Raw genomic sequence first — 55,397 nt, 5'->3', positions numbered from 1 at the left:
GTGATCCTGGCAGGCGGAGGCGGCGTACCTGTCGTCGAAAGTCCGACCGGCCTCAAGGGCGTGGAGGCCGTCGTGGACAAGGACGCGACCGCTGCGCTGATCGCCATCGAGCTCCGCGCCGATGTCCTCGTCATGCTCACCGACGTACCGGCCGTCTACGTCGACTACGGCACCCCGGCCCAGCGCCCGCTCCACAAGGTGGACGCGGGAACACTCGCCGGGCTGACCTTCCCAGCCGGCTCGATGGGCCCGAAGGTCAGCGCCGCCCGGCACTTCGTGGAGATGACGCACGGCCGTGCCGCCATCGGTTCGCTCGACGACACGACCGCAGTCGTCACCGGCACCAGCGGCACCCAGATTTCAGGCGGCACGGCCGATCTTTAGGGCGGTGGCAGTGTCGACGACCCGGCGGGCCTGGAAGCGGGCGGCCTCCAGGGCGATGTCGCTGACTGGTCCGGTGGACGTGACGTGCGAGGCGCCGTACGGGTTGCCGGACTGGTACTGGACCGGGTCGGTGTAGCCGGGTGGCACGATGATGCCGCCCCAGTGGTAGAAGACGTTGCTCAGCGCAAGGATGGTCGACTCCTGGCCACCGTGCAGCGTGTTGCTGGCGGTCAGCGTCGAGTACACCTTCCCGGCCAGCTGTCCCTGCATCCACAGGGGGCCGGTCGCGTCGATGAACGCCTTGATCTGCGCGGACGGCGTGCCGAAGCGGGTGGGTGTGCCGAACAGCACCGCGTCGGCCCAGGCCAGGTCGTCATGACCGGCCTCGACGACGTCGGCGGTGTCCCGGAGGTGCTCGCCCCAGGCCGGGTTCGCCGCGATGGCGGTGTCCGGAGCGGTCTCGGCGACCTTCCGGAGCCGCACGTTGGCGCCGGCTTTCTCGGCGCCTTCGGCCGCGGCCTGGGCGAGGGCGTGCACGGTGCCGGTGGCGCTGTAGTAGATGACGGCGACGTTGACGGGTTCCACAGATACCTTCACTTTCAGGGTTCGAGGTCCAGGACCGACCGCCCGGTGGCGAAGTCGGTCGGGACGGAGATCTGGTCGTGCGTGATCAGCCAGGCGCCGTCGAGCTTGCGGAAGCACGCCGTCCACCTGACCCAGTAGCCGGTGCGGTCGCCGGTCTGCAGCGTGCCGCTCAGGCGGTTGACGGCGTACGCCACCGCGAGGTCGCCGTTCACCAGGACGGTCAGGTCGCGGACCTCGTAGTCGAGCTCGGCGTAGACCGTGAAGACCTTGGTCCAGTTCTGCAACTTCGCCCCCGCGCCCAGATGGCGCAGCGGCGGCTCGATGTCGAACGACACCAGGCTCGGCGCGAACATCGTGCTGACCGCGTCGAGGTCCTTCGCCCGCACAGCCTCGACCAGAGTGTCGATCCGCTCCCGGATGTCGACCTCGTCCACTGCTTGTTCGGTGCTCATGACCACTCCGACGAGACAGCCCCGGAAAGTGTGAGGACCTCACACTCGGGTACGGCGTTTCGTCGTAGGGGTGTACGGCGGATCCGAGGAAGGGAATCGTGGGCACCATGACTGGAGCAGGGCCCGGCGCGGAAGACCCCGGCCTGAGCGCGATCATGAGCGAGCGGCGCCAGCTGATCAACCTCGCCTACCGGCTGCTCGGGTCGCTGGCCGACGCGGAGGACGTGGTCCAGGAGACCTACACCCGCTGGTATGCGATGTCGGCCGAGGAGCAGGCGGCGATCGAGTCGCCCGGCGGCTGGCTCACCACGGTCGCCAGCCGGATCTGCCTGGACCTGCTCGGCTCAGCCCGGGCCCGCCGGGAGCGCTACGTCGGCGAGTGGATCCCGGAGCCGCTCCCGGACGGCTCCGAGTGGCGATCGGCCGGCGTCTCCGTCGACCCCGCCGACCGGGTCACCCTGGACGAGTCGGTGAACATGGCGTTCCTCGTCGTCCTGGAGTCGATGACACCGGCCGAGCGGGTCGCGTTCATCCTGCACGACGTGTTCCGGTACCCGTTCCCGGAGGTCGCCGAGATCGTCGGCCGCTCCCCCGCGGCCTGCCGCCAGCTCGCCACCTCGGCGCGGCGCCGGATCGCGACGGCCCAGACGCCGCCGACTCCCACCGCGCAGAGCGCCAGCGTGGTCCGCGACTTCAAGGAGGCGTGGCAGGCGCAGGACATCCAGGCCCTGATCGCCCTGCTGGACCCCGACGCGGTCGCGGTCGGCGACGGTGGCGGTCTGGTCAGCGCGGAGCTCCACCCGGTCGCCGGCGGCGAGCAGATCGCCCGCTACTTCGCCGACCTGGCCGGCCGCAGGCCCGGCATCACGCTGCTCGAGCGCACGGTCAACGGCCAGCCGGGCCTGGTCGCCCAGGAGGACGGCGTCACCGTCACAGTCATCGCCTTCGACATCGCCGACGACCAGATCAAGCACATCTGGGCCGTCCGCAACCCGGAGAAGCTGCGGCCCTGGACCCGCTAGTCCTGCGACCACGGTGTCAACCGAGTACCTCAGCCGGTCCGCGAACCCGGCGTCCAGCTCCACGGCGCGCCGGTACGCCGCCGCCCGGTTACTCGGCGTGTCCGGCCGACAGCTTGTAACGAAGGTCGGTCCTGGTCCGATGTGGTGGGTAGACATCGGTGTTCCGAGCAGCAGCGCCGAGACGGTCGCCCCTGCCGTGATCGTTCTACGACAGTGCTACGACTACCGCCTCGGAGGGCGCGATGACGTGCGAGACCACGCAGCGACTACTCGCGTTGCTCCGCATCCTGGAGCGCGGCCCGGCGCCGTTCGGTGCGCTCGAGGACGACGCCGTACTGGACGCCTGGTTCGGCGCCCGCTCACCCATGTGGTCGCAGAGCTCCCAGGAAGCGCCTCAGCCTCAGCAGGTGTGATCGCCGGCCGTCAGTCGTCGTCGGTGTGCCGGGTGGTGGGGTCGACGTCGGCCGCCAGGTCGAGGGCGATCAGGGCGCGGCGGAGGGTCTCCAGGCTCGGCTGCTTCCCCTCCGGCGGTCCGAACAGGCAGACCACAGTCCGGCCGTCACCGGTCAGGCCGGCTCGCTCCACCTTGCCCTCGTCGTCGTACAGAAGCTCCCAGCCCTCTTCCTCGAGATGGCTGAGCGCCCGTCGCCAGTCGGCCGTGTGCAGCGACAGACCGCCGACGAACGGTTCGTCCGGCGCCGGGATGTCCCGCTCGGGGTCGGGCGTGACCAGGTAGCCGGTCCCGGTGCGCGGGTCCAGGTACGCCGTGTGCGACGCGAACTCGACGACCGTCACGTCGACGTACGGCTCGCGATCCGCCTGGTTCACCGCCGCTCGCCCGTCATGCCGCCTCCACCTCGAAGACCCGGTCGAGGCCGGTCCGCCGCAGTACGTCGGTCAGCTGCCGGCTCGCGTGCCGGATCACCACACCACCCCCGCGGCGACGGCACATCCGGTGCGTGTCGAGCAACGCGGTCAGCAGCGTCGACGAGATCTGCCCGAGGTCGGACACGTCGACGACGACCAGGCAGGCGCCGTCCATGACCAGTCCGTGCAACCGCCAGCGCAGCGCGGACAGCTCGCCGTCGAGGTCGGAGTCGGACAGCGTCACGATCGCCTTCTGCGGAAGCGGCCTGTGGCCGGCGTCGCTCATGGCGGTCCCTCCCGAGGACGATGCGGGCATTGAGACCACTCTCCGGGCTGGACGTTGAGATTCGCCGTACCCCTTCTTGACGATCCGATGACGACCCGTCCGGGGCCGGTCCGGCGGACGAGCCGAACTTTACGATCGGATGACATGCCGCCCCAGGCCGTCACAACGCGCGGCCCGATTGCCAGGATGTGACGATGCCGATGCAGGTCTTGGTGGTGGAGGACGACGATCGAATCCGGGAGGTGCTGCGGCTCGCCCTGGAGGACGAGGGATACCGGGTCGCCGAGGCGGCCGACACCCCATCCGCCCTCGAGCAGGTCCGCACCGCGATGCCGGACCTGATGATGGTCGACCTGATGCTCGGCGAGATCGACGGCTACACCTGCATCCGCGAGGTACGGCGGCTCAGCGACATCCCGATCGTGGTCGTCAGCGCCCGCTCCGACACCCACGACATCGTCGCCGGCCTGGAAGCCGGGGCGGACGACTACGTCACCAAACCCTTTCAGATCAAGGAGATCACCGCCCGGCTGCGCGCCCTGCGCCGGCGGCTGCGGACCAGCGCGGAGGCCGCGGAGCCGGACATCGTGCTCGACTCCGACCCCAAGCGGAGCCTGGTGCTGTCCAGCTCGCGCGGCACGGTGATGCTGGACGGGCAGGACGTCAACCTCACTGTGACCGAGTACCGGCTGCTGGCCGAGCTCGCCAAGCCACCGGGGCGGGTGCTCAGCCGATCGGCCTTGCTCGCGTCGGTGTGGGAGCACGGGTACTACGGCGACGAGCGGATCGTCGACGTGCACATCCGGCGGCTGCGCACCAAGATCGAGCGGGACCCCGGCCGGCCGCAGCTCGTGATGACGGTGCGCGGGATGGGCTACCGGCTGGATCCGCGATGAAACTCGGTGGGCGATGAAGCTCGGTGGGCACACTCCCGGACTGCGGCACCGGCTGGTGCTCGCGTTCAGCCTGGTCGCCCTCCTGGTCTCGGCGGTGTTTGCCGTCAGCACCTATCTGCTCGCCCGCGGGTATCTGCTGGCCCAGCGTGAGCGCGTGGTCCAGCACCAGGCCTTCGAAGACGCCGCGTTCGTGCAGCGCCGGCTCCGCAACACCGACGCGGACGTCTCCGCCGTACTGACCGCCGCGGGCACGCCGGCCGGGAACACGATCATCTTGAAGTGGCGAGGGCAGTGGTACGCGTCCGCGCTCGACGAAGGCCGCGACGCCGTACCGGCGGGTGTCCGGGAACAGGTCGCGGACGGGCGGGCAACCGGTCAACGGTTCCGGTCCGCGGACGGGCCCGCGATGGTGGTCGGGGTGCCGGTGCCGGCGGTGCAGGCCGAGTTCTACGAGATCGCGCCGCTGACCGAGCTCGACGACAACCTCCGGTTGCTGAGCGGGATCCTCATCGGCGGCGCACTGCTTGCGACCGCGGCCGGAGCGGCTCTTGGCCTCTGGGCGAGCAGATCTGTCGTCACGCCGCTGAACCGGGTCGCCGTCGCGGCAGCGACCATCGCGGGTGGTGACCTCGACACCCGGCTGCCCGCGACGGAGGACCCAGAGCTCGCCACGATCGTCGGCTCCTTCAACAGCATGGTCGACACGCTGCAGCAGCGCATCAACCGCGATGCCCGATTGGCCGCGGACGTCAGCCATGAGCTTCGGTCGCCGTTGACGACGCTGGTCGGCAGCGTCGACCTGCTCAACGCGCGGCGCGGCGAGCTGCCCGAGCGTTCCCAGCGGGCGCTCGACCTCGTCACCGCCGACTTGCAGCGCTTCCGGCGGTTGCTCGACGACCTGCTCGAGCTGGCGCGGTCCGACGGCGGACTCGATCGCCGGCCGAGTGCGCGACTCGAGCTGACCTCGCTGCTTCGTCAGGTACTTGGCGAGGCCGGGCGGGATCCGTCGATCCTGACCGGCGCCGAGGATGTCGTCGTACTGGCCGACAAGCCGCGGCTCGGCCGGATGTTCCGCAACCTCTTCGAGAACGCCGAGACGCACGGCGACGGGCTCACCGCCGTCGAGGTCAGCCGGGTCGGTTCGGACGTGCTGGTGCTCGTGAACGACTCCGGGCCCGGCATTCCGCCGCTTGATCGGGAGCGAGTCTTCGAGCGGTTCGCCACCGGCGCGACCAAGCGCGGATCGTCGTTCGGGACAGGTCTCGGGCTTGCCTTGGCCGCGGAGACCGCGGCCGTCCACGGCGGGGCAGTTTGGTGTACGGCGTCGCCGACGGGTGGAGCGCAGTTCGTCGTACGGCTGCCGGAGGCAACAACGTGAGACGGCTCGCCGGGGTGGTCGCCGCGCTGCTGATGCTTGTCGGTTGCGGCGTACCACTGCAGGAGGAGCCGGCGCCGATCGAGCCTCAGGCGATCCCGTCGCGCTTGCAGACTCCCGCCGTACCGACGTCCCTCGCGACCGCCGCGCGGGCGGCGGTGCAGGTGATCTACGTTCGCAACGACCGGCTGATCAGCGTTGCCCGTGAGGTGTCCGGCGCCGGTCTCCTCGACGGGGTGATCCAGGAACTGACGAACGGCCCGACCGCGCCCGAACAGGCCGACGGCATCACCACAGCACTCCCGCCAGGGCTCTCGCTAGCGGTCGTGGCGGTGCAGGGCACCCGGGTCGTACTCGAACTCTCCGGCGAGACCGACGGCCGCTCCGCCACCGAGAACGTCCTGGCAGTCGGGCAGATCGTCCTGTCCGTCACCGCTCTGCAGTCGGTCGACGAGGTGACGTTCTCCCGGGCCGGTGAACCGGTCGAGGCGCTGCTCGCGGACGGCGCGCTCACCACGCAACCCCTGACCGCGGCCGACTACGAGGCGTTGCGGGTGCCGTGAGTTTGACGACGACGCTGAGGGATCTTTGAGATCGTGTGTCGTCGTCCGGGGCGCCGCGGGTACAGACCCATATGAACGTTACACAGGTCTGTACGTCACCTTTCGAAGGAGGATCGTGACCGAGCGGCCGCCCACGCACCAGACGACCCGGCAGACATGAAGCCCGTCGCCTGGGTCGTCCTGCTCCTCGTCGTCGCCGCGATCGCCCTGCCCTGGGTGCTCGCCCGGCGCCGCCGCGCGGCCACCCCCGCCACCACCGTCGCCCAGGTGATCGGCATCGAGCTCACCACCTGGAGCGACGCCCAGCTCCACGCCGTCTGGTGCGCCACCGCCGACGAGCTCCGCCGCGCCGCCCACTCCGACGACGCCGCGACCGCCGCCCGTGCCCGAGAACTCCTCCTCACGGAGATAGAGCGCCGCCACCCCCAACAGACCGCCACCTGGCTGGCCTCCCCCGAAGCCCTCACCGGCCAACCTCCCGACTTCCTCCTCAACTCTTAGAGAAGTACGGGGTTCAGCGTCGGCGGCTCCATGTCCGGGTCGAAGGGGTACATCGGGCGGTCGATGGCGTGGTGGCCCAAGGACAGGAGGTCCTGGTTCACGCCGCCGGGGGTCAGGGCCAGGAGCCAGTCAGCGGACATGGTGTAGAGCTCGGGTTCGAGGTAGCCGATCTTGACGATGACCAGGTCGGCCTCGCGCGGGGACAGGTTGAGGGCGGTGAAGTCGGATTCGAGGTGGTAGGGCTTGCGGCGGGCGGTCACGATGATGTGCAGGCCGCCGGTGGTGAGGGCCACGGCTGCGTTGATGGGGTCGAGGGCGCTGACCCGCGCGGTCAGCCGGACCGGGCCGCAGGGGCCGGAGTCGATCTTGCCGCCGAGGCGTACGTCGATCGTGGCGCCGACGCCGGCCTGGGTCGCGGCGGCGGTGACTTCGGGGTCGACGATCGCGGCGTAGATGGTGGTCAGGTCCGACGAGGTGATGGCGGGTGTGCGGAGCAGCGCATCGAGGGTCCACGACGTGTCACCGGCGCCGCCGGCCGTCGGGTTGTCGCCGGAGTCGCTGATGAAGAACGGCCGCGAGGTGCTCGCCACCGCGCGCTCGACACATTCCTCCAAGGTGCCGGTCGGCGCGACGAACTCGAACTCGTCGTGCGCATCCCAGTAGGCGTCGGCAAGCCGCTTCGCCTGCTGGGTGATGACTTCGGCGTCGTCGCCGGTCACCACGACCGCGGCCTGGCAGCGCGGCTCGTCCGCCCACGCGTACCCGACCCAGATCGCCGCATCCAGGACGCCGTCCATCGCCTCGACGTCGTCGACCATCGCGTAGATCCGCTTGGCCGGGTCGATCCGGGTGCTCGTCTTCTCTCCCGGCAGCAGCACCGGCACCTGCACCCACGCCTTCTGCGGACGTCCACCGGACCTTAGCCGGGTCACCAGATTGCGCGCCGCGCGCTCGCGGGTGTCCCACGCATCCGTGTGTGGCGCCTTGCGGTAGCAGGTGATCAGGTCCAGCGGCTCCGCCAGCGAACGCGACACGTTCCCGTGCAGATCCATCGACGCCGACAGCAACGTCGACGGCCCGACGAGCTCCCGGATCGCGGTGACGAACTCGGCCTCGATGTCGGTCCGGCCGAGCACGGTCATCGCGCCGTGGAAGTCGATGAACACTCCGTCCAACGGCCCCGCCGTACGCAGGCGCTCGAAGATCTCTCCCGCGAGTTCCTCGTACGTGTGCTCGGTGACCGGCCCGCCCGGCACCGCGACCGCGTGCAGCAGCGGCACCCACTCGACGCCCTCGGTCAGCTCCGACCCGGGCGCCAGAAACGCGTAGCGGGCCAGCAATTCGGCCCCGCGCGTCACCCGAAAGTCGTCCAGCGTGCTGCGATGTGGCGAGAACGTGCTCGACTCGATCGCGATCCCGGTAATTCCGATCCGCAAGGGTTTCACCCGTCAGACCCTATCGGGGCCGAACCGCCCGAACGTAGGCCAGCACCGGCCGCCGGTGCCCCGTCTCGACGATCTCGAAGCCCGCGGCGAGTGCGAGGTCGAGCAGCGGCACGTGCTCCGCCGCATGACCGGTGAGCGCACCGATCGCCAGCCGGGACAGCCTGCCCGTCGGCGGCCGGAAGTCCGCGATCACCAACCGGCCACCCGGCCGAAGCACCCGGTACATCTCGGCGAACGCCTGACCGCGATCGGTTGCCCCGATGTGGTGCACGGCCAGGCACGACACGACGGCATCGAACGACGCGTCGTCGTACGGGAGTTGCTCCGCCCCCGCCACCCGGAACGTCGCGTTCGGCGCCGCACGCTCGGTGGCGTAGGCAACAACCGACCCCGACGGATCGATCCCCTCGACCCGGCCATCCGGTCCGATCGCCCGCGCGACTCGGCCGCTCAGGTACCCGGTGCCGCATCCGACGTCGAGCACCCGGTCCCCCGGACGTACGTCGCTCAGCCGAACCAGACCGTCGTACACCCGCCGGCGCTGACCGGCGAACCCGATCGCCGCGGAGATCTCGTAGAGCCGCGCGTTCTCGACATGCATGTGCTGGTTCATGTCCCGACTGCCTCTCCGGACTTGTCCCAGTTGGAGCGCAGCCGGTCGAGGTAGGACTGCGCCTGCGGGCCGGGCTGCACACCCCGAGCGAACTTCCGCATGTTGCCGCCGCCGGCGTTGTAGCCCAAGGCAAGCAACTCGTCCTTGGTCAACTGACCGGTCAGCTTCGACGGCAGGCGCTTGGCCAGGTCGTGCAGGTGCCAGGCCGCGGCCTGGATGGCGAGCGCCGGGTCGTCGGGCAACTCCTCCCACTTCCGCTGGGCGAACGCACGGCCGCGCTTGGTGTCGTCGAACGCCGGCCGATGCATGTTCGCGATGCCGAAGGCCGGGTCGGAGTCGATCTGCGCCCACGACCGTTCCAGCTCCGGATCGTGCGGCTTGTACGACTCGTTGTACAAGATTGCCATCAGCAACTGCGGCCGGATCCCCGCCTGCGTGGCGTACTTCCGGACCTGTACGGCGAACTGCGCCGGATCGTAGTCCACGTACCACGGCTTGGGAGTCGAACTCTTGGCCGGAGCCGGAGCCGGAGCCGACGGTGCCGGACTACTGGCCGAAGGCTGAGGAGCCTGCGTGGCCTCCGGGGTGTCGCTGCACTGGGCAGCTACCGCTCCCACGGCGACGGCACCGACCGCGATCCAGACCCACTGCTTCGCCACGAACCCAACCTAGAGCATCAGCGGTAAGCCCGAGCCTGCAACTCGAAGAGCTCCGCATAACGGCCGCCCGCCGCGAGCAGCGCCTCGTGGCTGCCCACCTCTTCGACCCGCCCGTCGTGCATCACCACGATCAGGTCGGCCATCCGCACGGTCGAGAACCGGTGCGACACCAGGACCGTGACCCCACCGGTCTCGGCCGCGGCAACCTTGGCGGCTGCGGCGTACTGCTCGTACAACCGGTGCTCGGCCTCCGGATCCAGCGCCGCCGTCGGCTCGTCGAGGAGCAGCAGCAACGGCCGTTCCCGCATGAACGCCCGCGCCAGCGCGAGCCGCTGCCACTGGCCACCGGACAGCTCGACGCCGTCGGTGAACTTCTTGCCCAGCTGCGTGTCCAGCCCGCGCGGCAGCCCGGCGACCACGCTCTGCGCGTCACCCCGCGCGATCGCCGCGAGCACGGCCTCCTCGTCGGCCTCCCGCCGTACGTCGCCGACCGCCACGACCTCGCGTGCGGTCCACTCGAACTTCACGAAGTCCTGGAAACCGGCCGACAGCTGGGACCGCCAGGAGTCCGGTTCGATGTCCGCCAAGTCCACGCCGTCGACCAAAATCCGCCCGCTCGTCGGGTCGTACATCCGCGCGAGCAGCTTCACCAGAGTGGTCTTGCCGGCGCCGTTCTCCCCCACCAGCGCGACCGCCGAGCCCGCCGGCAGCACCAGGTCCACCTCGCTGAGTACGGCGGAATCCGTGCCCGGGTAGGCGAATCCGACGTTCCGCAGCTCGATTCCGGAACTGAGCCGGGCCGGTGCTGGAGTGGTGCTCGCCCGCCACGAGTTGTCCTTCGCGTACCCACGCAACCAGTCGTACCGGCTGAAGCTCCGCACGACCTCGCCGACCCAGTAGACGTTCCGCGCGATACCACCGGTCATCTGATCCACCTGTGGCGCCAGCAGCAGCACGAGCACCACGTCACCGGCCGTCTGCTGCCCGTTGCGCGCCCGCGCGACCACCCAGACCACGGCCACGGCGTACGCGAGGCCGAACACGAGCCGCACCGACCCGTCGACCTTGCCGCCCCAGCGCGCCGCCGCGACCCGGCGCCGGAACCGCTCGGTCTGCAACGCGTAGATCCTGTCCAGCAGCACCCGCCCGAGCCCGAAGACCCGCACCTCGAGCCCACTGCGTGGATCCTTCGCCACCTCGATCAGCCGGTCGACCAGCCGCTCCTGCGGCAGTGAGTCCTCATAGGCCTTGTGCCACCGCGTGCTGCTCACGTACGCCGACCAGATCCGAGCCGCACCCAGCAACGGCAGCAACAACAGCAGCGGATGCACCGACCCGAGCAACCCGAGCACGGTCACCGTGTTCGCCACGGTCGCGAACGCCCACAGCAAGACCTCGGCCCCGACGCCCATTCGCCAAGCGCGTTCGCGCACCAGCTCCAGCCGGTCCGCGATGTCAGGCCGCTCGTGATGGGTCAGCCCCGGGATCCCGGTCGTCACGTCCAGCAGGTCGCGGTGCACGCGGCCGGCCATCCGTTCCTGCGCGGTGTCCTGCAGCGGCCAGCCGATCACGTCGGCGACGAACGAGATCGCCAGGCCGCCGACGATGATGCCGACGCCCAGCGCGATCGTGTCCGAGTCGTCCGCTGCGATCCCCTCGACCAGGCGGCTGACGCCGTACGTCTGGGTCGGTGCGGCGATCGCCCGCGCGGCGACGAGCACGGTCGAGATCGCCATCAGCCACGGCGCGGCCTTGAACGACGTCGAGAACCACAGCCAGGCGATCCGCAGGCTACGCATCCAGGGCCTCCGGAGCGTCCGGCAACGTCACGTACCGCTCGGCTTGCAGCCGGAACATCCCGGCGTACATCCCGTCCTGCACCAGGAGCTCGTCATGCGTGCCGTCCTCCACGATCTGCCCGTCGGCGAGCACACAGATCCGGTCGGCGTTGCGGACCACCGAGAACCGGTGCGAGATGATCAGCGACGCCACACCCGAGGTCAGCTCGAGGTAGCGCTCCACCAACTCGGCCTCGGCCCGCACGTCCAGCGCGGCCGCCGGCTCGTCGAGCACCAGCACGCCGGCCCCGGCGTGTACGGCGAACAGCGCCCGGGCCAGCGCGATGCGTTGCCACTCGCCGCCGGACAGGTCGACTCCACCGTCGAAAGACTTGTCGAGCACGGTGTCCCAGCCGTCGGACAGGCCGCGGATCACCTCGTCGATCCCGGCTTCCCGCGCGACCTTGGCCAGCGTGACCTCGTCGTCGGCGCGCTCGACCGCGCCGAACACGACGTTGTCGGTCACCGACAGCGGGAAGCGCAGGAAGTCCTGAACGATCGCGGCGATCCGCCGCTGCCAGGCGGCCAGGTCGAGCTCGGCGAGATCCACCCCGTCGACGGTGATCCGGCCCTCGGTCGGCTGGTAGACCCCACCGAGCAGCTTCACCAGCGTGGACTTGCCGGCCCCGTTGACACCGACCAGCGCGAGCGCCTCGTGCGCGCGGATGGTCAGGTCGAGGCCGCGGAGCACGTCGATGTCGGAGCCGGGATACCGGAAGCTCACGTTCTCGAACCGCACCTCGCGGGCCGGCATCGTCTCGACCCGGTGCCGGGTGGCCGCGGCCGGCTCGGGGTGCCGCTCGGCGATCGTCTCGGGCAGCTTCGCCATCGCCCGGTACGCCGACAACCCCCGCTTCACCTGGACGACGCCGTACCCGTTCGCCGCCACGCTGATCGACAGGACGGCCGGGATCGTCGTCGCGACCTCGGTCAGCGGCAGGTCGCCGGCCTGGGCGGCGCGGCCGACCAGGATGATCGCGGCCCCGGTCACGACCAGGTTCACCGCGCCGGCCAGGATCGACCACCGCACGTTTCGCCCGCGCCGCGCCCACACCGCCTGGAAGCCCAGCGTCCACTCCCGCACGTACCGGTCGACGAGCCAGCCGTGCAGCCCGAACACGCGCAGCTCCTTCGGCGCGTCGCGCATGCCCAGGTTGAACAGGTACTCGGCGCGCCGCTGTTCTTCGGTGTTGCCCCACCACGTGTCGATCTCGCCCGCGATCAGGCGGCCGAAGTGCCACTCCAGCAGCAACGCCACCACGACCAGCATCGCGGCGACGAGCCAGGAGAACATCACTCCGACGATGACGCCCGAACCGATCAACGTGACCCGGCTGGCGAGCAGCCAGGGCAGGTTCCCCAGACCCTGGGCGAGGTGGAAGCCGCCCTTGCCCTTCGCGCGCTCCTGCAGGTCGAGCACCTCGGTGTCCTCGAGATGCGTGACCTTGCCCGGGCGCAGCAACGGCTCGGTGATGCCGGTGCCGATCGCGCGCACCAGCGCCGCGTCCATGGTCTGCGACGCCACCTGGTGGATCGACGGCGTCAGGCTGTCCACGACGAACACAGCCAGCAGCGCCGCGAGCAGCCAGCCGAACCCGCCGAGCGGCCGCTGCTCCGGGGCACCGTCGATCACACCCGGCACCGCCCCGACGACCTGACCGGTCAGCAGCGTGACCGCCATCCCCAGCACCGAACCCAGCACGGCAAGGCCCATCGTCAACGCGGTACTTCCAGGTGCAACCCGCAGCGCGTACCGAAGCAGAGTCACCATTCAACCGACCGTATAGACCCCCACCGACAAAAGCATTCGAGTTTCCACCGGCCGCCCGTCACAGAATCCGGGGCTGGCCGGTCCTCCTTGTGAGGGCACAGCTGAGAGGTGGTCAAGTGAGCACAATCGCGTTCCTCAACATCGCCATGCACGGGCGGGTCAACCCGACGCTGCCGATCGTCGCCGAGCTCGTCCGGCGCGGCCACTCGGTCAGCTACCACACCTCACCCGCGTTCGCCGCGGAGATCGAGGCCGCCGGCGCGAAGGTGTGCCTCTACCCCGGCGGCGACCAGCCACTTCCCGACCCGCCCACGCCGATCGCGCTGCTGGAGGGCCTCGCGCACACCGCCGTACACGTGCTGCCGACCGTCCTGACCGACCTCCGTGGCATCCAGCCCGACCTGATCGTCCACGACTCGGCCTGTCCGTGGGGCGCGATCGCGGCTCGCGAGCTCGGCGTACCGGCGGCATCGTCGTTCACCACCTTCGCCTTCAACCGGCAGGTGCCCAGTCCCACCCGCGCGTCGTGGGAGTTGTTGTCCGAGGCTCGGCTCAGCAACCTGACCGGCTACGTGCGGGCGCGCTGGAGGCTACGCCGCAAGTACGACCTGCACGGGGTGCCGTTGCTCGACCTGGGCAACATCCAGCAGCCGCTCGACCTGGTCTACACCTCGCAGGCGTTTCAGCCCGGGTTCGAGGAGTTCGACCACACCTTCCGGTTCGTCGGCCCGAGTATCGGCGCTCGTCCGACCGATCCGTCCTTCCCCACTCACGAGCTGCGGGACCCAGTGCTCTACGCCTCGCTGGGGACCGTTTTCAAGGCCAACCCACAGCTGCTGCGGTCCTTCGCCATCGCACTGGCCCCGCTGGGCGGCACCGTGGTCGTCGCGACCGGTCAGACCGATCCGGCCGCGCTGGAGCCGTTGCCGTCCAACGTGCTCGTACGGCGATCGGTGCCGCAACCAGACGTACTGGCCCGAGCAGCGCTCTTCGTCACGCACGGCGGTATGAACAGCGTCAACGAGGCGATGTACGCCGGTGTCCCCATGCTGGTCGTCCCACAGGGCGCAGACCAGCCGTTGGTCGCCGCCCGCGTCGAACAGCTCGGAGCCGGTCTGTCCCTCCGCAGCCAGGACGTCGCCGAAGGCACAGTGCGGGACCTCGCCCGGCACCTGCTCGACGACTCCAGCTTCACCACGGCTGCAGGCGTCCTGCAGAACGCACAACGCGAGGCCGGTGGCTACCAGCGGGCCGCGGACGAGTTGGAGCACTACCTGCAGGCCGCCGAGCCGGCCACGTCGCGGCGAGGCTGACGATGTCGGCTGTCGTCGTACTGATCCTGGTGGCCGGGCTGTCTGAGGCCGCAGGCCGCGTGCTGCCGCTGGTAGCTCGCCGTCCTTCCATGTCGCATCCACATGTCATCGGGTTGCTGCTCACCGGTGCTCTCGTCGAAGCCACGGTGATCGCGCTCTGGCCAGTGACCGCCGCGGCTCTCGCAGAGCTGGCGACCGAAGGTGCTGTCGAGTTGGCGTGGACCGCCGGCCTGGTCGCTCCGCTGGTCCTCGCCGCCATCCTCGCCTTCCCCATGCTCGGGCCGGCGCTCCACCTCCTGCTCCTGATCGGAGTCGGCACCGGCCTGACCGGCCACCTCGCAGACGCCTCCGGACTCAGCTGGGGAACCAGCGCCCTGTGCGTCGCGGCCGCAGGCTTCGGGCTCGCGCTCGCTGTGGACCTCGTACGGCGTCTGGTCGCGGCACTGATCGCGATCCGCATCCCGGAGCCGGTCGCATGAACAGCTTCCTGCTCTGGGGCGGCCTGCTCGGCCTGACCCTCATCGTCGAAGGGCTGCTGGCACGCTACGAGGTGCTGGCGTACAGCGTCGGCTGGCGCGGTCTGATCACCGAGCTCCCGGACGACCTCCCGTATGCCCGGGGTGCGGCCGCTGATCGCCCGCCGGACGCCTACCTGGTCTACCTCGACGGGATCGGGAAGCGGCAGTTCCGCGACACACGTGACGGCGGCAAGCTGGTCCAGGCGCTGATCGCGGGCGCACCCGAGCTGCGGGTGTTGGGACAGGTGCAGCCGTACTCGCCTCTGGCGGCCCCACTTGCTCAACGGCCTGTGTGGGCCTGGCTGAGGCGGCGCGCCGGGCTGCTGCTGTTCCTGCACAACGTCATGCAGACCTTCGTCGCCGCCGACCACAGGTATCGGCCGATCTACAACCGAGCCGTTGGCAACCAGATCGTCACCCAGCTCCAGCTGGCGGGCTATCAGCCGGACAGCGGCATTCCGGTGGTGCTGCTCAGCTACAGCGGCGGCGCACAGGTCGCCACCGGCGCGGTGCAAGAGCTGCACTCCCAGCTACGCGCCCCACTGCTACTCATCATGCTGGGTGGCTTCCACAGCGGTGCCAACGACCTCACGCATGCCGAGCACCTGCATCAGCTCACCAGTGCGAGCGACCGCATCGAGCGGGTCGGCACGTGGATCTTCCCGCAGCGCTGGCGGGTGTACCGCCGTAGCGCATGGAGCCGGGCGATCCGGGACGGGAAGGTCACCGTGCATCGGCTCGACCCGGCGACGCATGTCGGGCCGCGCAGCTACATCAGTCCGACAGCACTGCTGCCCGATGGCCGCACTCACCTCGAGCGCACGGCCGACACAGCGATCGAGCTCATCCGCGACTACTGCGCAAACAGAGCCAAGGCACCAGGCTGACGTCGTAGTCGGTGTCCGTGGACAGCAGCCCGGTCACTCATTGGTGGCCTCGGTGCCAGCTCCGCAGCTTGTCCGGGTTCAGCACGACCCACACCGCGGTCGCCTCGGACCCGGCGACGCTCAGACTGATCACAGCCACGGCTTGCCCGTCGCTCCGCAGTACGACGCCCGCACGGCCGTTGACCGGCTCGACGGCCAGGTCCGCGGCGCGCAGACCGCTCAGGAGCGCCGCGACGAACCGAGCGGCTGCGCGTGCACCATGGACTGGCCGGATCGTGGCCCGTACCTTGCCGCCGCCGTCGCTCACGACCACGGCGTCAGTGGCAAGGACAGCCTCCAGAGCGGCCGAGTCACCTGACTCGCAGCCCGCCGCGAACCGCCGTACGACGGCCGTGTGCCGGTCGAGCATCCATTGCCCGTCCCGCTGCTGCACCATCGGCATCGGGCTGGGCGGCGGCAGGCCCGGAACCGCGAGCCGCAGAGGTGCCGTGGTCGCCGGGACCGTGGCCGCCGCCGCCAGCAGCTCGAGCGAGATCCCGCCGGCCACTCTGGTCAGCCAGGCCCGCGGCACGGCGATCGCGACCCGCTGCTCGTCGTCGAGGTCGTACCAGCGCCGGTAGGTCTCCTGCACGATCCAGTCTGCCGTCGCGGCCGAGCCGAAGATCCACAACGCGATCTCGAGCAGGTGCCGGCGTTCGTCCAGCATCTCCGCCAGCGACGCGGCAGCTTCCCCGCCGTACCCAGGGTCGACCACCTGCGGTCTCCGTTCTCTCGGTGCCTGCAGCTATGACAGGTACGACCCCACGGTTGTGACTCAGGTCGCTACGACGGCCGTGGAGCGCGGCGGTCCTGGCGGGCGCCCAGCTCGTCCTCGTCCACCAGCACCAGCATCGGCTGGTTCGGGTCGCACAGCATGGTCACCAGGAAGCGGACGGGTACGTCGTCGCGCGCATTGCCGTCCTGGTAGTGGATGACGTCACCGCCGGGCTCCCAGAACGTCTCCCCGGCGCGCACGATCCGCTCCGGTTCACCCTCCAGCTCGAACCGCATCTCGCCCTCGAGGACGTACCCGAACGCCGGTCCGCCGGGGTGCCGGTGCGGCGGCGCACCCGGGTCACCCGGCGGGTACTCGACGACCACGGTCATCGCGTGCGCTCCGGCCGGGATGAACGGCGGTTCGGCCTCCTGCAGCACGGTCAGCGCCGTCTGCCAGGCGTTCGATCGGGGTGTCTGCTCAGCGGTCACCGCTACCTCCAGGACGATCGGGTATCCGTACCCCAGCTATGACCACCCACCTGCGCCCGCTGTGACATGACCCCTTGAGACTGATAGGGAGTGGACGGTCGACAAGGGAGGGGATTCTGTGTCCGAGGAAGCGACTGCGCCGCAGACCGGCTACGCGCCCGTCAACGGGTTGCAGATGTACTACGAGATCCACGGATCGGGTGGGACGCCGTTGCTCTTGCTGCACGGCGGGCTGTTCGACATCGACCAGCAGTTCGGGGAGCTGCTGCCGAGCCTGGCCAAGGACCGGCAGGTCATCGCCGCCGACTTCCAGGGGCACGGCCGGACCAACGACATCGACCGCCCGCTCGGCACCGTCGACCTGGCCTCGGACGTGGTGGGCCTGCTGCAGCACCTCGGCGTGTCCAAGGTCGACGTGTTCGGCTTCAGCGTCGGCGGCGCGGTGGCGCTCTACCTGACCATCAAGCACCCGGAGCTGATCCGCAAGGCGATCATCTCCTCGGTGTCGTTCCACCCCGACGGCGACCGGATCGAGAACACCGAGGCGATCGGCGAGATGAAGGTGGAGATGATCGCCGGCACGCCGATGGAGGCGGAGTACCTGCGCAAGTCGCCGCACCCGGACCTGGAGCACCTGCAGGCCCTGCTGACCAAGCTCGGCGGCTACGACAAGGGCGTGACCGGCTGGTCCGACGACGACATCCGCGGGATCGCCGCGCCGACCCTGATCACGGTGGGCGACTGCGACGCGGTGAAGCTGGAGCACGCCGTCCGGTTCCTGCAGCTGCGCGGTGGTGACGTCAACGGCGACTTCGTCGGTGTGCCGTCCTCGCAGCTGGCGGTGTTCCCCGGGACCACGCACTTCTTCGGCCTGGCCCGCACGGACCTGGCCCGCGACGTCGTCCTCACCTTCCTCGACGCCCCGATGCCGGAGGCCTGACCCGCGCGGGGGAAGCAGTTCCCTCGCGTGGGGGATCCCGGACGCCGGCGGCGGGAGCATGCTCCAGACATGCTGAAAGCCTGTCGCCGGTGGCCGGAGTGGATCGGACGCGCCGCGCAACTCTGGGCGGTCCTGTACGGCGCTCTGGCCGTCTACTGGACCGCTGGCGGCCGGACGGGTTTCCCGGTCGCGAACGTGCAAGGCGAGCCGCCCGGCGGAGCCACCGTCGGGACGGCGATCGCACTGCTGCTGGTGACCGGGTGTGTGGCCGCGGTGATGTCGGCCCGGTCGACGTCCCGGGTCGCCGTGCTCGGTTTGGCCTTCGCGACTGCCACAGCCGGGGTCGGCACGTTCGGACTGGCGCTGAGCGGCGTCGGCATGGTCGCGTCCGGCACCGTTGAGCGCCCGCTCGCGCTGGTGACCCAGCTGGCGGCCTTGGTCGGGGCAGTGCTGCTCTTCGCGACCGCACAGGCCCAGTCGCGCCGACGCCGGGACCGGTGCCCGCGCTGCGGAGGTCACCACCCGCTGCCTCTCCGGCCCGGTGCACCCCTGTCGCGGCCGCTCAGGCGGCGGTCGTCGACGCGCAGTCGCCGTACGTCGTACCTGCTGCTCCTCGGCCTCTTGCCGTGGGCAACCGTGAAGACGGTCTGGATCCTCGGCGGGTCCGCACTGGGCGTGACGAACAGCGAGTGGCGCTCCACGATGAGCGAGAGCGACCAATCGGCGCTGACCCGGCTCTTGGAGTCCGCCGGCATCGACATCACCGTCTTGGCCGCGCTCGCCGGCGCCGGCCTGGTCGTGGCACTCCTCCACACGTACCGGCTCCCCCGCTGGCTCCTGCTCCTGCCCGCCTTGACCGGGGCGGCCAGCCTCACGCTTTACGGCGTACCGCTCGTCATCTGGGGTTCGCTCACGCTGGCCGGGGTGGCAACGGCTGAGGGCGATCCGGGGCCGTTCACCGCGAGTGGGCTGGCCTGGATGGTGGTCTTCGGCGGGCTCGCGTTCGGCGGGCTCGGAGCCGCGCTGGCGGTCAGCGCCCGGTCCTACCTGCGCCGTACTCAGCCGATTTGCGCACCCACGGGCTGGCGCCACAGCGGGCTGGGGCTACGATTGAGGTAGCACCGAACGTCGGCAACCCTTCACGACGCCGATTGCCCCGCTAGGGTGCGCCAGCGACGCAGTTCACGACCGTCTGTCCAGCGGCCGCGGGCCCCGTCGGAAGCCAGCGTGTTGTAGCGCCGGCCTGAGCATCGAGTGCCGGTGAGCACCCCGGTCACTCGGCATCGCGTCGCGTGGTGTGCCGCCGTGCGGTGGTGTGTTCGGCCGCGGCACCGGTGCCGCGGCAGACCGAGGAGGATTCTTTGGCCCGACGAGGCCAGCGCCAGTCCGGCGCTACGCGTAGCGCCACCCCACGCCGGCGTCGTGTCCGCGACGCCGAGGGGATCATGCCCGTGCTCGCCCGCGCCGTGCGGGAGGTCGAGGGCGCCGTCCAGCGCGGTGCCGTCCAGGCGTCCGTGCGGACGAAGTTCCAGGTCATCGCGCTGCTCGTGCGCGAGGAGCGGGCCCGGGTGAACGCCGACCAGTCGGCCGCCGAGGCCGACCGCACCAAGCAGCTCCGGCGGCTCGACGGGATCGCGACGATCCTGGCCAAGACCGCCGCTCGCGACACCTCGCTGCTGGCGCTGCTCGCCGAGGACGCCACCGTCTCCCCCGCAGCCGCCGCGCTCAAGCGCGAGATGATGCTGGACGCCGGGCTGGAGGCACCCGCCGAGGAGCCGAAGCGTGCCGAGCCGGCGCCGGCCAACACGTCGACGGCGCGCCGCGTCGTACCGCAGTCGGTGGTCCAGCGGCAGCTCGCCAACCCGTTCCTCACTCCGGACTTCTCGTCGCCCGCGCCCAAGCAGGTCCGCCCGCAGCGGCTGGCCGGCTGGGAGCTGCTCGGCCCGCTGTTCAAGTCGTTCGAGTACGCCACCGCCTCGGCCAGCAAGACCCTGCCCGAGCCGACCTCCCTGCGGACGGCGAACGGCCAGGAGCTCATGCTGCACCAGGCCCGGCTGATCGCCGCGGTCGCGAACGGCCACCGGACCTTCCTGCTGGCAGACGAGCCGGGGCTCGGCAAGACCGCTCAGGCGCTGCTGGCCGCGCAGGCCGCGAACGCCTACCCGCTGCTCGTCGTCGTGCCGAACGTCGTGAAGACCAACTGGGCCCGCGAGGCCGGTCTCTGGACGCCGCGGCGCAAGCCGACCGTGATCCAGGGCGACGGGGACACCATCGACGGGTTCGCCGACATCGTCATCGTCAACTACGAGGTGCTCGACCGGCACGTCGGCTGGCTCGGCGACCTCGGCTTCCGCGGCATGGTCGTGGACGAGGCGCACTTCATCAAGAACAAGAAGTCGCAGCGCTCGCAGAACGTGCTGCACCTGTCCGACCGGATCCGGTCCTGGACCACCCGGCCGCTGCTGATGGCGCTCACCGGCACGCCGCTGATCAACGACATCGAGGACTTCGCGGCGATCTGGCAGTTCCTCGGCTGGATCGACGACAAGAGCCCGCGCGCCGAGCTGACCGAGAAGCTGGAACAGTCCGGCCTGACCCCGGCCGACCCCGGCTTCTACGCGGCCGCCCGGGCCAGCGTCATCGACCTGGGCATCGTTAGGCGCCGCAAGGTCGACGTGGCCGCCGACATCCCGGCCCGCCGGGTGGCCGACCTGCCCGTCGAGCTCGACGACGCCGCCGGCCGCTCGATCCGGGCCGCCGAGCGCGAGCTCGCCGACCGCCTGGTCGCTCGCTACCACGCCGTACTCGCGGCCCGCGACAGCGCCGACGAGGTCGACGGCATCGACCACGACCTGGTCCGCCGGGTCGCCGAGTGGGAGCGCGCCGAGTCGGCCAAGTCGAAGTCCGGCGACAACATCTTCAACCTGGTCCGCCGGATCGGCGCCGCGAAGGCCGGGATGGCCGCCGACTACGCGGCCCAGCTCGCGCACAACGTCGGCAAGGTGGTGTTCTTCGCCCGGCACATCGAGGTGCTGGACGCCGCGGAGAACCTGTTCACCGAGCGCGGTATCGAGTTCTCGTCGATCCGTGGCGACCAGTCCCGGACGACGCGGCAGAAGAACATCGACGCGTTCGTCAACGACCCCGAGGTCTCCATCGCCGTCTGCTCGCTGCTGACGGCCGGTGTCGGCCTCAACCTGCAGGTCGCGTCGAACGTCGTACTGGCCGAGCTGTCCTGGACGAACGCCGAACAGGAACAGGCCATCGACCGCGTGCACCGGATCGGTCAGTCCGACCCGGTCACCGCGTGGCGGATCATCGCCGCGCAGACGATCGACACCCGGATCGCGGACCTGATCGACAGCAAGGCCGGCCTGGCCGCCCGCGCACTCGACGGCTCCGACGAAGAGGTCTCCAACTCCGCCGACTTCCAGCTCGAGGCCCTCACCGCCCTCCTCACCAAGGCCCTCACCGACTGACCTGCACTCCCGGTGAGTCGAGCCGCGAGGCGAAGAGTTCAGCGAGGTGCATCGTGGGGACCTGGGCCAGGTCGTCGAGCTGGAAGCGGCAGGACATGCCGTCGGCGAGTACGACGGCATCCGGGTGGGACCGTACGGCGGGGAGCAGGTGTGTCTCGGCGATGGCCACCGAGATTTCGTAGTGTCCTGCCTCGACGCCGAAGTTGCCGGCCAGGCCGCAGCAGCCGGGGACTCTGGTAACGCTCGCGCCGGCGCGTTGCAGGAGATGGTGATCTGCCGACCAGCCGAGGACCGAACTCTGATGACAGTGCGGCTGCGCGACGACCTCGACGCCGGTGAGGTCCGGTAGGTCGAGGCCCAGGTTTGTCACCAGCTCGGCGAAGGTGAGCACGCCTTCCGCAACCAGCTTCGCCTCGGGCGCGTCGGTGAGCTCGATTGCGTCACTCCGCAGGGTCGCGAGACAGGACGGCTCCAGCCCGATCACCGGCACACCCGAAGCCACATAGGGCGCCAGCGTCCCAACGGTCCGCTCGACTATCCGCCGGGCCCGCCCAAGCTGCCCGGTCGTGATCCAGGTCAACCCACAGCAAGCGTTGTCCCCGATCACCCGCACCGTCAGCCCGCTGGCCTCGAGAAACCGAATCGCCGCCAACCCAGACTGCGGAAAGAAGTAATCAGTAAAGGAATCCGCCCAAACCCAAACATCAGGCACGTCATCCACCCGACCGGCACGCCGATTTGTGCGGCGGGCTGAGCGTCTGAGTGTCTTCTTTGCGAAGGGTGGGATTGTGCGGCGGGGGTCTATTCCAGCTGTGAGTTTGGCTAGTTTTGCGGTTGGGGTCAGGCGCATCGAGAGGTTCGCCAGGGTGGCGATGGGGGCTGCTAGGCGCGCCCAGTGTGGGAGTCGCCCTAAGGTGTAGTGGGAGCGGGGCCGGCGTTTGGCTTTGTACTTCTGGAAGAGGGCTTCGGACTTGTAGGTGGCCATGTCCACGCCGGCGGGGCAATCTGACGAACAGCCTTTGCAGGACAGGCAGAGGTCGAGGGCCTCGTCGACGGCCGCGTGGTCGAGGCCGTTGATGAGGGATCCGTCGAGCGCTTCCTGGAGGACGCGGGCGCGGCCGCGGGTGGAGTCCTTCTCGTCGCGGGTCGCTAGGTACGACGGGCACATGACGCCGGTGGTCTTCGGGGCGACGCAGCGGCCGACGCCCGTGCAGCGGTGGACGGCTGCACCGAGGTCGCCGCCGTCGTGGATCAAACGCAGTCCCGGACGCTCCAGCGTGGTGCGCGGGCGGATCGGTCGGAGGTCGTCGGTGATGGATGCCGGTTCGACGATGATGCCGGGGTTGAGCAGGTTGTCCGGGTCGCAGATCTGCTTTGCCTGCGCGAACAGGCTGATCGAGGTCTCGTCGTACATCATCGGCAGTAGCTCCGACCGGACCCGTCCGTCTCCGTGCTCACCGGACAGCGAGCCGCCGTACTTCTTCAGCGTCGCCGCGCACTCGAGCATGAACTCCCGGAAGCCGGCGGCACTCCCCGGGCGACCGGCCTCGAACGGGAAGTCGATGCGGCAGTGGACGCAGCCGTCGCCGAAGTGACCGTACGGGTACCCGCGCAGGCCGTGCGCGGCCAGAAGCTCCTCGAAGTCGCGCAACCAGGCGCCGAGGTACTCGGGCGGGACCGCGGCATCCTCCCAACCGGAGTGGGCCGGCGTCGGCAGACTCACTCCCGCAAGCCCGGCGCCGTCCTCACGGATCCGCCACAATGCGGCCGCCTCGGCCGCATTCGTGACCAGCTTCGTCTCGAGCGCCCCGGACGCGGCCGCGAGCCGGCTGATCAGCTCGGGCCCGTCCTCGCCGGCGACCTCCGCGAACAGCCAGCCCGCGCCCTTCGGCAACTCCGGCACCGGCTTTCCCTTGCTGCGCACGAGATCCACGATCCGCGCGTCCATGCCTTCGCAAGCGATCAGGCGACCGGGCACAGCTGCCAGCAGCGCCGGTACGGCGTCTGCCGCGTCGGCCATCGTCGGATACCCGAGCACGAGGAGCCGCCGCCCCGGCTCGTCCGGCACCAGCCGAACGGTTGCCTCAAGCACCGTTCCGAGCGTGCCCTCACTGCCCACCAGGAAGCGATCCACTCGCCCACCGTTCTCCGGCAGCAGATGCTCCAGGCTGTAGCCACTCACCTGCCGCCCAAACCGCCCGAACGACGTCCGCACATGCGCCAGGTTGTCTCCCACCAACCCCACCAAGCGTTCCGCCGTAGCCCCACCCCCGCGGACGTCCCCACCCGCTCCACGCCCGACGTCCCCACCCACCCCACGCCCGACGTCGCCGCCGGCGTCGTGGTGGGGGTGGCTGGTGGCGGTGAGGGAGGTGGTTTCTCCGTTGCCGAACAGGACTTGTAAGGCTTCGACGTTGTCGGCTGTTCGGCCGTAGCCGAGGGCTCTTGAGCCGCAGGCGTTGTTGCCGATCATGCCGCCGATCGTGCAGCGGGTGTGGGTGGACGGGTCCGGTCCGAAGCGCTGGCCGTACGGCGCTGCGGCACGCTGAAGGTCGGCGTGGACGACGCCGGGCTCGACGGTCGCCGTACGTGCTTCGGGGTCGATGGCGACGATCCGCTGGAGACGGCGGGTGTCGACGACGATCCCGGGGCCGACCGCGTTGCCGGCGATCGACGTGCCGGCGCCCCGCATGGTGACCGGGACGCGCAGCTCCCGCGCGGCCGCATGGACGGCGAGGAGCTCATCCGTCCGGCGCGGCCGCACCACGACCAACGGGACAACGCGGTAGAGGCTCGCGTCACCGGCATACATGGCGCGGGCCAGCGCCGAATCATCGGCCTCACTGATGCCCCGTAACCTCAGCTCGGCGGCGAGCTCCGTCGCGTCGTGGCTGTTCCGCATCACACCGAGAAGTCCACCCCCTGCGCCAGCGGAAGCTCACCGGAGTAGTTGATCGTGTTGGTCGCACGGCGCATGTACCCGCGCCAGGCGTCCGAGCCGGACTCGCGGCCGCCGCCGGTCTCCTTCTCACCGCCGAAGGCGCCGCCGATCTCGGCCCCGGAGGTGCCGATGTTCACGTTGACGATGCCGCAGTCCGAGCCCTCCGCGGAGACGAAGAGCTCGGCCTCGGCCTGGTCGCGGGTGAAGATCGACGAGGACAGCCCCTGCGGAACATCGTTGTTCAGGGCAATGGCCTCGGCGAGGTCGTCGTACGTCAGCACGTAGAGCAAGGGCGCGAACGTCTCGGTCCGCACGATGTCGCTCTGGCTCGGCATCGTGACGATCGCCGGCTCGACGTAGAACGCATCCGGCGCCGCGTCGGCGAGCACCCGGCCGCCGCCGGCCACTGTCTTGCCGCCTTCGGCTCCGGCCTGGGCGATCGCCGCGGTCATCACGTCGTACGCCTTGCCGTGGATCAGCGGGCCGACCAAGGTGCCCGCGGCCATCGGGTTGCCGATCGGGAGCCGGGCGTACGCCTCGACGAGGCGATCGGTGAGTTGCTCGGCCACCGAGGAGTGGGCGATGACGCGGCGCATCGTCGTACAGCGTTGTCCTGCCGTCCCGGCGGCGGAGAAGACGATCCCGCGCAGGGCGAGATCCAGATCGGCCGATGGCGCGACGATGGCTGCGTTGTTGCCGCCGAGCTCGAGCAGCGACCGGCCGAACCGGTTGGCGACCCGAGGTCCGACGGCCTTTCCCATCCGGCTGGACCCGGTGGCGCTGACGAGTGCGACACCGGGGTGGTCCACCAGGGCTTCACCGACCTCCGGGCCGCCGACGACGACCTGGGACACATCCGCCGGCGCGCCGGACTCCGCCAAGGCACGGTCGAGCAGCGCCGCGGAGGCCCAGGCGCACAGCGGCGCTTGCTCCGACGGCTTCCAGATCACGGTGTCGCCGCACACCAGGGCAATCGCGGTGTTCCACGACCAGACCGCGACCGGGAAGTTGAACGCGCTGATCACACCGACCACGCCGAGCGGGTGCCAGGTCTCCATCAGCCGGTGGCCAGGGCGCTCGGAGACCGCCGTACGCCCGTAGAGCTGACGCGACAGGCCGACCGCGAAGTCGCAGATGTCGATCATCTCCTGCACCTCGCCGAGGGCCTCGGAGGTGATCTTGCCGACCTCGGCGCTGACCAGCGTTGCCAGGTCCGTCTTGTGCTCGGTCAGCAGCTCGCCGAAGCGCTTGATGACCGCGCCGCGCGCCGGCGCCGGGACCTTTCGCCACTCCCGGAACGCGGCGTTGGCGCGAGCGACCACGTCGTCGACGGAGCCCGCCTCGTCCCAGCGCACACCACCGAGGTCTCCCCCGTTGATCGGCGACCGGTGACTCCGCTCACCGGCGATGGTGGCGGCGTCGACGCCACACGCCCGCGCAGCGGCCAGCGCCTGGGCGCCGAGGATCTCGGAACCGGGAATCTCGGTACGGGACATGGTCGCTCCTTGTGCGATCGGATGGTCAGACAACGTTCAGCTCCGGGCGTGCGCCGGCCGCACTGAACCGCTCGGCGTCGAGCGAGGTGACATCGACGACCGGCTCGCGATCCAGGCAGAGATCGCGGAGCACCTCCCCGATCGCCGGCCCCATCAGGAAGCCGTGGCCGGAGAAGCCGCAGGCGTACACGAACCCCGGCACAGTTCGCGAGCGGCCGATGACCGCGTTGTGGTCGGGGGTCATCTCGTAGAGCCCGGCCCAGCCGCGGCCGATGCCCACCTCCCCCAGCGCGGGGACGCGGCGCTCGATGGCCTCGGCCAGCGTGGTCAGCCAGGCCGGGTCCCGGGACGTGTCGAAACTCCACGAGTCGACCGCTTCGGGGCAGCCGACCAGGAGTCCCTCGCCTTCGCGGTGGAAGTACAGCGAGGTGGTGAAGTCGATCGTGAACGGCGTCTCCGGGTCGAGACCGGGGATCGGTTCGGTGATCGCGATCTGGCGGCGGAGCGGGACCACCGGCAGGTCCACGCCGACCCAGCCGCCGACCTGCGCCGACCAGGCGCCGGCCGCGCAGACCACCTGGTCCGTGCGGAGCTCTCCGGCAGCGGTGACGACCTTCACGATCCGGTTGCCGTCGGTCTCGATCCCGGTGGCCGGGCAGTTGGTGAGGATCGTCGCCCCGGCTGCGCGGGCCGCCTTTGCATAGCCCTGGACGACCGATTCCGGCGTACAGTGCCCGTCCCGCGGCGACCAGGCCGCGCCGACGATGCCGGTGCTGTCGATCAGCGGTGAGAGCCGTTTCGCCTCGGCCGCGGAGATCATCCGGCTGTCACCTCCGGCGGCGTTGTGCAGCGCGACGTTACGCTCGAACACGGCCAGGTCGTCGGCGTTGTCGACGAGGAACAGGTAGCCGGTCTGGTGCAGGTCGATCTCGGTGCCGAACAGGTCGCCGAAGCGCTCGAAGACGTCGAGGCTGCGCAGGCCGATCCGGATGTTGACCTCGTCGGAGAAGAACCCGCGCACACCACCTGCCGCGTGACAGGTCGATCCTTGGCCGAGCGCGCCCTTCTCGAGCAGGACGACCCGCTTCCCGGCCGCCGCGAGGTGGTACGCCGCGCTGACACCCATGATCCCGCCGCCGATGACGACCACATCGGCGGCCGCGGGGAGGGTGCGAGCGCGACTCATGGGGACCACTCTTCCGTGGGACGGCGGCTGGGCGAAAGTCCCGGCGGGCAACTATCCGTGACGGGAGGGTAAGAACGCGTTCCGGCCGAGGTGTCCATCTCAGCGCACGAGACCGGCGCCCTGCCACCAGGACAGGGCGCCGGTCTCGCGGGTGAGGGCAAGCAGTTCTTTCGCTATCGGGACAGCGGAGCTCCGCAGGTGTTGCAGAAGCGGGCTCCTGGCGGGTTGTTGCGGTGATCGCAGCCGGGTGGATTGGCCGGCGGTTGCGGTCCGTACTGCGGCATCGCTGTACCGACGAAGGCCGGTCGTTCTACTGGCACCGGCCTTGTGCGGTTGCGCTGGTACCAGACGAGGACGCCACCCGCCAGGACGAGCAGGAGCGCGACCCCGCCGGGCAACCACCACGGGAAGCTGCCGCCGGAGTCGGCCACCGGGACCGCCAGAGGACCGTTGCCAGCGGATGCATCGTCCCCGGTGGCAGCCCGGGGCGCGACCGGGTTCACGCCGTGCTGGCGCAGGAACGCCCCGAGGTCGGTGGTGTCGGTGATGAAGTTGAAGTTCTGCTGGTTGCGCAGCAGGAAGCTGTTCACGCCGAGCACGTTGCCGCCCTCGTCCACGGTCGGGCCGCCGGACATGCCGCCGCTCAGGTCGGCGTTGACCTCGGTCTGCGGCACGCCCTTCGGCGAGGTCTGCTGCGAGCTCGCCGTACCGGTCTTGAAACTGGCTCGCTGGTTCTCGTCGATCACCTTCCCGACCGCGGCCGGGAACCCGATCGAGATCAGCTTCGTGCCGACGGCCGGGTCCTGCGTTGCGATCGGCAACGGAAGCGCGCCCGAGATGCCGGACACCCGCAGCAGCGCGACGTCGCCGTCGTTGAAGGACTTGTAGTCGATGATCTGGGCGTTGTGGTCGAACTTCACCGGCCCGCCGACCGACTCGGGCTGGGTGATGCGGACGCGCGTCTCCGGCTTGCTGCCCTTGCTGCCGCCCTCGACGTCCCAGTTCTTCACGGCGTACTCGAGCCAGTCCTTCGCCTTGGAGATCTGCTTGGCCTTCTCCATGAAGAGCAGCGCTTCGATGATCAGATCACGCCGGATCTCCTGCGGGTCGACGCAATGGCCCGCGGTGACGAGGTCGCCGGTGGCGCTGACGAGGAAGCCCGAGCACGTCCCTTCGACGACCATCGGCTCCCGGACGACGTCCTCGCCGCCGCCCTCGGTCGGATAGCGCACGTTCGCGACCGTCCTGATGTGCAGCGCGACGACGCTCTTCTCCAGCTCGGCGCTCTGTACCGGCTCGGCCGCCGACGCCGTGACCGGCGCCATCACCCCCAGCGGCACCAGCAGAGCCGCAACCTGCACCCGTCCAGAGCCGCAGCCCGTCATCACCCGCCGGTAGGCGACTAGTTGCTCAGGGCAATCCGGCGCCAGGTGTCCCCTTTTGCCCAGCGCTGCATTCCGGAATGCACGGTCCGCGACACAAAGGCACCAGCAGGTGTGTGTGACCAGCACATGGCGCTCGGCGGCGGCAGCCAGAAGCATCGGCGGGAAGAGTTCGCCCCCAACTCGATGCGAGGTGCCTCATGAGTCTTGACGTCGTACGGCGGTTGGCAGTGGTACTCGCGGTCGTCGCCGGCTTCATCGCCGTACCAGCGCCCGTTGCGCAGGCCGCCGCCCTCCAGGAAGTGACCGGATTCGGCACGAATCCGGGCAACCTCAGGATGTTCCGCTATGTTCCTGACGGTCTCGAACCGCGACGGCCGCTGGTGGTTGCGTTGCACGGGTGCACGCAGTCGGCGGCAGCGTACGACGTCGAGCCCGGCTGGGTCGAGGTCGCCGAGCGGATGCGGTTTGCGCTGCTTCTGCCTCAGCAGCAAAGCTCGAACAACCTGAACTCCTGCTTCAACTGGTTCGAGACGGGCGACACGACGCGGGGTTCCGGCGAGGCGCTGTCGATCAAGCAGATGGTGGACCGGATGCGGTCGGACTTCGGGTCTGCGAGAAGCTACGTCACCGGGTTGTCCGCGGGCGGTGCGATGACTTCGGTGATGCTGGCGACGTACCCGGAAGTGTTCGCGGCCGGCGCGGTCGTCGCGGGCCTGCCCTACCGTTGCGCCACGACCGTTGCGCAGGCCTTCTCCTGCATGTCGCCTGGCACGAACCTGACGCCACAACAGTGGGGCGACAAGGTCCGGGCCGCTTCGACCGGACCATGGCCGACGATCTCCGTCTGGCACGGCACCGCCGACTCGACAGTTGCCTACAGCAACCTCAACGAACTCGTCGAGCAGTGGACCAACGTTCACGGCACGGACCAGACGGCCGACGTGTCGGATACCATCAGCGGCTATCCCCACAAGATGTATCGCAACAGCGCCGGACAGTCCGTGGTGGAGACGTACTCGATCACCGGGATGAATCACGGGCAGCCGATCGACCCCGGTACGTGTGGCACGACTGCGCCGTACATCCTGGACGTCAACGTCTGTGCGGCCGAACACATTGCCCGCTTCTGGGGTCTCGACGATGCCCCGACGTCGCCCGGCACCCAGGCGTTCCCGAGCATCGACAGTCACGACGGCTACGTCAAAGCCCAGTCCGACGGCTCCGCCCCCGTCGTCGGCACTCTGCCCAACCTTGCTGTCGGGCAAGGCACCGACGGCAAGCAGAACCGCGCCGTACTCTCCTTCGACACCTCGACCATCCCCGACGACGCCACCATTACGCGGGCCTGGCTGACCGTTACATCGGCCTCAGCTGTTGGCGACCCGTGGGCCGGCTCCAACCGGCTCCTGATCGACCTTCACACCGGCTGCCTCAACGCCTGCACGACTGAACCTGCCGACTGGACAAGCCCCCCAACCACCGCAGCCGTGGCCGCCCTCCCGCCCTTCACCACCGGTCCGGCCACCTCCACCGACTTCTCCCGCGCCACCATCAACCGCACCGGCCCCACCCAACTCAAACTCCGCTTCGCCCAGACCCCCACAACCACCGCCTACCGGTTCCTGTCGCCGGGAGCACAAGCCACCCTGCACGTCACGTACGGCGATTAGCGCGCCGTTCTGGCCGGGGCAAAAGAAGAGGCAAGGAGAACGGATCTCCCTGCCACTATCAACCTATAGCGCACTGGGGGACTTGCCGCAAGCCCATGTTGGTGCTGCAGAATCGCGGTCCTCAGCCAGAACAATCTCGATCAGGGGGCTTGATGATTGACGTGATCGTTGCCGGTGGCGGGCCGACCGGGATGATGCTGGCCAGTGAACTGCGGCTGCACGGCGTCCACGTGGTGGTGCTGGAGAAGGAGTCCGGGCCCACCAAGGTCGTCCGGGCGCTCGGGCTACATGCGCGCAGCATCGAGGTGCTGGACCAGCGTGGTCTGCTGGAGCGGTTCCAGGAGCACGGGAAGCAGTTCCCGGTCGGCGGCTTCTTCGCCGGGATCCTCAAGCCGAACCCGGTGCATCTGGACAGCTCCCACCCGTACGTCCTCGGCATCCCGCAGAACATCACCGACCGCCTGCTCGCCGAGCACGCCGCCGAGGTCGGCACCGAGATCCGGCGGAACACCGAACTGGTCGGCCTGAGTCAGGACTCCGACGGAGTCACGGTCGAACTGGCCGACGGCAGTCAGCTGCGCTCGCGGTATCTGGTTGGGTGCGACGGCGGCCGCAGTACCGTGCGACGTCTGCTCGGCGTCGGGTTCCCCGGCGAGACCAGCCAGGTCGAGACGCTGCTCGGTGAGATGGAGGTGACGGCGTCAACGGAGGCGCTGATGGCTGCCGTCATGGAGATCCGCAAGACCGAGCTGCGGTTCGGGGCCATGCCGCTGCATGACGGCACGTACCGCGTCGTCGTACCCGCTGATGGGTTGACCGGGGACCGCACCACCCCGCCTACCTTCGAGGAGTTCAAGGGGCAGTTGCAGAAGTACGCCGGGACGGACTTCGGGGTGCACTCACCTCGCTGGCTGTCCCGCTTCGGTGATGCGACCCGCCTGGCCGACCAGTACCGCACCGGGCGCGTCCTGCTCGCCGGCGACGCCGCCCATATCCATCCACCGGCGGGCGGCCAGGGCCTCAACCTCGGCATCCAGGACGCCGTCAACCTCGGCTGGAAGCTCGCGGCCGAGGTCAACGGCTGGGCGCCCGACGACCTTCTCGACACCTACCACTCCGAACGGCATCCGGTGGCTGCCGACGTTCTCGACAACACCCGTGCCCAGATGGAACTCATGTCCACCGAGCCTGGAGCTCAAGCGGTACGGCGTTTGGTGTCAGAGCTCATGGACTTCGAAGACGTCCACCGCCTCCTCATCGAGAAGATCACCGCAACCGCCATTCGCTACGACTTCGGCTCGGAGCACGACCTGATCGGCCGCCGCCTCCCGGACCTCCCGCTCAAACAAGGCCGCCTCTACGAGCACCTCCACACCGCCCGCGGCCTCCTCCTGGACCAGACCGGCACTCTCTCGATCACCGGCTGGGAAGACCGCGTCGACCACCTGACCGGTGATCTCCCCCACCCAGCCATCCTTGTGCGCCCCGACGGCCACATCGCCTGGATCGGCGAGACCCAACAAGACCTCAACACCCACCTCACCAAGTGGTTCGGCACCCCTAGCAGCTGACCAGTGGACGAGGCACGGCTCGACTGGAGAATCGAGGACTACGAGCGGTACGCCAACTAGCCCTCACCCGCGCGCGGCGCCATACGCGGGATGGGGGCGGGGTGGAGGATTGGGCGGGATAGATTGTGGGGGTGCGGGGACTGCGTGGGCGGGGGCGGGAAGTTGCTGTGTTGGAGGGGTTGGTTGGGGCTGCGCGGGTGGGGCGGAGTGAGGTGTTGGTGCTCCGGGGGGAGGCTGGGGTTGGGAAGTCGGCGTTGCTCGAGGAGTTGGTTGCGCGGAGTGAGGCTTGCCGAGTTGCGCGGGCCGTGGGGGTCGAGTCCGAGATGGAGCTCGCGTACTCCGGGCTTCATCAGTTGTGCCAGCCGTTCCTCAAGCTGGCCGAGCGTCTTCCGGGACCGCAGCATGATGCGCTGGGTACGGCGTTCGGCGAGCAGGACGGCCCGCCGCCGGACAAGTTTCTTGTCGGCCTCGCCGTACTGAATCTGCTGTCCGACGCGGCGACCCAGCAGCCGGTGCTGTGTGTGATCGACGATGCCCAGTGGATCGATCTGATGTCTGCTCGGATCCTCGCGTTCGTGGCTCGGCGACTGGCGGCTGAGTCGGTGGTGATGGTGTTCGCCGTTCGCGACGGCGCGGATCACGAGCTGACTGGGCTCGCCGAGCTTGAGGTTCGCGGGCTGGGTGACGCGGACGCGCGGGCCCTGCTCGACTCGGTCCTGCCCGGGCCGGTCGACCCGCGGGTGCGGGACCGGATCGTGGCGGAGACCCGCGGCAACCCGCTCGCCTTGCTGGAGCTGCCGCATGCGTGGAGCCTGACCGAGCTGGCGGACGGCGTCAGTCCGGGCTCCCTCGCCAGCCGGATCGAGGAGAGCTTCGTACGGCGGCTCGAGGTCCTCCCGGCAGACACCCGGCTGCTCCTGCTCACGGCCGCGGCGGAACCGCTTGGCGACCCGACTTTGCTCTGGCGGGCAGCGGAGAAGCTTGATCTCGGGGCGGATCCCGCGGCTGCGGCGATCGCCACCGGACTGATCACGTTCGGCCGGCATATTCAGTTCAAGCATCCGATGGTGCGGTCGGCGGCGTACCGGCTGGCGACGCCGCAGGAGCGGCAGGCGGTGCACCGGGCGTTGGCTGAGGTGACCGATCCCGACGTCGATCCGGACCGGCGCGCGTGGCATCGGGCGAACGCGACACCGCTTCCCGATGAGGAGGTTGCCGCTGAGCTTGAGCGGTCTGCCGACCGGGCGCGGGCGCGTGGCGGGTTCTTCGCAGCCGGAGCGTTCCTGGAGCGGTCGGCGGCGCTGACGCTCGACCCGGATCGGCGGTCGCAGCGGTTGCTGGCCGCGGCGTCGGCCAAGCGCCGTGCTGGGGCGCTCGAGGCGGCGCTCGAGCTGCTCGGTAGCGCGAGCGCCGGTCCGCCGAACGCGCTACTCGGGGCTGAAGCGGAGCGGCTGCGCGGACAGATCGCGTTCGACCAGGGCCGAGCCGCCGAGGCAGCCCGCACTCTGCTCGCCGCCGCCGAACAGCTCGAGCCGCTTGATGCCGACCGGGCGCGGACGGCCTACCTCGAGGCGACCTCGGCAGCCATCTGGGCGAGCGGCCCAGATACCCCAGCAATCCTCGCAACCGCAGCAGCCGCGGCTCCCCCATCGGCCGAGCCACATCCACCGGCCGAGTTGTTGCTGCGGGCGCTGGCGTTGCGGGTCACCCGCGGATACGCGGTTGCCGCGGGATCGCTGGTCGAGGCGGAGGGTCAAGCTCGGCGGGCGGGTGCGCGCGGGGTGGAGGTTGATGGGCGGGTTGGCGGCATGGTCGCGGTCGAGGTGTGGGACTTCGAGGCGGCGGTCGAGTTCGCGCTTCGGGAGGATCGGGTGGCTCGGGAGACCGGGGCGCTTGTGCGGCTTCAGTTCGCGCTCGGCTCGCGGGCCCAGCTGCTGTGTTTGAGCGGTGAGTTGAGCGCAGTGGCCGGGCTTGTCGACGAGGATCAGCAGATCGCGGCGTCGACCGGGAATCCGCCGGGAGTGTACGGCGCTCTGCTGCTTGAGGCGTTCCGTGGCAACGAGGGTGAGGCCCGGCGGCTGGTCGACGCGACCCTTCAGGAGGCGAACGAACACAGCCAGGGTCGGCTGGCGGCATTCGCGTCGTACGCGGACGCGGTCCTCAACAACGGCCTCGGCAGGTACGACGTTGCCCGCGACGCCGCGCTTCGGGTGTTCGAGCAGGATGTTGTCGGGTACGGCGTCCTGATTGTCGGAGAGCTGGCCGAGGCGGCGTCGAGGACTGGCGACACCAAGCTCGTCGAGTCCGCGCTTGCCTGGGTGAGCGAGCGCGCCACGATCACCCCGACGGACTGGGGACGCGGCATCGAAGCGCGCGTCCGGGCCCTGCTCAGCGGGGACGAAGACGCCTATCGCCGGTCGATCGAGCACCTTCAAAGCACTGGTCTCCGCGTCGAGGTGGCCCGGGCCCAGCTGTTGTACGGCGAGTGGCTGCGCCGCGAAGGCCGTCGTGCCGACGCTCGCGAACAACTGCGGACGGCTCACGAACAGCTCGTCGCCATGGGGCTCGAGGCGTTCGCCGAGCGTGCCCGGCACGAGCTGCTGGCCACCGGCGAGACGGTCCGTAAACGTACGCCGGACACGCTCAACGACCTCACCGCGCAAGAGGCGCAGATCGCCGGGCTGGCGCGGGACGGGCTGACCAACGTGGAGATCGGGGCGCAGCTGTACATCAGCCCCCGGACCGTGGAGTGGCACCTGCGCAACACGTTCTCCAAGCTCGGGATCACGTCCCGCCGCCAGCTCCGGAAGGCGCTCACCCCGTAGAACCAGGGATGACCACGGGGGCGACAGGCTCGACCCGTGTCGACGATGGGAGGACGATCGTCGAAGGAGTCATCCCGTGGACACCAAGCTCAAGGCCGTCGTCGTACCCGTGTCCGATGTCGACCGGACCCGGCACTTCTACCGTGCGCTCGGGTTTCACCTGGACTGCGACCAGCAGGACGGCGAGGTGCGGGTCGTCCAGCTGACCCCGCCGGGCTCGTTGTGCTCGATCATCATCGGCTCCGGCATCGACTCGGCCCAGCCGGGGTCGACGGTCGGTGTGCTGCGGGTGCACGACCTGCCGTCGGCCGTCGCCTACCTCCACCTGCGCGGCGCCGCTCCGAGCCCCATCACCCGAACCGCAACTGGAGCCGACCAGGCCTCCTTTCGCGACCCCGACGGCAACCGCTGGCTGCTGATCGGCGGCGCACCCACGGCCGGAGCGCTCCCTTGAGCCGGCGGAAGACCCCGGTGCCAGGGGCGATACCAGGGACCACCACTGGGGCGAGCACGCGTCCGGGGAGCGACAGTCAGTGGTGTCGGAACCACAACTACAGGAGGAAGCAGTGAGCACCGATCTCAAGTTCGAGGCCGTCGTCATCCCGGTCACCGATGTGGACAAGGCGAAGGCGTTCTACCAGCAGCTGGACTGGCGGCTGGACGCCGACTTCGCGTTCGACAACGGTTTCCGGGTCGTCCAGTTCACCCCGCCGGGTTCGCCGGCCTCGGTGCAGTTCGGGACGAACATCACCACCGCCGAGCCGGGCTCGGCCCAGGGTCTGTACCTGATCGTCTCCGACATCGAGGCCGCGCGCAGTGAGCTCGCGGCGCGCGGTGTCGACGTGAGTGAGGCGTTCCACCCCGCGACCCCGGGCGCGCAGTTCCAGGCGGACGACAGCGGCCGGGTCGCCGGGCCTGCCGACGAGCGCGCCAGCTACAGCTCGTTCGCCACGTTCACCGACCCCGACGGCAACCGCTGGCTGCTGCAGGAGGTCACCAAGCGGCTGCCCGGCCGGGTCGACCCCGCGGAAACGACGTACACCTCGGTGGACGACCTGCGGCAGGCGCTGCAGCGCGCAGCGACCGCCCACGGTGAGCACGAGAAGCGCAACGGCGGCGAGTACGACGAGGCCTGGCCCGAGTGGTACGCCACCTACATGGTCGCCGAGCGGACCGGCCAGGAGCTCCCGCAATGAGCGACTACGACGTCATCGTGATCGGCGGCGGCTCCCCCGGTGAGCACGCCGCCGGGGCCCTCGCCGAGGGCGGCCTGCGGGTCGCGGTCGTGGAGTCCGAGCTGGTCGGGGGCGAGTGCTCCTACTGGGCGTGCATCCCGTCGAAGACCCTGCTCCGCCCGGGCGAGGCCGCGCAGGCCGCGAACGAGGCCGCCGCTCCCGCGACCGTCGACGTCGAGGCGGCCCTCGCCTACCGCGACTTCATGGTCTCGGACCACTCCGACGCCGGCCAGGAGAAGTGGCTCGCCGACAACAACATCGACCTGATCCGCGGCCGTGGCCGGCTGGCCGGAACCGGGGTCGTCGAGGTCGACGGACGCCGCTACACCGCGGAGCACGTCGTACTCGCGAACGGCTCCGACGCCGTCGTGCCGCCCATCCCGGGCCTCAGTGACCTCGACGGCGTCTGGACGAGCCGTGAGGCGACGAGCATGAAGGCGGTCCCCCGCCGCCTGGTCGTGCTCGGCGGCGGACCGGTCGGCGTCGAGATGGCACAAGCGGTACGGCGCTTGGGCGGCGACGTCGTCCTGGTCGAGTCGGCCGACCACCTGTTGTCGCGCGAGGCCGCACCGCTCGGTGAGGCACTCGGCGAGGTGCTGCGGCGGGACGGGATCGAGCTGATCATCGGCGCACGGGCGACCGCCGCCCGCCGCGACGGTGACGACTACGTGCTCGTGCTCGACGACGGTCGCGAGGTTCGTGGCGACCGGCTGCTGGTCGCCACGGGTCGCCGGCCGCGGGTCGACGGCATCGGGCTGGAGACGATCGGTGTCACGGCCGACGCCGGCGGCGTGCCGGTCGACGCTCGCCTGCAGGTCGCGGAACGTGTCTGGGCCGTGGGCGACGTGACGGGCCTCTGGCTGTTCACCCACGTCGGCAAGTACCAGGCCCGCATCGTCGCCGCGAACATCCTCGGCGAACCGCGGGAGGCCAACTACGACGCCGTACCGCGGGTCGTCTTCACCGATCAGCAGGCCGCGGCGGTCGGTGCCACGGAAGCGCCGTACAGCGCAACCATCGCGCTGCGGGACGTGGCGAAGACGGCCACCTACACCCACGAGTACGCCGGCAGCCCCGGATTCCTGACGCTGCTCAGCGACGGCGAACGTCTCACCGGCGCCTACGCCCTCGGTCCCGAGGCCGGCGAGTGGCTGCAGCAGGCCACGCTCGCGATCCGCGCCCGCATCCCGCTCGCGGTCCTCCGCGACACCATCCAGCCCTTCCCGACCTTCTCCGAGATCTACGTCTCGGCCCTCAAAGCTCTAAGGACCTCGTGAACACCCTGCGCATCTTCCTCATCCGTGGCGTCATCGCCATCGCGTGGGCCGCCGTCTTCGCGACGCTGGCCAAGTCCCTGACCACCGAAGTACCGGTCGCCGTCGGCGTCCTGCTCGTCCTCTATCCGCTGATCGACGCGGTCGCAACGCTGATCGACGCCCGCAGCCAGTCCGGTCCGACCAGACAATGGCTGCTCGCCAACGCCGCCTCGAGCACCGTTGCGGCCGTGGCCCTTGGAGTGGCCGCGACCGCAAGCGTCACGGCCGTCGTCGCCACCTTCGGCGTCTGGGCCACCGTCAGCGGCGCGGCGCAACTCATCGTCGTACTGCGTCGCCGTGCCCAGCTCGGTAGTCAGTGGCCGCTGCTGCTGGCCAACGGGGTCTCGGTCCTCGGCGGTGTCGCCTACCTGCTGGCAGCGGCGGGCGGCGACCCGAAACCGAGCATGCTGGCCATCTACGCGGCCACCGGCGGAACGGAGTTCGTCCTCCAGGCCGGTCTGCTCGCCCGCCGCCGCCGCAAGCAACTTGCCCAGGGCAACCAACTTCAGGAGGCGAGCAGCTGAGCGGCTTCCGGCAGCCAGTCAGACCTTGTCGGGATGCGGCCGCTACCTTAGTATCTACGTATGCGCGTAGATACGCAGCCACGCAGGTCGATTCCCGGCGACGAGCAGGTCGAGCTGGCGATCCGGGTCTTCCAGATGCTGGCGGACGCGACCCGGGTGCGGCTGCTGTGGGCGCTGCTGGACGGCGAGATGCCGGTCAACGACCTGGCCGCGGCGGTCGGCAAGTCGCCGGCCGGGGTCTCCCAGCACCTGGCCAAGCTGCGGATGGCGCATCTTGTCCGAACGCGGCGGCAGGGCAACCGGATCTTCTACCGGATCGAGAACTCCCACGTCAGCCAGTTGGTCGAGGACGCGATCTACCACGCCGAGCACTCCAGCGGGGGCTTTCCCGAGCACCATCGGTCCGCTGACGCCGTACCGCACGACGACCCGGCCGGCGCCTGACGACGCAGAGACGAGAGCGCCGATGAGCACGACTGACCACGAGCACCACCATGAACACGCCCACGGTCACGGGCATGACCACCGGAGCGGGCTGCTGGGCAAGGTCAAGGAGATCCTCGTCCCGCACTCGCACGACAGCGCCGACAAGGTCGACTCCGCGCTGGAGGCGAGCAAGGAGGGCATGCGCTGCCTGAAGATCAGCTTCGTCGGCCTGATGGTCACCGCACTGATCCAGACCTTGATCGTCATCTACACGAACTCGGTCGCGCTGCTCGGCGACACCCTGCACAACTACGCCGACGCGCTCACCGCGATCCCGCTGGCGATCGCCTTCGTCGTCGGCCGCCGGCGCGCGACGCGCAGCTACACCTACGGGTACGGGCGGGCCGAGGACCTGGCCGGCATCGTCGTCGTGGTGCTGATCGCGGCATCCGCGGCGTACGCCGGCTACGAGGCGATCACGCGGTTCATCCATCCCGGTGATGTGCGCCATGCCGGCGTACTGGCACTCGCCGGCGTGATCGGCTTCCTCGGCAACGAGGTCGTCGCCCAGTACCGGATCCGGACCGGCCGCCGGATCGGCTCGGCCGCCCTGGTCGCCGACGGGCTGCACGCCCGCACCGACGGCTTCACCAGCCTCGCCGTCGTCCTCAGCGCCGCCGGCGCCTGGCTCGGCTTCCCGCTGGCCGACCCGATCATCGGCCTGCTGATCACGCTCGCCATCCTGTTCGTCCTCCGCGACGCCGCCCGCGAGGTCTACCGCCGGCTCATGGACGCGGTCGACCCGGCGCTGGTCGACCGGGCCGAGGAAGTCATCCGCTCCACCCCCGGCGTCGTCGACGTGACCGGCATCCAGCTCCGCTGGCTAGGCCACACCCTCCGCGCCGAGGCCCGCATCAGCGTCGACTCGAACACCTCTCTGGTCGACGCTCACCACCTCAGCCACCAGGTCGAGCACGAACTGGTTCATGGCGTACGCCGCCTGACCTCAGCCACCATTCACGCCGAGCCACTCCCCCACGACTCCACCGCAGCCCACGACCTGGTCAGCCACCACCGGTAGCCGGTGGGGGAAGGACTCGTCGAGCGGCTCGCACGAGCACGACCGGGGCGCCTGCCAGACGTCCCGGTCGCGCCGCGACGAGGCCGGACGCGGGAGGTTCCCGCTCAGGGCCACCGCCTCACATCGGTCCCGCAGGACACGCTCGTTGACCGCCCACCACCAACGACCCTGCTGCTCAGCCCTCACGCCACGATGATCGGGGACGGACGGACCGACAACACGTGACTTTCGGCCCTGCTCCGCGGGCGGACGCCCACGATCAACTGGAACCGGGCGGGGGAAGCCGGTCGAGGGTACAGAGAAGAGGACCCCAGCCCATTCGACGTACCCCTGGACCCGCTGTTGCAGCAGCCTGGCTTCCCTCGCCCACCGATCCCGGTGTGGTTTCCGGAACTGTGGATACCGGTCCGGCCGTGATCATCATCGAGCGCACGGTTGTCGTGGACACGCCGGTCGAGCGGGCCTACGAGTATCTGGCCGACTTCGAGACGACGGTCGAGTGGGATCCGGGCACGGTCTCGACGCGGCGGGTCGACGGGGACGGCGGGCCGGGTACGACGTACCTCAACGTCTCCGAGTTCGCCGGGCGGAAGACCGAGCTGACCTACGTCGTGCTGCGCCGCGACGAGGGCGTGCTGTTCCAGTTGCGTGGGGAGAACAAGACCGTCGTCGCCATCGACACGATGACGTTCTCAACACAGAACGAACGCACTTCGGTCGGCTATCGCGCCGAGTTCACCTTCAAGGGCGTCGCGCGGCTGGCCGAGCCGCTGTTCCGCGGCCGGTTCGCCAAACTCGGCGACGAAGCCGAGGCCGGCCTGCGGAACGCGCTGCAGAGGCTCTGACCATGCCTCAGCGGCTTGCGCTTGTTACCGGGGTGACCGGGTACATCGGTGGGCGGCTGGTGCCGGAGTTGCTCGAGCGCGGGTTTCGGGTTCGCGCGATGGCACGGAATCCGGCGCGGCTCCGGGATCGGGACTGGTACGGCGAGGTCGAGGTCGTCGAGGCGGATGCCGGTGATCCCGGGCAACTGCGGGCGGCCATGGAGGGTGTCGACGTCGCGTATTACCTGATCCACTCGCTCGGGACCGGGCGGCGGTTCGAGGCGCGTGATCGGCACAACGCGCTCACCTTCGGGACGGCCGCGCGGGAGGCCGGCGTACGGCGCATCGTCTACCTCGGCGGCCTGTATCCCGACGGCGAGGAGCTCTCGCCGCACCTGGACTCCCGCCGCGAGGTCGGCGAGATCCTGCTCGCCTCCGGTGTGCCGGTCGCCGTGCTGCGCGCGGCGGTGATCATCGGCTCCGGCTCGGCGTCGTTCGAGATGCTGCGGCACCTCACCGACCGCCTGCCGGTGATGGTCACCCCGCGCTGGCTGAGCACGAGGATCCAGCCGATCGCCGTCCGCGACGTGCTGCACTACCTGGTCGGCAGCGCGTCGATGCCGGACGACGTCAGCCGCGGCTTCGACATCGGCGGGCCCGACGTCCTCACCTATCGCGACATGATGCAGCGGTACGCGAAGGTTGCCCACCTCAACCAACGCCGGATCCTGCTGCTGCCGCTGCTCACTCCCTCGCTGTCCAGCCACTGGGTCGGCCTGGTCACCCCGGTGCCGAGCAGCATCGCCCGGCCGCTGGTCGACAGCCTGGTGCACGAGGTCGTCTGCAAGGAGCACGACATCGCGCAGCACATCCCCGATCCAGCGCCGGGCCTGATCGGCTTCGACCGGGCGGTCGAGCTCGCCCTCAAGCGGGTCCAGGACCTGGACGTCACCACCACCTGGGCGTCCGCGTCGACCCCCGGCGCGCCGAGCGATCCGCTGCCGAGTGACCCGGACTGGTCCGGTGGTTCCCTGTACGTCGACGAGCGCGAAAGCGCCGTACCCGCGAGCCCGGAGCGGCTGTGGACCGTCATCGAAGGCATCGGGGGCGACAACGGGTGGTACTCCTGGCGGCTGGGCTGGTGGGCACGCGGACTGCTGGACCGGCTCTTCGGTGGCCCGGGCCTGCGACGCGGACGACGCAACCCGCGCGACCTGTCGGTGGGCGATCCGCTCGACTGGTGGCGGGTCGAGGAGATCGACGGCCAGCGACTGCTCCGGCTGCGCGCCGAGATGCGGCTACCCGGGCTCGCCTGGCTCGAACTGGTCGTCGACACCGACGACGACGGCACCACGGTCTTCCGGCAGCGCGCGCTGTTCCATCCGCACGGTCTCCCGGGCCACCTCTACTGGTGGGCGATCAAGCCGTTCCACGGCATCGTCTTCGGCAGCATGCAGCGCAACATCGCCCACGCGGCAGCCGAACTCTGATCCTCAGCGGGCGTCGCGTTTGGCTTGGCGGCGGGCGCCGGCGGCGCGGCTGGAGGCGTCCTTCTTCAGCCCGCCGGTGGTCTTGGTGGCGCGCCGCTTGGCGGGAGCGGGAGGTGGCGGCACGTCCACGGCACGCATCACGGGAGCCTCGACGGTGGGCTTGACGGTCGCCTTGGCGGCGCGTGCCGCTTCGATGCGCTCGTTCCGCAGCCGCCTGGACGCACCACTCGCGGCCACCGCGACTTCGCGGCTGACTCTTGCCAGTGCGGACTCGAACAGCTCGGCCTTGTCGCGGTCCCGCTGGTTCCTGGCGTACGACATGCCTCGGCCGCCGGCCTCCGCCACGGCGGCACTCGCGCCGCGCCGGTAGTTCTTCACGTACTTCGTCCGAGCCCGGCGGATCCGCTGGTGCAGCTCCAGGAGCTCGTCCTCGTCCAGAGTTTTCAAGGCGTCCCGGTCCGTTTCGGCCACCAGCAGGCGCTCGGCATCCGTCAACGAGTTCAGCAAGCCTTGATTCATCGCAGTCTCCTCGGCCGACGTACTCGAGTGTTGCCTGCGGGCCGCCCGGGTTGCTCATCCGCTGTGGGTGAATCTTCGCGGCGGACCCGGCCCGCGGCCGCGACAGCTGTGGACAGGGGCGCCGATCGGCGTGCGAGGATGCGGTCATGGCCAACTCGGACGTTGCCGAACATCTCGAGAAAGTGCGCTCCGCGAAGCGCCGCCGGGATGCCGAGACGATGCTCGGGCTGATGCGCCGCGTCACCGGCGAGGAGCCCCGGATGTGGGCGACCATCATCGGATACGGGCAGTACCACTACCGCTACGCCAGCGGCCGCGAGGGCGACGCCCCGGCCGCCGGCTTCGCACCCCGCGCAGCCGCCACCACGATCTACCTGAACGACGGGGTAGGAGCCCACACCGAGCTGCTCGACAAGCTCGGCCCGCACACCACCGGCGTCGGCTGCCTCTACATCAAAGACCTCACCGACATCGACCTCGACGTCCTCGAAAGCATCGTCCGGCAGTCCTACGAGTCCCTGACCTCCGGCACCTACACCCAGCGCGCCAAAGAGTCCGGCGACGCCTGAACGCCTCCGGAATGTGCCGAAGGGCCCGGTGATCCGGGACTGATGGCGCTGCCGCGCGGGGACTGCGCGCGCCAGGGTGGGAGGGCGGCCAGAGCGACGGCCGCCCGAGTCGAGGTGGGGCCAGATGACGACGACCAGTACGCCGACGCGGGACGAGGTCGGCATCCTGCTGACCGCGGCGACCCGGGCGCCGTCGATCGACGACGCCCAGTCCTGGCGGCTCGAGATCGACGGGCCGGTGATCGACATCCTGCTCGACTCGCCGCCGCCGGAGTCCGACCCGGCGGGCCGGCTGGCCAGGGTCGCGTTGGGGGCCGCGGCCTTCAACGTCCGGGTGGCCGCCGCCATGCTGGGCCATGAGACGACGATCGCGCTGGACCCGGATCCGGCCGTACCCGAGGTGATCGCCCGGATCTTCCTCGCCGACCGCCGCGTGCCGGTGCACGCGCTGAGCTCCCTGTACGGCGACCTGACCCGCAGCCACCCGCCGCGCGGCCCCGTGATCGACCAACCGGTGTCACCCATCGTCCTCGACCGGCTCGGTAAGGCGGCCCGGTCGGAGCAGGCCGACCTCTACTGGATCAACAAGCACCGACGTGGCGCATTGGCCGACGTGATCGAGCAGGCGCCGGCCGTGGCGATCCTGACCACCCGCGAGGAGGACCAGCGGGCCTGGACCCGATCCGGCCTCGCCCTGCAACGAGTGTTGCTGACGGCAACTTCCTACGGCCTGACCGCGTCGTTCCGCAACCCGGCCGGCGCCGACCGCGCCCAGCTCCGCGACCTGGTCCGCCGGACCGGCTGGCCGCAACTCGTCATCCGCGTCGGCTGCTGACCGTCTCGTACTGTCTTCTCAAGGGCGAGAGCACGGGAGGCGGACAGATGGCGAAGAGGGAGCGGTTGCCGAAGAAGGTGTACGAGCGGGAGCTGCTGCGGCTGCAGGCCGAGCTGGTCAAGCTGCAGGAGTGGGTCCGCGCCGAGGGCGCACGGCTGGTGGTCGTCTTCGAGGGGCGGGACGCGGCCGGCAAGGGCAGCACGATCAAACGCGTGACGCAGTACCTGAACCCCCGCGTCGCCCGGATCGTCGCGCTCCCCGCGCCGACCGAGCGGGAGCGCACCCAGTGGTACTTCCAGCGGTACGTCGAACACCTGCCGGCGGCCGGCGAGATCGCGCTGTTCGACCGCAGCTGGTACAACCGGGCCGGTGTCGAGCGGGTGATGGGCTTCTGCACCGTCCAGGAGTACGCCCGCTTCCTGCACCAGAGCCCGATCTTCGAGCGGATGCTGCTCGAGGACGGCGTCCTGCTGCGCAAGTACTGGTTCTCGGTCAGCGACACCGAGCAGGAGAACCGCTTCCGCAGCCGGCTCGAGGACCCGATGCGGCGCTGGAAGCTGTCGCCGATGGACCTGGAGTCGATCACCCGGTGGGAGGAGTACTCCCGCGCCAAGGACGAGATGTTCATCCACACCGACATCCCGGAGGCGCCTTGGTACGTCGTCGAGAGCGAGGACAAACGCGCCGCCCGGATCAACATGATCGCCCACCTGCTCTCGACCGTCCCCTACCGCGACGTGCAGCGCCCGCCCCTGGAGCTCCCTGCCCGGCCACCGTCCGGCGGCTACGAGCGGACACCCCGCGAAATGCAGACCCAGGTTCCCGACCACGCGGCGAGCCTGGTCAAGTGAGAGCGTCCCACCCGGCGGCGGGGACCGCCGGGTGGGAGCCGGGCCCTGGGGGGAACGGGCCCTCGGCCCCACCGGTTGCGCCCTCGGCGGAGCCTGTCGATCTGACGGCCGTCCGCTGAAGGTCAGCGTGTTCTCGGCTCGGCGCCGACCGGAACGACCACTACCGGACAGCGGGCGAGCTGAGCACACGCCGTACTGACGCTGCCGAGCGCCGAGTGGATGAGCGACGTCGTGGCGTGACTGCCGACCACCAGCAGCTCGGCGCGTGCGGATGCCTCGATCAGCACCTGCACCGGATCGCCGACGCTGATCTCGACCTCCGTCGGCGGCAGCGGCATGCCGCCCGCGGTCTCGACCTCGGCGCGGATGTTCTTCCGGGCCTGCGCCACCTCGGCCTCGGACAGCACGACATGCACGACCCGCATCGGAGCGTGCCGCCGTTGCGCCTCCCCCACCGCGAACCGCAACGCCCGCCGTCCACCGGACGAGCCGTCAACCCCCACAACGATCATCCCGCCGCCCTCCTCACCCCACCCTCCATTCCACCGCGCCCCGGCGTACCAGACCAGGGCCAAAGGTCCTCCGGCTCCGCGGATCCGTGTCCTACGCTCGTGCCCATAGCGTCAACGCCGAGGGGGTGCGATGACGGACGCTCTCGTCGAGACCAAGCTCTTCTTCCCTGCGCCACGGGCCGAAGTCGTCCCGCGGCCACGCCTCGGCGATCGCCTGCCGCGCGGCGGCCGCCTGGTCCTGGTCTCGGCGCCGGCCGGGTTCGGCAAGACCACCCTGCTGACACAGTGGCTGGGACGCTCCGAAGCCGCGGTCGCGTGGGTCGCCCTCGACGCCGGAGATCGCGAGGCCACGACGTTCTGGACGTACGTCGCCACCGCGCTGGACCGCGTTGTTCCGGGCGTCGGAGCCGGCGCCCTTCCGCTCCTGGAGGCGGGGCGGACACCGATCGAGACCGTGCTGACCGTGCTCCTCAACGAGCTGAGCGTGCTGCCCGACGAGGTCACCCTGGTCCTCGACGACTACCACCTCGTCGACGGCCCCGGCGTTCAGGCTGGGATGGTCTTCTTCCTCGACCACCTGCCTCCGCAGGTGCGGCTGATCATCAGCACCCGAGCGGATCCGGGCCTACCGCTCCCCCGCCTGCGCGCACGCGGCGAGCTCGTCGAGCTCCGGGCCGCCGACCTTCGGTTCACCCTCGCCGAGACAGAGACCTACCTCAACGAGCTGACCGGCCTGCAGCTCACCACCGAGGACCTCATGTCGCTGGAGGAACGCACCGAGGGTTGGGTCGCGGCCCTGCAGCTCGCCGCCCTGTCCCTCCGCGGTCGCAGCGACCCGGCGGGTTTCATCGCCGGGTTCGCCGGCGACGACCGGTTCGTCGTCGACTACCTCGTCGAAGAGGTCCTGGACCGTCAGCCCGACCCGGTACGGCGGTTCTTGCTGGCGACCTCGATCCTCGATCGGCTCACCGGTCCGCTGTGCGACGCCGTGACCGGCGACCAGGACGGCAAGGCGATGCTGGAGCGGCTCGACCGGGCCAACCTCTTCCTGGTCCGGCTCGACGACCAACGGCGCTGGTACCGCTATCACCACCTCTTCGGCGAAGTCCTCCGCTCCCACTTGCCCGACGAACGCGTTGACGTGGCGGAGCTGCATCGACGCGCCAGTTCCTGGTACGACGAGGCCGGCGAACCGATTCCCGCCGTACGGCACGCACTGGCGGCCGGCGACATCGGGCGCGCAGCCGACCTGGTCGAGCGGGCCGTTCCGGAGCTGCGGAGGAATCGTCAGGAACACACCCTGCGCCGGTGGATCGACGAACTTCCCGACGACGTGGTCGACCGCCGGCCAGTGCTCGCGATCGAGTTCGTCGGCGCGCTGATGGCCAGCAACGAGTTCGACGACGTCGAGCGCCGGTTGGACGACGTCGAGCGGCTACTGAGCGGTCCGGAGCAGGTCGTGGTCGTGGACGATCGCGAGCTGGCCAGACTGCCAGGAGGCATCGAGCTCTACCGGGCCGGCCTGGCCCTCATCGGGGGCGACCCGGGCGGCACCTTGGAGCACGCCGAGCTAGCGGTCGCCCGGGCTCCCGAGGACGACGACCTGACCCGGGCCTCGGCTGAAGCCTTGGCTGGACTCGCCGCGTGGACGACAGGCGACCTCGAAGCCGCTCACCGCAGCTACACCGACGCCAGCAACGGACTACACCGGCTCGGCTACGTCTCCGACGTACTCGGGTGTTCCATCACGCTCGCTGACCTCGAGACCACGCAGGGCAGGCTGCGGCAAGCGCAACGCACCTACGAGCGCGCTCTCGAACTCGCGACTGGCCAAGGGCTGCGGGGCACTCGCGACATGTACGTAGGCCTGAGCCAGATCGCGTTGGAGCGCAACGATCTGACCACGGCCGCCGAGCACCTGAGGCGTAGCGACGAGCTCGGGGAGCAGTTCGGGCTGCCGCAGAACCCTTACCGGTGGCGGGTGGCGATGGCGCAGCTTCGGGAGGCGGAGGGCGATCTCGACGCGGCACTCGGGCTGCTCGCCGAGGCGGAACGCGTGTACGTCGGCGACTTCGCACCGAACGTGCAACCGATCCCGGCTTTGCGCGCGCGAATGCAGGCAGCGCATGGGGACGTGGGTTCGGCGCTGGAGTGGGCGCGGCAGTACGGCGTGAGCGCGCAGGACGAGCTGTCATACCTCCGCGAGTACGAGCACGTGACTCTTGCCCGGATTCTGATCGCCGACGGGTCGCGCGATGCCACCGGCCTGCTGGAGCGACTGCTCTCCGCGGCGGACGCCGGCGGCAGACAAGGCACCGTCATCGAGGTTCTGGTGCTTCTGGCGCTCGCGACAGGTCAGGCCACGACGCTGGAGCGCGCACTGACGCTGGCAGAACCTGAAGGCTATGTCCGAGTCTTCTCCCGCGAGGTCCAGCCGCTGCTCAAGTCCCTCGACCGTCAGCGACCTGGCTGGCGGTACCTGCGCGAACTACTGGCGACTCCCCAGGCGCCGGCGGGCAAGCCGGCCCAGGATGACCTGATCGAGCCGCTGACCGAGCGCGAACTGGACGTGCTGCGCCTCCTGGCCAGCGAACTCGACGGCCCCGCCATCGCCCGCCGGCTCGTCGTCTCGCTCAACACGGTGCGAACCCACACCAAGAACATCTACGCCAAGCTCGGCGTCAACAACCGTCGCGCGGCCGTACGCCGGGCGCACCAGCTGAACCTGCTGTCCCGCAGCCACGTCCGCTGATCATCAGCGAGTTCACCACATGATGTGAGGCCGGCTCACCACAACGGCTCCTAGCTTGCAGCCATGAGCAGCAGATCCGGCAGCACCTGGTACGAGATCCGCCTTCAGGGGCGTCTCGACTCACGCTGGTCGGACTGGTTCGACGGGCTCACGCTCACCGCCGGAGCCGACGGCTCCACCACTCTCCGAGGTCCGGTCGTGGACCAGGCCGCCCTGTACGGCGTGCTGCAACGACTGCACGACCTCGGTCTGCCGCTGATCTCGATCACCCAGATCGACCCGAACACTGGAGACATGCCATGACCACCACAGCTCGACCCACGACCGCCACTCGCAGTTCCGGCGACCCCACGCGCAACCACGCCCGCGCCGCGGGCATCTTCTACCTGATCACCTTCGCGGCGTCCCTGCCCGCCTTCTTCCTGATCACAGCGGCCGTGAACCCCGACCTCACGGTCGCAGCCGGCCACGACAACCGGCTCCTGACAGCGGGCCTGCTGGACTTCGTCAACGCCCTCGCGGCCGTCGGCAGCGCCGTGGCGCTGTACCCGGTCCTCAAGCGCCAGAACCAGGCGTTCGCGCTCGGCCTGGTCACGTCGAGGCTCGTCGAGGCCTCGATCATCATGACCGGCGTGGTCAGCCTGCTCGCCGTCGTCACGCTCAACCAGGAAGTCACCGGCGCGACCGGCAGCACCCAGGCGCTCGTCGCGGTCCGTGACTGGACGTTCCTGTTCGGACCTGGGTTCATGGCCAGCTTCAACGCCGTACTGCTCGGCACCCTGATGTACCAGTCGCGGCTGGTCCCGCGGATCATCCCGACCCTCGGACTCATCGGAGCCCCGCTGCTCATCGGCGCCAATGTCGCGACCCTGTTCGGCCACAACGAGCAGGCCTCCGGCGTGACGATGCTGGCGACCCTCCCGATCGCCGTCTGGGAGTTCTCGCTCGGCAGCTGGATGACCTTCAAGGGGTTCAAGCGCCAGCTATCGTGAGGCAACCCGGGTCGCCCAGCGTGAGGAGAGCCTGATGGACCGGGTCAGCCGGCGCTTCATCACCCTCTACGCGCTGGCGACCATGGGCACCTCGCTGGTCTTCCTTGCTCCCCTGCTCGTCTCCTTGGCCCTGAAGGTCAACTCGCTCGTGGGAATCGAGCAGGCACCGAGCAGCCTTGCGCTCGTGGCCGGCGTCGGCTCCGTCGTGGCGATGATCGGCAACCCGTTCTTCGGCAAGCTGAGTGACCGTACGGCGTCGCCGTACGGCATGCGGCGGCCCTGGATGGTCGCCGGCCTGGCCGGCGGCTGTCTGGGCATCCTGATCGTCGCGCTGGCACCCAGCGTCCTGGTTGTCCTGGTCGGATGGTGCCTTGCTCAGCTGTCTCTGAACGCTCTGCTTGCCGCTCAGGTCGCGGTGCTGCCGGACCAGGTCCCGGTCGCTCAGCGTGGCGTGGTCGCCGGTGTCCTCGGGATCAGTCTGCCCGTGGCGTCGGTGGGCGCCACCTACCTGGTCCAGCTGTTCACCGGCAACCGCCTCGCGATGTTCTTGGTGCCCTGCGCGATCGGTGGGTTCTTCGTCGTGCTGTTCGTGGTCACGCTGCAGGATCGCCGGCTCGACCCGGCGGACAAGCCGGCGTGGTCGTGGAAGGAACTGGCCGGCGCGTTCTACGTCGACCCGCGCCGGAGCCCGGACTTCGCCTGGGCGTTCGCCAGCCGATTCATGCTGCTGCTGGCCTACGCCTTCCTCACCACCTACCAGGCCTTCTACCTGCTCGACCAGCTCGGCACCCCGGAGGCCGACGTACCGCACCAGGTCTTCCTCGGCACCCTCGCCCAGTCTGCTGCCCTGATCACCGCATCCTTGCTCGGCGGCGAGCTCTCCGACCGAACGGGCCGACGCAAGATCCTCGTCGTCATCGCGTCGATCCTGTACGGCGTCGCGCTGTTCGTGATCGCGGTCGCCGACGACTTCAACGGCTACCTGCTCGGCATGGGCCTGAGCGGACTCGGTTTCGGCCTGTACATCGCCGTCGACCTGGCACTCGTGGCCGACGTACTCCCGGACCGGGCAACGGCCGCGAAGGATCTCGGTGTGTTCAACATCGCGAGCGCGCTGCCCTTCTTCGTCGCGCCCGCTGTCGCGCCGGCGATCCTGGCGGCCGGCGACGGCAGCTACGCAGTGCTCTACACCGTTGCAGCCGTCTCGGCCCTCGCCGGAGCCGCGGCCATCCTCCCGGTGAAGCGCGTCCGCTGACGCGGCACCCGGCTCAGGTGAGGTCGGAGGTGTACGCGGCTTGCAGGTCGTCGTCCCAGGGCTCGGTCTCCGCGGCGAGCGAGTCGAGGACGGTCTCCGGGCGGGTCGCACCGGAGATCACCGAGAGCACTGGCGACGAGGCCAGGAGCGCACGGAGTTGCAGGCGTTGGACCGAGACGCCGCGCTCCTCCGCCTTGGCCGCAAGGTTGGAACCGCTTGCGGACCGCAGCGGTGAGTACGCAAAGAACGGCACCTGGTTGGCTTCGCACCACGCGAGCACGTCGGCCGACTCGCGGCCCATCGCGCTGTGCTTGTTCTGCACGGCGTCCACGCGAGCGACCGCGGTGGCGCGTTCGAGCTCGGCGACACTGACATTGGACAGGCCGATCCGCGCCACCTTCCCCTCGTCGCGGAGAGCCGCGAGGGCCGAGACGCCTTCTTCCACGGACTGCTCGGCGAGGTCGACCCGGTGCAGGTAGTACAGGTCCAGATGCTCGCCGCCGAAGACGCGCAGACTGGTCTCCACGTCCGCGCGGATCCGGGGTGCGCTGATGTCCGCGTCCCAGGTGGACTCGCCCGTTCGCGAGTGACCGCCCTTCGTGCCGACGATGACGCCCGTACCGTGAGCGGCTTCCGCGGCCAACTCCTCGCCGTACAAGGGGTTGTCGACGTGGGCGTACGCCCGGGCGGTGTCGAGGATCGTCGCGCCCGCGGCGATGCCGGCCCGGATCGTTGCCAGGTCACCCGTTCGGTCACGAGGGGCGAACGACAGCCCGGCGACGCCCAGCGCGACGCGTCCGACGAGCTTCGTCACTGCGTCTTCCCGCGGAGCCAGTCGGGAATGTACTGGTCCTCGCGCGGGAACTCCGCCAGGTCCGACGCATAGATCTCGGCGTCGACCGGCATCGACCAGGCGGGCTCGTTCTCGTAGTCGAAGTCCGTGGTGAAGTGCCCGTCGGCGGTGATCGCGATGGTTGCCGTCAGCCACGTCCCCTTGCCGGGCTGGTACATCTGCAGCCGGAGCGTCTCGAAGTGACCCTCCAGCCCCTCGGCCAGCGGATCCACCTGCTCCGCGTTTCCCTGGGCGTCGACCACGTCCGCGTCGAGCTCCGCGTACGGCGCCGTCGCGCGGTAGGTCGCCCGGACCTCACGCCAGCCGGCGGGCAAGTCGGACGTCAGGGCACGCGCGATCGCCTCGATCGTGCCCATCTCGTTGGTCATCTCGGTCATCAACGGTCCCGCCTCGGCTGGGGCTTGGTCTCCTTGAAGATACGCCGCGGCGATCTCCGGCCGTCATGGCGGTCGACCACCGCGCGTGCCGACGGCCGGCGGGTGATCCCGTCCGGGTAGCGCACGTCGATGGTGGCATGCACCTGGATGCCGGCCGCGCGGAGCGCCTGCCAGCTCTCCTCCATCCGCCGCCAGTTGTCGCTTCCCTTCACCGCCTGGTTCTGATTCCGCGACTGCGCGGTCAGATTGACCGCCTCACCGGGGCCGTCGAACGCCGTACCGAACAGGTGCCCGCCATCGTCGTTCCGCTGGCGATCGGGCTCGCCGGCTGCGCGCTGAGCGCTCAGATTGCGCCGTTCGTCGTTCTCCTTCGACGGCAACCAGCCGAGCCAGCCCTCCGCGTGGGTGACGCGGCCGGCCTTGTCGGTGGCGTACAGGTATCTGTCGTCGACCACGTAGACCGCGGACGGCTCCGGGGCCATCAGCCGATCGTTCCACCGATCCGCCCGGCCCGACTGCTCCTTGTGCAGAACCAGCCCGGCGTACCGCTCCGGCACCTGCACGACATCCCCCGGCCCGTACCCGACCGCGCGAACATCCTCCATGTCAGCAGGCAACTCGACCCGGTCAGCCACGCCCGCCACCCTAAGCCCCGTAACTTTCCCCCGCCACCGATTCGGGCGTGCTGGGGTTCACCACGGTGGGGCCGGAGGCGTCACCTGTTGCCGTGGCGGGTGGGGAGGTGGGGACGTCTGAGGCGGCCGCGGAGCTGCTTGCGCCAGGACCCAGTGCGCGACTGATCAAGGTCCGCTGCGACAGGCTCCGGTGCGGGTGCGCTGCGGTACGGGGTTGGGGTGTGGAGGCCGTTCGCTGTCGGGTCGAGGTCTATGTGTCGCTCAGTGCGCGAGACGGCGGGCCGGTCGGAACGGGCTGTCGTCTCGTGGGTTGTCGTCTCTCGGGTGACGGTGATCGGCCGGGACGGTGCGTCGGCCTTCGGCGGGGTTGTCGAGGGGTGCTCGTCGGCCAGGCTGGCCTGGACGGTGCGGTACTCCTCCTCCACGACCGGGTCGATCGCGTCTGTCTCGACCCGGCGGCGCCGGTTGGTGATGTAGTACGAGAGGCAGATCCCGGCCGCCCCGGCAAGCATGATGACCACCCCGACGACGTTGAGATCCACCGTCCCACTGTCATCACGAATGCCGAACGCGAAGATCGCGCCCACCGTCATCAAGAAGATCCCGGCCCCGATACTCATCACGCCTCCAGGGTTGGTCTGCCGTGACACCCCGGTACCCCGATCCCACCAACCGAGTCGCCGTGGTCGGTCTCGGGGCTGGGCTCAGGTGTGGAGGGTCGGGCGGTAGATGAGTTCCTGGGTGTGGCCGTCGAGGACGCGGCTCTCGAGCAGTTCCAGGTCGAAGTCGGCGGCGCCCTGGAAGATCGGGTCTACTCCGGTTTGCCCGGTGATCACCGGGAAGATCGTCACCTGGACGCGGTCGACCAGGCCGGCGGCCATGAGCGAGCGGTTCAGTGACAGGCTGCCATGGGAGCGCAGCGGTACGTCGGACTCCTGCTTGAGGCGGGCGACGATCTCGGCGGCGTCGCCGTTCGCGAGGGTTGCGTTCGCCCACTCGAGCGGGCCTTGCAGCGTGCTCGACACCACGGTGGTCGGCATGGTCATCATCCGGGTGTTCACCGGGTCGTCGACCGTGGACTCCTCCACACTCGGGCCGAGTGCCGCCACGAATTGCCGGTAGGTGTTGGCGCCGAGAACCATCCGTTGCTCCTCGCCGTACAGCTCGAGCCGCCGGTCGAGGAACTCGGGGCCTGCCTTGCCCCAGTACCCGCCCCAGTCGCCGCCGTCGTACGAGCCGAAGCCGTCGAGGGTGCAGAAGATGTCGAACGTGTAGATCGCAGTCATGGTGGCTCTCCTCGAGTCCGGTACGGCAGCCTGTCACCCCTGCTACGAACACCTCAGCCCCGATCCGACACCACCTCCGGGTTCATCGGCAATTGGTCGGCGGGCGGTGAGAGTATGTCGTGCCGACGGCGGCGATGACCGAAACTGCGAGAGGTTGCCTGTGGCTGTGGATGATGTGCGGGACGCGTACGGACGACGGGCCGACGAGTACGCCGACCTGTTCGCCTCGACGGAGGCCATGGACGAGCGGGACCGCAAGCTGGTGTCCCAGTGGGCCGGTGAGCTCACCGGCCGCATCATCGACGCAGGGTGCGGGCCAGGTCAGTGGACCGACTATCTGCGCCGCCAGGGGTGCGACGTCGAAGGTGTCGATCTCGTGCCGCAGTTCGTGGAGATCGCCCGATCGCGGTTCCCCGGGCACCCGTACCGGGTCGGTGAGCTCGACGACCTCGGCGTACCCGATCGCTCGGTGGCGGGGATCCTGTCCTGGTACTCGATCATCCACACCGCTCCGGACGACGTGCCGCGCATCCTCGCCGAGTTCGCGCGGTGCTTGCGCGGCGGCGGCGGCCTGGTCCTCGGCATGTTCGAAAGGCCGCGGGTCGAGCCGTTCGACCATGCTGTGACGACCGCCTACTACTGGTCGATCGAGGAGATGTCCCAGCGGCTCGTGGCAGCGGGCTTTCAGGTCGAAGCAACGGACAGTCGAATGGGCGAGAAGCGCCAACAGGCCACCATCATCGCGCGACGCGAGTTCCACTAGTCGATTCCCGCCTCCCCCGGCCCTCCGCCTGCTCGAGCCCCGGCAGGACATTTCTTCGGCCGGGTTGTCGGATCGGGGCTGTGGGGTTCGTGGAAGGGGTGAGCGACCGCCTACCAGAGGGCAGTCCACCGACCCGAACGGAACTGGGGCCATGAACCTGCCAGAGCTGAAACGTCTCTTCCGGGCCAGGCAGCTGCTGACGGTGCTGTCGGCGCAGTCCACCTCGACGTACGCCAACCAGGTGATCGCCCTCGTCGTACCGTGGCTGGTCCTGACCCGTACGGGCAGCGCCGCGAGCGCCGGCACCATCGCCTTCATCATGGGAATCGCCGCGCTGGCCGGCACCTTGGCCGGTGGTCTGGTGACCGACCGGATCGGCGGCCGCCGGGTCTCCATCCTTGCCGACAGCCTGAGCCTGATCACGGCGCTGAGCCTGGCGCTGGTGCTGTGGTTCGATGCCTTCTCGCTCTGGATCGTCGCGATCACGCAGGTCCTCGGGGTGTTCTTCGACGGGCCGGGGCACATCGGCAAGATCAGCACGGTTCCCGCGGCCGCCGAAGAGGAAGGCGTGCCCATGACCCGGGCGATGGGCTTGACGCAGACGCTCCAAGGAGTGGCGACGTTCGTCGGGCCGATCACCGCAGGCTTGCTGATCGCGGCGTTCGGCGAAGCGAACACGCTACTGGTCACCACCGTGCTGTTCTCCCTGAGCATCGTGCTTGCCTCCCGGCTCCGGAAGCAGGTCATCACCCACGAGCAGCCGATGACGCCGCGGCAGACATACCGCGACCTGCGCGAAGCAGTGCAGTTCCTCGTCAAGGAGCCTTTCCTCGGCAAGATGCAGCTGGTCGGGCCGCTGATGGGCGCTGTCATCGTGCCGATCTCGGCACTGATCTTCCCGGCGTGGTTCATCTTCGCCCGGCAGGACTCCCGGGCGCTCGGCATCTTCCTGGGCGCAGGCGCCATCGGCGGGATGGTTGGTGGCGTCGCGTTTGCCGCTCTGGCGCAGAGGCTGCCGCAACGGACGTGGCTGGTCGGCGCGACGGGCCTGTATGCCTCGGCTCTGCTCGGCCTGTACTTCCTGCAGCCCGGCTCGATCCCGGCGATCGGCGTCAGCTTCGTGGCCGGATCGATGCTGAGCGTGATGTTCGCCGTACCGTACACCGCCTTCTACAGCCGTACGCCGCAGAACCTGCTGGGCCGCGTAGGCAGCCTCGGCGCAGCCTACGGCTCCCTGGTCGGCGCCCTCGCCTCCCTCGGCTTCGGCCGCCTCATCCACACCATCTCCGCTCCCCACGCGCTCCTCGCCTGCGCCCTCATCATGGGCGCCATCGCCCTCGCCCTGGCCTCCATGCCCTTCATGCGCCTCCTGGACACCCCAACCGCCCCGTCCAGCAGCTCAGACCGGCGACCGGTGAAGGATTTGGAGACGGTGTAGCGGTGTCGGATGCCCGGGTGGCGGACCCACCCGGGCAACAGCACGCAGCCGCTGGGGTGGGGAGGTCAGTTGGGGTGGAGGACGGACAGAGTCTGGCGGGCTATTTCCCATTCTTCGTTGGTGGGTATGACGAGGACTGCTACCGGGCTGT

Annotated in this window: 56 protein-coding genes (2 of these 56 cut by a window edge); 33 read left to right on the top strand and 23 right to left on the bottom strand. The window is 69.8% G+C overall.

Going from position 1 to position 55,397, the window contains the following annotated elements:
- Positions 1-384, top strand: the 3' end of a protein-coding gene (locus tag ACWCOV_RS17100) for a carbamate kinase (RefSeq protein ID WP_449830216.1). Its footprint begins 534 nt before the window's first position; only the last 384 of its 918 coding nucleotides appear in the window; the start codon falls outside the window, past its left edge; the stop codon is at positions 382-384.
- Here the strand turns inward: ACWCOV_RS17100 and wrbA are convergent.
- Together wrbA and ACWCOV_RS17090 are read right to left on the bottom strand one after the other, a co-directional pair.
- Entirely contained in the window at positions 361-969 is a 609-nt protein-coding gene (gene wrbA, locus ACWCOV_RS17095) for an NAD(P)H:quinone oxidoreductase (protein ID WP_449830215.1), read from the bottom strand. The two genes, ACWCOV_RS17100 and wrbA, sit on opposite strands and share 24 nt — an antisense overlap.
- Before the next feature lie 14 nt (positions 970-983).
- Positions 984-1,421: a YybH family protein gene (locus tag ACWCOV_RS17090; protein WP_449830214.1), complete on the bottom strand. Its 438-nt coding sequence runs from the start codon at positions 1,419-1,421 to the stop codon at positions 984-986.
- A 107-nt stretch (positions 1,422-1,528) separates the two neighbouring features.
- On the opposite strand from ACWCOV_RS17090, the gene sigJ reads away from it, so the two are divergent.
- Entirely contained in the window at positions 1,529-2,443 is a 915-nt protein-coding gene (sigJ, locus tag ACWCOV_RS17085) for an RNA polymerase sigma factor SigJ (RefSeq protein ID WP_449830213.1), read from the top strand.
- Positions 2,444-2,685: 242 nt separating this feature from the next.
- Complete coding sequence (locus ACWCOV_RS17080; RefSeq protein WP_449830212.1) at positions 2,686-2,856, top strand: hypothetical protein; 171 nt, start codon at positions 2,686-2,688, stop codon at positions 2,854-2,856.
- 10 nt (positions 2,857-2,866) lie between these two features.
- Here the strand turns inward: ACWCOV_RS17080 and ACWCOV_RS17075 are convergent, their stop codons facing one another.
- Positions 2,867-3,271 (bottom strand): hypothetical protein, encoded by a 405-nt coding sequence (locus tag ACWCOV_RS17075; RefSeq protein WP_449830211.1) that lies wholly within the window; start codon positions 3,269-3,271, stop codon positions 2,867-2,869.
- 13 nt (positions 3,272-3,284) lie between these two features.
- On the bottom strand, positions 3,285-3,596 hold the full coding sequence (locus ACWCOV_RS17070) for an STAS domain-containing protein (protein ID WP_449830210.1): 312 nt from the start codon (positions 3,594-3,596) through the stop codon (positions 3,285-3,287).
- A gap of 194 nt (positions 3,597-3,790) precedes the next feature.
- Between ACWCOV_RS17070 and ACWCOV_RS17065 the strand changes: the two genes are divergently transcribed.
- From ACWCOV_RS17065 to ACWCOV_RS17050, 4 genes are all read left to right on the top strand, one after another.
- Positions 3,791-4,492 (top strand): response regulator, encoded by a 702-nt coding sequence (locus ACWCOV_RS17065; RefSeq protein ID WP_449830209.1) that lies wholly within the window; start codon positions 3,791-3,793, stop codon positions 4,490-4,492.
- A 13-nt stretch (positions 4,493-4,505) separates the two neighbouring features.
- Positions 4,506-5,870 (top strand): ATP-binding protein, encoded by a 1,365-nt coding sequence (locus ACWCOV_RS17060; RefSeq protein WP_449830208.1) that lies wholly within the window; start codon positions 4,506-4,508, stop codon positions 5,868-5,870.
- Entirely contained in the window at positions 5,867-6,430 is a 564-nt protein-coding gene (locus ACWCOV_RS17055) for a GerMN domain-containing protein (protein WP_449830207.1), read from the top strand. The genes ACWCOV_RS17060 and ACWCOV_RS17055 overlap by 4 nt, the downstream gene beginning before the upstream one ends.
- A 156-nt stretch (positions 6,431-6,586) precedes the next feature.
- On the top strand, positions 6,587-6,931 hold the full coding sequence (locus tag ACWCOV_RS17050) for a hypothetical protein (RefSeq protein WP_449830206.1): 345 nt from the start codon (positions 6,587-6,589) through the stop codon (positions 6,929-6,931).
- On the opposite strand, the gene ACWCOV_RS17045 is transcribed toward ACWCOV_RS17050, so the two are convergent.
- From ACWCOV_RS17045 to ACWCOV_RS17025, 5 genes are all read right to left on the bottom strand, one after another.
- On the bottom strand, positions 6,928-8,376 hold the full coding sequence (locus ACWCOV_RS17045) for a M81 family metallopeptidase (RefSeq protein WP_449830205.1): 1,449 nt from the start codon (positions 8,374-8,376) through the stop codon (positions 6,928-6,930). The genes ACWCOV_RS17050 and ACWCOV_RS17045 overlap by 4 nt on opposite strands.
- A gap of 10 nt (positions 8,377-8,386) precedes the next feature.
- Positions 8,387-8,989: a methyltransferase domain-containing protein gene (locus ACWCOV_RS17040; RefSeq protein WP_449830204.1), complete on the bottom strand. Its 603-nt coding sequence runs from the start codon at positions 8,987-8,989 to the stop codon at positions 8,387-8,389.
- On the bottom strand, positions 8,986-9,474 hold the full coding sequence (locus ACWCOV_RS17035) for a transglycosylase SLT domain-containing protein (RefSeq protein ID WP_449830203.1): 489 nt from the start codon (positions 9,472-9,474) through the stop codon (positions 8,986-8,988). Before ACWCOV_RS17035 ends, ACWCOV_RS17040 begins: the two co-directional genes overlap by 4 nt.
- 191 nt (positions 9,475-9,665) lie before the next feature.
- Positions 9,666-11,447 (bottom strand): ABC transporter ATP-binding protein, encoded by a 1,782-nt coding sequence (locus tag ACWCOV_RS17030; RefSeq protein ID WP_449830202.1) that lies wholly within the window; start codon positions 11,445-11,447, stop codon positions 9,666-9,668.
- Positions 11,440-13,257 carry an ABC transporter ATP-binding protein gene (locus tag ACWCOV_RS17025; RefSeq protein WP_449830201.1) on the bottom strand — a complete coding sequence of 606 codons (1,818 nt, stop codon included), beginning with the start codon at positions 13,255-13,257 and terminating at the stop codon, positions 11,440-11,442. The genes ACWCOV_RS17030 and ACWCOV_RS17025 overlap by 8 nt, the downstream gene beginning before the upstream one ends.
- A gap of 116 nt (positions 13,258-13,373) precedes the next feature.
- On the opposite strand from ACWCOV_RS17025, the gene ACWCOV_RS17020 reads away from it, so the two are divergent.
- Genes ACWCOV_RS17020 through ACWCOV_RS17010 form a run of 3 tightly spaced genes read left to right on the top strand, consistent with a single transcriptional unit; the run spans position 13,374 to position 15,975 of the window.
- The gene (locus ACWCOV_RS17020) at positions 13,374-14,570 is read left to right on the top strand and encodes a macrolide family glycosyltransferase (protein WP_449830200.1); all 1,197 of its coding nucleotides are present in this window, start codon (positions 13,374-13,376) and stop codon (positions 14,568-14,570) included.
- Between the two features lie 2 nt (positions 14,571-14,572).
- Entirely contained in the window at positions 14,573-15,049 is a 477-nt protein-coding gene (locus tag ACWCOV_RS17015) for a hypothetical protein (RefSeq protein WP_449830199.1), read from the top strand.
- The gene (locus tag ACWCOV_RS17010) at positions 15,046-15,975 is read left to right on the top strand and encodes a hypothetical protein (RefSeq protein WP_449830198.1); all 930 of its coding nucleotides are present in this window, start codon (positions 15,046-15,048) and stop codon (positions 15,973-15,975) included. The genes ACWCOV_RS17015 and ACWCOV_RS17010 overlap by 4 nt, the downstream gene beginning before the upstream one ends.
- A gap of 37 nt (positions 15,976-16,012) precedes the next feature.
- On the opposite strand, the gene ACWCOV_RS17005 is transcribed toward ACWCOV_RS17010, so the two are convergent.
- Positions 16,013-16,729 carry a hypothetical protein gene (locus tag ACWCOV_RS17005; protein WP_449830197.1) on the bottom strand — a complete coding sequence of 239 codons (717 nt, stop codon included), beginning with the start codon at positions 16,727-16,729 and terminating at the stop codon, positions 16,013-16,015.
- 68 nt (positions 16,730-16,797) lie between these two features.
- Positions 16,798-17,220, bottom strand: a complete 423-nt coding sequence (locus tag ACWCOV_RS17000; RefSeq protein WP_449830196.1) for a cupin domain-containing protein — start codon at positions 17,218-17,220, stop codon at positions 16,798-16,800.
- A 118-nt stretch (positions 17,221-17,338) separates the two neighbouring features.
- Between ACWCOV_RS17000 and ACWCOV_RS16995 the strand changes: the two genes are divergently transcribed.
- The 3 genes from ACWCOV_RS16995 (at position 17,339) to ACWCOV_RS16985 (ending at position 21,639) form a co-directional block, all read left to right on the top strand.
- On the top strand, positions 17,339-18,160 hold the full coding sequence (locus tag ACWCOV_RS16995) for an alpha/beta fold hydrolase (RefSeq protein ID WP_449830195.1): 822 nt from the start codon (positions 17,339-17,341) through the stop codon (positions 18,158-18,160).
- A 69-nt stretch (positions 18,161-18,229) separates the two neighbouring features.
- Entirely contained in the window at positions 18,230-19,279 is a 1,050-nt protein-coding gene (locus tag ACWCOV_RS16990) for a hypothetical protein (RefSeq protein WP_449830194.1), read from the top strand.
- Between the two features lie 242 nt (positions 19,280-19,521).
- Positions 19,522-21,639 (top strand): DEAD/DEAH box helicase, encoded by a 2,118-nt coding sequence (locus ACWCOV_RS16985; RefSeq protein ID WP_449830193.1) that lies wholly within the window; start codon positions 19,522-19,524, stop codon positions 21,637-21,639.
- Here the strand turns inward: ACWCOV_RS16985 and ACWCOV_RS16980 are convergent.
- The 4 genes from ACWCOV_RS16980 to ACWCOV_RS16965 all read right to left on the bottom strand — a co-directional run bounded on the left by ACWCOV_RS16980 (position 21,629) and on the right by ACWCOV_RS16965 (position 28,623).
- Positions 21,629-24,541: an FAD-binding and (Fe-S)-binding domain-containing protein gene (locus ACWCOV_RS16980; protein WP_449830241.1), complete on the bottom strand. Its 2,913-nt coding sequence runs from the start codon at positions 24,539-24,541 to the stop codon at positions 21,629-21,631. The genes ACWCOV_RS16985 and ACWCOV_RS16980 overlap by 11 nt on opposite strands.
- Positions 24,541-26,076, bottom strand: a complete 1,536-nt coding sequence (gene amaB, locus ACWCOV_RS16975; RefSeq protein ID WP_449830192.1) for an L-piperidine-6-carboxylate dehydrogenase — start codon at positions 26,074-26,076, stop codon at positions 24,541-24,543. The genes ACWCOV_RS16980 and amaB overlap by 1 nt, the downstream gene beginning before the upstream one ends.
- 25 nt (positions 26,077-26,101) lie before the next feature.
- Positions 26,102-27,262 carry an NAD(P)/FAD-dependent oxidoreductase gene (locus ACWCOV_RS16970; RefSeq protein WP_449830191.1) on the bottom strand — a complete coding sequence of 387 codons (1,161 nt, stop codon included), beginning with the start codon at positions 27,260-27,262 and terminating at the stop codon, positions 26,102-26,104.
- A gap of 173 nt (positions 27,263-27,435) precedes the next feature.
- The gene (locus ACWCOV_RS16965; protein ID WP_449830190.1) at positions 27,436-28,623 is read right to left on the bottom strand and encodes a trypsin-like peptidase domain-containing protein; all 1,188 of its coding nucleotides are present in this window, start codon (positions 28,621-28,623) and stop codon (positions 27,436-27,438) included.
- A gap of 221 nt (positions 28,624-28,844) precedes the next feature.
- On the opposite strand from ACWCOV_RS16965, the gene ACWCOV_RS16960 reads away from it, so the two are divergent.
- From ACWCOV_RS16960 to ACWCOV_RS16910, 11 genes are all read left to right on the top strand, one after another.
- Entirely contained in the window at positions 28,845-30,317 is a 1,473-nt protein-coding gene (locus ACWCOV_RS16960) for an extracellular catalytic domain type 1 short-chain-length polyhydroxyalkanoate depolymerase (RefSeq protein ID WP_449830189.1), read from the top strand.
- 152 nt (positions 30,318-30,469) lie between these two features.
- The gene (gene rox / locus ACWCOV_RS16955; RefSeq protein ID WP_449830188.1) at positions 30,470-31,888 is read left to right on the top strand and encodes a rifampin monooxygenase; all 1,419 of its coding nucleotides are present in this window, start codon (positions 30,470-30,472) and stop codon (positions 31,886-31,888) included.
- Positions 31,889-32,013: 125 nt separating this feature from the next.
- A complete protein-coding gene (locus ACWCOV_RS16950) occupies positions 32,014-34,713 on the top strand; it encodes an ATP-binding protein (RefSeq protein ID WP_449830187.1) in 2,700 nt (899 codons plus the stop codon).
- A 76-nt stretch (positions 34,714-34,789) separates the two neighbouring features.
- The gene (locus ACWCOV_RS16945) at positions 34,790-35,167 is read left to right on the top strand and encodes a VOC family protein (protein WP_449830186.1); all 378 of its coding nucleotides are present in this window, start codon (positions 34,790-34,792) and stop codon (positions 35,165-35,167) included.
- 112 nt (positions 35,168-35,279) lie between these two features.
- Positions 35,280-35,909: a VOC family protein gene (locus ACWCOV_RS16940; protein WP_449830185.1), complete on the top strand. Its 630-nt coding sequence runs from the start codon at positions 35,280-35,282 to the stop codon at positions 35,907-35,909.
- Positions 35,906-37,225, top strand: a complete 1,320-nt coding sequence (locus ACWCOV_RS16935) for a dihydrolipoyl dehydrogenase family protein (protein ID WP_449830184.1) — start codon at positions 35,906-35,908, stop codon at positions 37,223-37,225. The genes ACWCOV_RS16940 and ACWCOV_RS16935 overlap by 4 nt, the downstream gene beginning before the upstream one ends.
- On the top strand, positions 37,222-37,788 hold the full coding sequence (locus ACWCOV_RS16930) for a DUF308 domain-containing protein (RefSeq protein WP_449830183.1): 567 nt from the start codon (positions 37,222-37,224) through the stop codon (positions 37,786-37,788). The genes ACWCOV_RS16935 and ACWCOV_RS16930 overlap by 4 nt, the downstream gene beginning before the upstream one ends.
- A gap of 60 nt (positions 37,789-37,848) precedes the next feature.
- Positions 37,849-38,232: an ArsR/SmtB family transcription factor gene (locus ACWCOV_RS16925; protein WP_449830182.1), complete on the top strand. Its 384-nt coding sequence runs from the start codon at positions 37,849-37,851 to the stop codon at positions 38,230-38,232.
- Between the two features lie 22 nt (positions 38,233-38,254).
- The gene (locus tag ACWCOV_RS16920; RefSeq protein WP_449830181.1) at positions 38,255-39,295 is read left to right on the top strand and encodes a cation diffusion facilitator family transporter; all 1,041 of its coding nucleotides are present in this window, start codon (positions 38,255-38,257) and stop codon (positions 39,293-39,295) included.
- Positions 39,296-39,708: 413 nt separating this feature from the next.
- Positions 39,709-40,140 carry an SRPBCC family protein gene (locus ACWCOV_RS16915; protein WP_449830180.1) on the top strand — a complete coding sequence of 144 codons (432 nt, stop codon included), beginning with the start codon at positions 39,709-39,711 and terminating at the stop codon, positions 40,138-40,140.
- A gap of 2 nt (positions 40,141-40,142) precedes the next feature.
- Positions 40,143-41,609: an SDR family oxidoreductase gene (locus tag ACWCOV_RS16910; protein WP_449830179.1), complete on the top strand. Its 1,467-nt coding sequence runs from the start codon at positions 40,143-40,145 to the stop codon at positions 41,607-41,609.
- A 3-nt stretch (positions 41,610-41,612) separates the two neighbouring features.
- Here the strand turns inward: ACWCOV_RS16910 and ACWCOV_RS16905 are convergent, their stop codons facing one another.
- A complete protein-coding gene (locus tag ACWCOV_RS16905) occupies positions 41,613-42,128 on the bottom strand; it encodes a hypothetical protein (RefSeq protein ID WP_449830178.1) in 516 nt (171 codons plus the stop codon).
- A gap of 146 nt (positions 42,129-42,274) precedes the next feature.
- Here ACWCOV_RS16905 and ACWCOV_RS16900 point away from each other — a divergent pair, with 146 nt between their 5' ends.
- From ACWCOV_RS16900 to ppk2, 3 genes are all read left to right on the top strand, one after another.
- Entirely contained in the window at positions 42,275-42,697 is a 423-nt protein-coding gene (locus tag ACWCOV_RS16900) for a DUF1801 domain-containing protein (protein ID WP_449830177.1), read from the top strand.
- A gap of 124 nt (positions 42,698-42,821) precedes the next feature.
- Positions 42,822-43,532 carry a hypothetical protein gene (locus ACWCOV_RS16895; RefSeq protein WP_449830176.1) on the top strand — a complete coding sequence of 237 codons (711 nt, stop codon included), beginning with the start codon at positions 42,822-42,824 and terminating at the stop codon, positions 43,530-43,532.
- Between the two features lie 47 nt (positions 43,533-43,579).
- A complete protein-coding gene (ppk2, locus tag ACWCOV_RS16890) occupies positions 43,580-44,383 on the top strand; it encodes a polyphosphate kinase 2 (protein WP_449830175.1) in 804 nt (267 codons plus the stop codon).
- A gap of 122 nt (positions 44,384-44,505) precedes the next feature.
- Here ppk2 and ACWCOV_RS16885 read toward each other — a convergent pair whose 3' ends face one another.
- Complete coding sequence (locus ACWCOV_RS16885; protein WP_449830174.1) at positions 44,506-44,895, bottom strand: universal stress protein; 390 nt, start codon at positions 44,893-44,895, stop codon at positions 44,506-44,508.
- Between the two features lie 130 nt (positions 44,896-45,025).
- On the opposite strand from ACWCOV_RS16885, the gene ACWCOV_RS16880 reads away from it, so the two are divergent.
- The 4 genes from ACWCOV_RS16880 to ACWCOV_RS16865 all read left to right on the top strand — a co-directional run bounded on the left by ACWCOV_RS16880 (position 45,026) and on the right by ACWCOV_RS16865 (position 49,894).
- Positions 45,026-47,647 (top strand): LuxR C-terminal-related transcriptional regulator, encoded by a 2,622-nt coding sequence (locus ACWCOV_RS16880; protein WP_449830173.1) that lies wholly within the window; start codon positions 45,026-45,028, stop codon positions 47,645-47,647.
- Between the two features lie 63 nt (positions 47,648-47,710).
- The gene (locus ACWCOV_RS16875; protein WP_449830172.1) at positions 47,711-47,950 is read left to right on the top strand and encodes a hypothetical protein; all 240 of its coding nucleotides are present in this window, start codon (positions 47,711-47,713) and stop codon (positions 47,948-47,950) included.
- Positions 47,947-48,639 carry a DUF4386 domain-containing protein gene (locus tag ACWCOV_RS16870; protein WP_449830171.1) on the top strand — a complete coding sequence of 231 codons (693 nt, stop codon included), beginning with the start codon at positions 47,947-47,949 and terminating at the stop codon, positions 48,637-48,639. Before ACWCOV_RS16875 ends, ACWCOV_RS16870 begins: the two co-directional genes overlap by 4 nt.
- 34 nt (positions 48,640-48,673) lie before the next feature.
- Positions 48,674-49,894, top strand: a complete 1,221-nt coding sequence (locus ACWCOV_RS16865; RefSeq protein WP_449830170.1) for an MFS transporter — start codon at positions 48,674-48,676, stop codon at positions 49,892-49,894.
- A 13-nt stretch (positions 49,895-49,907) separates the two neighbouring features.
- Here the strand turns inward: ACWCOV_RS16865 and ACWCOV_RS16860 are convergent, their stop codons facing one another.
- From ACWCOV_RS16860 to ACWCOV_RS16840, 5 genes are all read right to left on the bottom strand, one after another.
- Complete coding sequence (locus ACWCOV_RS16860; protein ID WP_449830169.1) at positions 49,908-50,708, bottom strand: aldo/keto reductase; 801 nt, start codon at positions 50,706-50,708, stop codon at positions 49,908-49,910.
- On the bottom strand, positions 50,705-51,124 hold the full coding sequence (locus ACWCOV_RS16855) for a hypothetical protein (RefSeq protein WP_449830168.1): 420 nt from the start codon (positions 51,122-51,124) through the stop codon (positions 50,705-50,707). The genes ACWCOV_RS16860 and ACWCOV_RS16855 overlap by 4 nt, the downstream gene beginning before the upstream one ends.
- Entirely contained in the window at positions 51,124-51,759 is a 636-nt protein-coding gene (locus ACWCOV_RS16850; protein ID WP_449830167.1) for a DNA/RNA non-specific endonuclease, read from the bottom strand. Before ACWCOV_RS16850 ends, ACWCOV_RS16855 begins: the two co-directional genes overlap by 1 nt.
- An 80-nt stretch (positions 51,760-51,839) precedes the next feature.
- Positions 51,840-52,379, bottom strand: coding sequence for a DUF6458 family protein (locus ACWCOV_RS16845; RefSeq protein ID WP_449830166.1), 540 nt, complete (start codon positions 52,377-52,379; stop codon positions 51,840-51,842).
- 84 nt (positions 52,380-52,463) lie between these two features.
- Positions 52,464-53,045, bottom strand: a complete 582-nt coding sequence (locus ACWCOV_RS16840) for a dihydrofolate reductase family protein (protein WP_449830165.1) — start codon at positions 53,043-53,045, stop codon at positions 52,464-52,466.
- A 166-nt stretch (positions 53,046-53,211) separates the two neighbouring features.
- Here ACWCOV_RS16840 and ACWCOV_RS16835 point away from each other — a divergent pair, with 166 nt between their 5' ends.
- Positions 53,212-53,808: a class I SAM-dependent DNA methyltransferase gene (locus tag ACWCOV_RS16835; RefSeq protein WP_449830164.1), complete on the top strand. Its 597-nt coding sequence runs from the start codon at positions 53,212-53,214 to the stop codon at positions 53,806-53,808.
- 151 nt (positions 53,809-53,959) lie between these two features.
- Complete coding sequence (locus ACWCOV_RS16830; RefSeq protein ID WP_449830163.1) at positions 53,960-55,246, top strand: MFS transporter; 1,287 nt, start codon at positions 53,960-53,962, stop codon at positions 55,244-55,246.
- Positions 55,247-55,311: 65 nt separating this feature from the next.
- Here ACWCOV_RS16830 and ACWCOV_RS16825 read toward each other — a convergent pair whose 3' ends face one another.
- Positions 55,312-55,397, bottom strand: partial view of an acetate/propionate family kinase gene (locus ACWCOV_RS16825; RefSeq protein WP_449830162.1) — the 3' portion only. It continues 1,111 nt past the right edge of the window; the window shows 86 of its 1,197 coding nt (coding positions 1,112-1,197); its start codon lies off the right edge, out of view; its stop codon occupies positions 55,312-55,314.

It is taken from the genome of Kribbella sp. NPDC002412 (genome assembly GCF_053592935.1).
This window is presented reverse-complemented; position numbering and strand designations above follow the sequence as displayed.

What these genes read in the sequence shown, in the direction of transcription:
- ACWCOV_RS17090 (WP_449830214.1), bottom strand. Translation starts at nt 1,421, where the DNA reads ATGAGCACCGAACAAGCAGTGGACGAGGTCGACATCCGGGAGCGGATC.
- sigJ (WP_449830213.1), top strand. Translation starts at nt 1,529, where the DNA reads ATGACTGGAGCAGGGCCCGGCGCGGAAGACCCCGGCCTGAGCGCGATC.
- ACWCOV_RS17080 (WP_449830212.1), top strand. Translation starts at nt 2,686, where the DNA reads ATGACGTGCGAGACCACGCAGCGACTACTCGCGTTGCTCCGCATCCTG.
- ACWCOV_RS17070 (WP_449830210.1), bottom strand. Translation starts at nt 3,596, where the DNA reads ATGAGCGACGCCGGCCACAGGCCGCTTCCGCAGAAGGCGATCGTGACG.
- ACWCOV_RS17065 (WP_449830209.1), top strand. Translation starts at nt 3,791, where the DNA reads ATGCCGATGCAGGTCTTGGTGGTGGAGGACGACGATCGAATCCGGGAG.
- ACWCOV_RS17060 (WP_449830208.1), top strand. Translation starts at nt 4,506, where the DNA reads ATGAAGCTCGGTGGGCACACTCCCGGACTGCGGCACCGGCTGGTGCTC.
- ACWCOV_RS17050 (WP_449830206.1), top strand. Translation starts at nt 6,587, where the DNA reads ATGAAGCCCGTCGCCTGGGTCGTCCTGCTCCTCGTCGTCGCCGCGATC.
- ACWCOV_RS17040 (WP_449830204.1), bottom strand. Translation starts at nt 8,989, where the DNA reads ATGAACCAGCACATGCATGTCGAGAACGCGCGGCTCTACGAGATCTCC.
- ACWCOV_RS17030 (WP_449830202.1), bottom strand. Translation starts at nt 11,447, where the DNA reads ATGCGTAGCCTGCGGATCGCCTGGCTGTGGTTCTCGACGTCGTTCAAG.
- ACWCOV_RS17025 (WP_449830201.1), bottom strand. Translation starts at nt 13,257, where the DNA reads ATGGTGACTCTGCTTCGGTACGCGCTGCGGGTTGCACCTGGAAGTACC.
- ACWCOV_RS17015 (WP_449830199.1), top strand. Translation starts at nt 14,573, where the DNA reads ATGTCGGCTGTCGTCGTACTGATCCTGGTGGCCGGGCTGTCTGAGGCC.
- ACWCOV_RS17010 (WP_449830198.1), top strand. Translation starts at nt 15,046, where the DNA reads ATGAACAGCTTCCTGCTCTGGGGCGGCCTGCTCGGCCTGACCCTCATC.
- ACWCOV_RS16990 (WP_449830194.1), top strand. Translation starts at nt 18,230, where the DNA reads ATGCTGAAAGCCTGTCGCCGGTGGCCGGAGTGGATCGGACGCGCCGCG.
- ACWCOV_RS16980 (WP_449830241.1), bottom strand. Translation starts at nt 24,541, where the DNA reads ATGCGGAACAGCCACGACGCGACGGAGCTCGCCGCCGAGCTGAGGTTA.
- amaB (WP_449830192.1), bottom strand. Translation starts at nt 26,076, where the DNA reads ATGTCCCGTACCGAGATTCCCGGTTCCGAGATCCTCGGCGCCCAGGCG.
- ACWCOV_RS16970 (WP_449830191.1), bottom strand. Translation starts at nt 27,262, where the DNA reads ATGAGTCGCGCTCGCACCCTCCCCGCGGCCGCCGATGTGGTCGTCATC.
- ACWCOV_RS16960 (WP_449830189.1), top strand. Translation starts at nt 28,845, where the DNA reads ATGAGTCTTGACGTCGTACGGCGGTTGGCAGTGGTACTCGCGGTCGTC.
- rox (WP_449830188.1), top strand. Translation starts at nt 30,470, where the DNA reads ATGATTGACGTGATCGTTGCCGGTGGCGGGCCGACCGGGATGATGCTG.
- ACWCOV_RS16935 (WP_449830184.1), top strand. Translation starts at nt 35,906, where the DNA reads ATGAGCGACTACGACGTCATCGTGATCGGCGGCGGCTCCCCCGGTGAG.
- ACWCOV_RS16925 (WP_449830182.1), top strand. Translation starts at nt 37,849, where the DNA reads ATGCGCGTAGATACGCAGCCACGCAGGTCGATTCCCGGCGACGAGCAG.
- ACWCOV_RS16920 (WP_449830181.1), top strand. Translation starts at nt 38,255, where the DNA reads ATGAGCACGACTGACCACGAGCACCACCATGAACACGCCCACGGTCAC.
- ACWCOV_RS16910 (WP_449830179.1), top strand. Translation starts at nt 40,143, where the DNA reads ATGCCTCAGCGGCTTGCGCTTGTTACCGGGGTGACCGGGTACATCGGT.
- ACWCOV_RS16905 (WP_449830178.1), bottom strand. Translation starts at nt 42,128, where the DNA reads ATGAATCAAGGCTTGCTGAACTCGTTGACGGATGCCGAGCGCCTGCTG.
- ACWCOV_RS16900 (WP_449830177.1), top strand. Translation starts at nt 42,275, where the DNA reads ATGGCCAACTCGGACGTTGCCGAACATCTCGAGAAAGTGCGCTCCGCG.
- ACWCOV_RS16895 (WP_449830176.1), top strand. Translation starts at nt 42,822, where the DNA reads ATGACGACGACCAGTACGCCGACGCGGGACGAGGTCGGCATCCTGCTG.
- ppk2 (WP_449830175.1), top strand. Translation starts at nt 43,580, where the DNA reads ATGGCGAAGAGGGAGCGGTTGCCGAAGAAGGTGTACGAGCGGGAGCTG.
- ACWCOV_RS16885 (WP_449830174.1), bottom strand. Translation starts at nt 44,895, where the DNA reads ATGATCGTTGTGGGGGTTGACGGCTCGTCCGGTGGACGGCGGGCGTTG.
- ACWCOV_RS16880 (WP_449830173.1), top strand. Translation starts at nt 45,026, where the DNA reads ATGACGGACGCTCTCGTCGAGACCAAGCTCTTCTTCCCTGCGCCACGG.
- ACWCOV_RS16875 (WP_449830172.1), top strand. Translation starts at nt 47,711, where the DNA reads ATGAGCAGCAGATCCGGCAGCACCTGGTACGAGATCCGCCTTCAGGGG.
- ACWCOV_RS16870 (WP_449830171.1), top strand. Translation starts at nt 47,947, where the DNA reads ATGACCACCACAGCTCGACCCACGACCGCCACTCGCAGTTCCGGCGAC.
- ACWCOV_RS16865 (WP_449830170.1), top strand. Translation starts at nt 48,674, where the DNA reads ATGGACCGGGTCAGCCGGCGCTTCATCACCCTCTACGCGCTGGCGACC.
- ACWCOV_RS16855 (WP_449830168.1), bottom strand. Translation starts at nt 51,124, where the DNA reads ATGACCGAGATGACCAACGAGATGGGCACGATCGAGGCGATCGCGCGT.
- ACWCOV_RS16845 (WP_449830166.1), bottom strand. Translation starts at nt 52,379, where the DNA reads ATGAGTATCGGGGCCGGGATCTTCTTGATGACGGTGGGCGCGATCTTC.
- ACWCOV_RS16840 (WP_449830165.1), bottom strand. Translation starts at nt 53,045, where the DNA reads ATGACTGCGATCTACACGTTCGACATCTTCTGCACCCTCGACGGCTTC.
- ACWCOV_RS16830 (WP_449830163.1), top strand. Translation starts at nt 53,960, where the DNA reads ATGAACCTGCCAGAGCTGAAACGTCTCTTCCGGGCCAGGCAGCTGCTG.